50 protein-coding genes, 2 tRNA genes, 1 other RNA gene and 1 pseudogene (1 of these 54 running past the window's edge) are annotated in these 56,195 nt (G+C 73.7%); 22 read left to right on the plus strand and 32 right to left on the minus strand.

The window, feature by feature from the left end; translation table 11 throughout:
- A partial coding sequence (locus IXW69_RS07550) for an integrase core domain-containing protein (RefSeq protein WP_228525068.1) occupies positions 1–424 on the plus strand: 424 nt, incomplete at its 5' end.
- A gap of 24 nt (positions 425–448) precedes the next feature.
- On the opposite strand, the gene IXW69_RS07555 is transcribed toward IXW69_RS07550, so the two are convergent.
- Together IXW69_RS07555 and IXW69_RS07560 are read right to left on the minus strand one after the other, a co-directional pair.
- On the minus strand, positions 449–652 hold the full coding sequence (locus IXW69_RS07555; RefSeq protein WP_194785742.1) for a hypothetical protein: 204 nt from the start codon (positions 650–652) through the stop codon (positions 449–451).
- A gap of 427 nt (positions 653–1,079) precedes the next feature.
- A tRNA-Ser gene (locus IXW69_RS07560) sits at positions 1,080–1,167 on the minus strand.
- A 170-nt stretch (positions 1,168–1,337) separates the two neighbouring features.
- Between IXW69_RS07560 and ffs the strand changes: the two genes are divergently transcribed.
- The 6 genes and pseudogenes from ffs (at position 1,338) to IXW69_RS07590 (ending at position 9,661) form a co-directional block, all read left to right on the plus strand.
- An RNA gene (gene ffs, locus IXW69_RS07565) (signal recognition particle sRNA small type) lies at positions 1,338–1,432 on the plus strand.
- Between the two features lie 195 nt (positions 1,433–1,627).
- Positions 1,628–2,722, plus strand: a pseudogene (locus IXW69_RS07570) (low temperature requirement protein A); the annotation flags it as partial.
- Between the two features lie 150 nt (positions 2,723–2,872).
- The gene (locus tag IXW69_RS07575; protein WP_194785743.1) at positions 2,873–6,169 is read left to right on the plus strand and encodes a DNA polymerase III subunit gamma and tau; all 3,297 of its coding nucleotides are present in this window, start codon (positions 2,873–2,875) and stop codon (positions 6,167–6,169) included.
- A gap of 2 nt (positions 6,170–6,171) precedes the next feature.
- Complete coding sequence (gene recR / locus IXW69_RS07580) at positions 6,172–6,774, plus strand: recombination mediator RecR (protein WP_194785744.1); 603 nt, start codon at positions 6,172–6,174, stop codon at positions 6,772–6,774.
- 269 nt (positions 6,775–7,043) lie between these two features.
- Entirely contained in the window at positions 7,044–8,549 is a 1,506-nt protein-coding gene (locus tag IXW69_RS07585; RefSeq protein WP_194785745.1) for an aspartate kinase, read from the plus strand.
- Between the two features lie 20 nt (positions 8,550–8,569).
- Positions 8,570–9,661: an aspartate-semialdehyde dehydrogenase gene (locus IXW69_RS07590; RefSeq protein WP_194785746.1), complete on the plus strand. Its 1,092-nt coding sequence runs from the start codon at positions 8,570–8,572 to the stop codon at positions 9,659–9,661.
- Between the two features lie 126 nt (positions 9,662–9,787).
- Here the strand turns inward: IXW69_RS07590 and IXW69_RS07595 are convergent, their stop codons facing one another.
- Positions 9,788–10,300 carry a VOC family protein gene (locus IXW69_RS07595; protein WP_194785747.1) on the minus strand — a complete coding sequence of 171 codons (513 nt, stop codon included), beginning with the start codon at positions 10,298–10,300 and terminating at the stop codon, positions 9,788–9,790.
- A 128-nt stretch (positions 10,301–10,428) separates the two neighbouring features.
- Positions 10,429–12,249, minus strand: coding sequence for an NAD-dependent malic enzyme (locus IXW69_RS07600; RefSeq protein WP_194785748.1), 1,821 nt, complete (start codon positions 12,247–12,249; stop codon positions 10,429–10,431).
- 216 nt (positions 12,250–12,465) lie between these two features.
- Here IXW69_RS07600 and trxA point away from each other — a divergent pair, with 216 nt between their 5' ends.
- Both trxA and IXW69_RS07610 read left to right on the plus strand, forming a co-directional pair.
- Positions 12,466–12,846, plus strand: coding sequence for a thioredoxin (trxA, locus tag IXW69_RS07605; protein ID WP_194785749.1), 381 nt, complete (start codon positions 12,466–12,468; stop codon positions 12,844–12,846).
- A 115-nt stretch (positions 12,847–12,961) separates the two neighbouring features.
- Positions 12,962–13,861: a macro domain-containing protein gene (locus tag IXW69_RS07610; RefSeq protein WP_194785750.1), complete on the plus strand. Its 900-nt coding sequence runs from the start codon at positions 12,962–12,964 to the stop codon at positions 13,859–13,861.
- Positions 13,862–14,097: 236 nt separating this feature from the next.
- Here the strand turns inward: IXW69_RS07610 and IXW69_RS07615 are convergent, their stop codons facing one another.
- The 7 genes from IXW69_RS07615 to IXW69_RS07650 form a co-directional block, all read right to left on the minus strand.
- Positions 14,098–15,486, minus strand: a complete 1,389-nt coding sequence (locus IXW69_RS07615) for a DUF4232 domain-containing protein (RefSeq protein ID WP_194785751.1) — start codon at positions 15,484–15,486, stop codon at positions 14,098–14,100.
- Between the two features lie 216 nt (positions 15,487–15,702).
- On the minus strand, positions 15,703–15,942 hold the full coding sequence (locus IXW69_RS07620; RefSeq protein ID WP_194785752.1) for a PspC domain-containing protein: 240 nt from the start codon (positions 15,940–15,942) through the stop codon (positions 15,703–15,705).
- A 332-nt stretch (positions 15,943–16,274) separates the two neighbouring features.
- Positions 16,275–17,720, minus strand: coding sequence for a glutamate-1-semialdehyde 2,1-aminomutase (gene hemL, locus IXW69_RS07625; protein ID WP_194785753.1), 1,446 nt, complete (start codon positions 17,718–17,720; stop codon positions 16,275–16,277).
- Between the two features lie 24 nt (positions 17,721–17,744).
- Positions 17,745–18,869 carry a porphobilinogen synthase gene (hemB, locus tag IXW69_RS07630; RefSeq protein WP_194785754.1) on the minus strand — a complete coding sequence of 375 codons (1,125 nt, stop codon included), beginning with the start codon at positions 18,867–18,869 and terminating at the stop codon, positions 17,745–17,747.
- Between the two features lie 128 nt (positions 18,870–18,997).
- A complete protein-coding gene (gene hemC / locus IXW69_RS12200) occupies positions 18,998–20,998 on the minus strand; it encodes a hydroxymethylbilane synthase (protein WP_407646551.1) in 2,001 nt (666 codons plus the stop codon).
- Positions 20,995–22,728, minus strand: coding sequence for a protoporphyrinogen/coproporphyrinogen oxidase (locus IXW69_RS07645; protein WP_323745232.1), 1,734 nt, complete (start codon positions 22,726–22,728; stop codon positions 20,995–20,997). The genes hemC and IXW69_RS07645 overlap by 4 nt, the downstream gene beginning before the upstream one ends.
- A complete protein-coding gene (locus tag IXW69_RS07650; RefSeq protein WP_194785756.1) occupies positions 22,725–23,966 on the minus strand; it encodes a uroporphyrinogen decarboxylase in 1,242 nt (413 codons plus the stop codon). Before IXW69_RS07650 ends, IXW69_RS07645 begins: the two co-directional genes overlap by 4 nt.
- A gap of 238 nt (positions 23,967–24,204) precedes the next feature.
- Here IXW69_RS07650 and IXW69_RS07655 point away from each other — a divergent pair, with 238 nt between their 5' ends.
- Genes IXW69_RS07655 through hemQ form a run of 3 tightly spaced genes read left to right on the plus strand, consistent with a single transcriptional unit; the run spans position 24,205 to position 27,889 of the window.
- The gene (locus tag IXW69_RS07655) at positions 24,205–25,785 is read left to right on the plus strand and encodes a glutamyl-tRNA reductase (RefSeq protein ID WP_194785757.1); all 1,581 of its coding nucleotides are present in this window, start codon (positions 24,205–24,207) and stop codon (positions 25,783–25,785) included.
- Positions 25,778–27,058 (plus strand): ferrochelatase, encoded by a 1,281-nt coding sequence (locus tag IXW69_RS07660; RefSeq protein WP_194785758.1) that lies wholly within the window; start codon positions 25,778–25,780, stop codon positions 27,056–27,058. Before IXW69_RS07655 ends, IXW69_RS07660 begins: the two co-directional genes overlap by 8 nt.
- 39 nt (positions 27,059–27,097) lie before the next feature.
- Complete coding sequence (gene hemQ / locus IXW69_RS07665) at positions 27,098–27,889, plus strand: hydrogen peroxide-dependent heme synthase (protein ID WP_194785759.1); 792 nt, start codon at positions 27,098–27,100, stop codon at positions 27,887–27,889.
- Positions 27,890–28,035: 146 nt separating this feature from the next.
- Here hemQ and IXW69_RS07670 read toward each other — a convergent pair whose 3' ends face one another.
- Positions 28,036–28,788, minus strand: coding sequence for a TetR/AcrR family transcriptional regulator (locus IXW69_RS07670; protein ID WP_194785760.1), 753 nt, complete (start codon positions 28,786–28,788; stop codon positions 28,036–28,038).
- Positions 28,789–28,834: 46 nt separating this feature from the next.
- Between IXW69_RS07670 and IXW69_RS07675 the strand changes: the two genes are divergently transcribed.
- Complete coding sequence (locus IXW69_RS07675; protein ID WP_194785761.1) at positions 28,835–29,323, plus strand: MFS transporter; 489 nt, start codon at positions 28,835–28,837, stop codon at positions 29,321–29,323.
- 51 nt (positions 29,324–29,374) lie between these two features.
- Here the strand turns inward: IXW69_RS07675 and IXW69_RS07680 are convergent, their stop codons facing one another.
- Genes IXW69_RS07680 through IXW69_RS07690 form a run of 3 tightly spaced genes read right to left on the minus strand, consistent with a single transcriptional unit; the run spans position 29,375 to position 32,439 of the window.
- Positions 29,375–29,938 (minus strand): NifU family protein, encoded by a 564-nt coding sequence (locus IXW69_RS07680; RefSeq protein ID WP_194785762.1) that lies wholly within the window; start codon positions 29,936–29,938, stop codon positions 29,375–29,377.
- A 9-nt stretch (positions 29,939–29,947) separates the two neighbouring features.
- Positions 29,948–32,146: a ferrous iron transporter B gene (gene feoB, locus IXW69_RS07685; protein ID WP_323745233.1), complete on the minus strand. Its 2,199-nt coding sequence runs from the start codon at positions 32,144–32,146 to the stop codon at positions 29,948–29,950.
- Complete coding sequence (locus IXW69_RS07690; protein WP_228525070.1) at positions 32,143–32,439, minus strand: FeoA family protein; 297 nt, start codon at positions 32,437–32,439, stop codon at positions 32,143–32,145. Before IXW69_RS07690 ends, feoB begins: the two co-directional genes overlap by 4 nt.
- A 170-nt stretch (positions 32,440–32,609) precedes the next feature.
- On the opposite strand from IXW69_RS07690, the gene IXW69_RS07695 reads away from it, so the two are divergent.
- Positions 32,610–32,879 (plus strand): ribbon-helix-helix domain-containing protein, encoded by a 270-nt coding sequence (locus tag IXW69_RS07695; RefSeq protein ID WP_194785763.1) that lies wholly within the window; start codon positions 32,610–32,612, stop codon positions 32,877–32,879.
- Positions 32,880–33,189: 310 nt separating this feature from the next.
- Here IXW69_RS07695 and IXW69_RS12205 read toward each other — a convergent pair whose 3' ends face one another.
- From IXW69_RS12205 to IXW69_RS07710, 4 genes are all read right to left on the minus strand, one after another.
- Positions 33,190–33,459, minus strand: coding sequence for a GNAT family N-acetyltransferase (locus IXW69_RS12205; RefSeq protein WP_228525078.1), 270 nt, complete (start codon positions 33,457–33,459; stop codon positions 33,190–33,192).
- Positions 33,345–33,731, minus strand: coding sequence for a hypothetical protein (locus tag IXW69_RS07700; RefSeq protein WP_228525102.1), 387 nt, complete (start codon positions 33,729–33,731; stop codon positions 33,345–33,347). Before IXW69_RS07700 ends, IXW69_RS12205 begins: the two co-directional genes overlap by 115 nt.
- 76 nt (positions 33,732–33,807) lie before the next feature.
- Complete coding sequence (locus IXW69_RS07705) at positions 33,808–34,287, minus strand: GNAT family N-acetyltransferase (RefSeq protein ID WP_194785764.1); 480 nt, start codon at positions 34,285–34,287, stop codon at positions 33,808–33,810.
- A gap of 79 nt (positions 34,288–34,366) precedes the next feature.
- Positions 34,367–34,957 carry a GNAT family N-acetyltransferase gene (locus IXW69_RS07710; RefSeq protein ID WP_194785765.1) on the minus strand — a complete coding sequence of 197 codons (591 nt, stop codon included), beginning with the start codon at positions 34,955–34,957 and terminating at the stop codon, positions 34,367–34,369.
- 41 nt (positions 34,958–34,998) lie between these two features.
- Here IXW69_RS07710 and IXW69_RS07715 point away from each other — a divergent pair, with 41 nt between their 5' ends.
- Together IXW69_RS07715 and IXW69_RS07720 are read left to right on the plus strand one after the other, a co-directional pair.
- Positions 34,999–35,562, plus strand: a complete 564-nt coding sequence (locus IXW69_RS07715) for a GNAT family N-acetyltransferase (RefSeq protein WP_194785766.1) — start codon at positions 34,999–35,001, stop codon at positions 35,560–35,562.
- 46 nt (positions 35,563–35,608) lie between these two features.
- Positions 35,609–36,409 (plus strand): methyltransferase domain-containing protein, encoded by an 801-nt coding sequence (locus tag IXW69_RS07720; protein WP_194785767.1) that lies wholly within the window; start codon positions 35,609–35,611, stop codon positions 36,407–36,409.
- A 43-nt stretch (positions 36,410–36,452) separates the two neighbouring features.
- On the opposite strand, the gene IXW69_RS07725 is transcribed toward IXW69_RS07720, so the two are convergent.
- The 7 genes from IXW69_RS07725 to IXW69_RS07755 all read right to left on the minus strand — a co-directional run bounded on the left by IXW69_RS07725 (position 36,453) and on the right by IXW69_RS07755 (position 44,686).
- Positions 36,453–36,944 carry an NUDIX hydrolase gene (locus IXW69_RS07725; RefSeq protein WP_194785768.1) on the minus strand — a complete coding sequence of 164 codons (492 nt, stop codon included), beginning with the start codon at positions 36,942–36,944 and terminating at the stop codon, positions 36,453–36,455.
- A 26-nt stretch (positions 36,945–36,970) separates the two neighbouring features.
- Positions 36,971–37,756, minus strand: a complete 786-nt coding sequence (locus IXW69_RS07730; protein ID WP_323745234.1) for a type 1 glutamine amidotransferase — start codon at positions 37,754–37,756, stop codon at positions 36,971–36,973.
- Positions 37,753–39,261: a Mur ligase family protein gene (locus tag IXW69_RS07735; RefSeq protein ID WP_194785769.1), complete on the minus strand. Its 1,509-nt coding sequence runs from the start codon at positions 39,259–39,261 to the stop codon at positions 37,753–37,755. The genes IXW69_RS07730 and IXW69_RS07735 overlap by 4 nt, the downstream gene beginning before the upstream one ends.
- Positions 39,262–39,380: 119 nt before the next feature.
- Positions 39,381–40,970, minus strand: coding sequence for a YegS/Rv2252/BmrU family lipid kinase (locus IXW69_RS07740; RefSeq protein WP_194785770.1), 1,590 nt, complete (start codon positions 40,968–40,970; stop codon positions 39,381–39,383).
- Positions 40,971–41,211: 241 nt separating this feature from the next.
- Positions 41,212–41,285 (minus strand) — tRNA-Pro (locus IXW69_RS07745).
- 140 nt (positions 41,286–41,425) lie between these two features.
- Positions 41,426–42,421 (minus strand): metallophosphoesterase, encoded by a 996-nt coding sequence (locus IXW69_RS07750; RefSeq protein ID WP_194785771.1) that lies wholly within the window; start codon positions 42,419–42,421, stop codon positions 41,426–41,428.
- A gap of 72 nt (positions 42,422–42,493) precedes the next feature.
- Positions 42,494–44,686: a transglycosylase domain-containing protein gene (locus IXW69_RS07755; protein WP_194785772.1), complete on the minus strand. Its 2,193-nt coding sequence runs from the start codon at positions 44,684–44,686 to the stop codon at positions 42,494–42,496.
- A gap of 328 nt (positions 44,687–45,014) precedes the next feature.
- Between IXW69_RS07755 and IXW69_RS07760 the strand changes: the two genes are divergently transcribed.
- Both IXW69_RS07760 and IXW69_RS07765 read left to right on the plus strand, forming a co-directional pair.
- Positions 45,015–45,341: a WhiB family transcriptional regulator gene (locus IXW69_RS07760; protein ID WP_194785773.1), complete on the plus strand. Its 327-nt coding sequence runs from the start codon at positions 45,015–45,017 to the stop codon at positions 45,339–45,341.
- A gap of 217 nt (positions 45,342–45,558) precedes the next feature.
- Positions 45,559–45,720 carry a DUF4177 domain-containing protein gene (locus tag IXW69_RS07765; protein WP_084355383.1) on the plus strand — a complete coding sequence of 54 codons (162 nt, stop codon included), beginning with the start codon at positions 45,559–45,561 and terminating at the stop codon, positions 45,718–45,720.
- 117 nt (positions 45,721–45,837) lie between these two features.
- Here the strand turns inward: IXW69_RS07765 and IXW69_RS07770 are convergent, their stop codons facing one another.
- Positions 45,838–46,515, minus strand: a complete 678-nt coding sequence (locus IXW69_RS07770) for a Crp/Fnr family transcriptional regulator (protein ID WP_323745235.1) — start codon at positions 46,513–46,515, stop codon at positions 45,838–45,840.
- Between the two features lie 240 nt (positions 46,516–46,755).
- Here IXW69_RS07770 and nth point away from each other — a divergent pair, with 240 nt between their 5' ends.
- On the plus strand, positions 46,756–47,382 hold the full coding sequence (nth, locus tag IXW69_RS07775; RefSeq protein WP_323745240.1) for an endonuclease III: 627 nt from the start codon (positions 46,756–46,758) through the stop codon (positions 47,380–47,382).
- Here the strand turns inward: nth and IXW69_RS07780 are convergent.
- The 4 genes from IXW69_RS07780 to IXW69_RS07800 form a co-directional block, all read right to left on the minus strand.
- Positions 47,285–48,325: an alpha/beta fold hydrolase gene (locus tag IXW69_RS07780; protein ID WP_194785775.1), complete on the minus strand. Its 1,041-nt coding sequence runs from the start codon at positions 48,323–48,325 to the stop codon at positions 47,285–47,287. The two genes, nth and IXW69_RS07780, sit on opposite strands and share 98 nt — an antisense overlap.
- Before the next feature lie 36 nt (positions 48,326–48,361).
- Entirely contained in the window at positions 48,362–48,685 is a 324-nt protein-coding gene (locus tag IXW69_RS07785) for a branched-chain amino acid transporter permease (protein WP_194785776.1), read from the minus strand.
- A 332-nt stretch (positions 48,686–49,017) separates the two neighbouring features.
- On the minus strand, positions 49,018–50,457 hold the full coding sequence (locus IXW69_RS07795) for a hypothetical protein (protein WP_194785777.1): 1,440 nt from the start codon (positions 50,455–50,457) through the stop codon (positions 49,018–49,020).
- Between the two features lie 65 nt (positions 50,458–50,522).
- Positions 50,523–51,542, minus strand: a complete 1,020-nt coding sequence (locus IXW69_RS07800; RefSeq protein ID WP_194785778.1) for a hypothetical protein — start codon at positions 51,540–51,542, stop codon at positions 50,523–50,525.
- 132 nt (positions 51,543–51,674) lie between these two features.
- On the opposite strand from IXW69_RS07800, the gene IXW69_RS07805 reads away from it, so the two are divergent.
- Positions 51,675–52,721 carry a Fic family protein gene (locus IXW69_RS07805; RefSeq protein ID WP_407646552.1) on the plus strand — a complete coding sequence of 349 codons (1,047 nt, stop codon included), beginning with the start codon at positions 51,675–51,677 and terminating at the stop codon, positions 52,719–52,721.
- A gap of 181 nt (positions 52,722–52,902) precedes the next feature.
- Here the strand turns inward: IXW69_RS07805 and IXW69_RS07810 are convergent, their stop codons facing one another.
- Positions 52,903–53,835: an HAD family hydrolase gene (locus tag IXW69_RS07810; RefSeq protein WP_194785779.1), complete on the minus strand. Its 933-nt coding sequence runs from the start codon at positions 53,833–53,835 to the stop codon at positions 52,903–52,905.
- 240 nt (positions 53,836–54,075) lie between these two features.
- On the opposite strand from IXW69_RS07810, the gene IXW69_RS07815 reads away from it, so the two are divergent.
- Both IXW69_RS07815 and IXW69_RS07820 read left to right on the plus strand, forming a co-directional pair.
- Positions 54,076–54,933: a cellulose synthase operon protein YhjQ/BcsQ gene (locus tag IXW69_RS07815; RefSeq protein WP_323745236.1), complete on the plus strand. Its 858-nt coding sequence runs from the start codon at positions 54,076–54,078 to the stop codon at positions 54,931–54,933.
- Positions 54,934–55,049: 116 nt separating this feature from the next.
- A protein-coding gene (locus tag IXW69_RS07820; protein WP_194785781.1) for a TadA family conjugal transfer-associated ATPase crosses the window boundary here: on the plus strand, positions 55,050–56,195 show its 5' portion. It continues 27 nt past the right edge of the window; only the first 1,146 of its 1,173 coding nucleotides appear in the window; the start codon lies at positions 55,050–55,052; the stop codon falls past the right edge of the window.

The following is a 56,195-nucleotide window of genomic DNA, read 5'->3' on the forward strand; positions in this document are numbered from 1 at the left end:
ATGGGCCGTCTCGGGCAGCCTCCACACTGCGGGGTTGCCGCTGCTCGCCCTCGAGCACGCGCTGGTGTGCACGGGCGCCAGCCGCGGCGATCAGGGCCTGATCCACCACAGCGACAGAGGCGCCCAGTACGTCAGCTTGGCGTACTCGGACGCCCTGATCACCGCCGGGGTGACGGCCTCGGTCGGGACCGTGGGTGACTCCTATGACAATGCTCTGGCCGAGACGGTCAACGGACTGTACAAAGCCGAGCTGATCCACGCCAAGCGGCTCTGGGAGTCAACCCAGGCCGTCGAGATCGCCACGATGGGTTGGGTCCACTGGTGGAACACCACCCGCCTGCACGAGGCCCTGGGCTACCGCACGCCCGCGGAGGTCGAAGCCACCTACACTCACCACAACGACGTAGCGCCCGTTGCGTCCTGACCACGGAACGAAACCCAGGGCGCTTCAGGACATCGGGATGATGTCTCCATCCTCGCTGCGCCGGATACCAGTCGCGAGCAGGGATGCCCCCATCGTCATGAACCCCATCGTCGCCTTCGCACCTGCGCCGAGCCAACCCTTCCGCGACCACTCGACACGGTCCGGGTAGATCGCGACGTCCGCGTTCTTCCCCTCGATGTGGCTCTTGAATTGGTAGATCGGCTGCATGCTGCCTCCTCGGCGTTCCGACGAGTCGCGTCACCATCGGCGCAGACGAGTGCGAGCCGTGATACGCGGACGTTAGGACGAGCCGAGCGCTCCCGCCTAGGCCGCGTGCCGCAGTGACCGACGTCGCGCCTCCGTTACCCACAATGGCACCCCAAGCTCAATGGCGAGCCGACTCGGCTGGCAGTCCATCGCCGACTCGGCAACCCTCAGTGCCTCGGCGCTAACGAACTCCACCGCGACGCGATTGCCGAGCCCGTCCCCATCCCGTGGGCGCTGGTGCCGTCTTTTCCTGCGTCGCTCGTGACGTGGTCCAAGACGCTGACTTGGGGCGGATAACCGCATGCGTGGTGTGGCTCGTTGTTGTCGTCGTGCGTTGACAGGGGAGAAGCGAATCGCCCGGAACCGTTGCGGTTCCGGGCGATAGTCGTGGCGGAGGATGGGGGATTCGAACCCCCGAGGGCTTGCACCCAACACGCTTTCCAAGCGTGCGCCATAGGCCACTAGGCGAATCCTCCAGGTGCTGCACGCTGTTGGCAGTGGAGTGCCGGTTGGTGCAACAGACACGGAATATATCGGACGCCCCGGCGGAGTGCCAATCGACCGGACCGCCGATCGCGGTGGGATCGGTCACCCGCGCGTGACGGGGCTCCGTACGGGAGCGCCGCCGCCGTCGGGTACACTCTCACCCGGCCCCTCGTGCGACGTCATCCAGTGAATCCCCCAGGACCGGAAGGTAGCAAGGGTAAGCGGGCTCTGACGGGTGCACGGGGGGTCCTCACGTCCCCGCACGATCGCGCCAGCATCCCCGCCGGCACCGCCCTGCTCCCACGTCCCACGGAGATCCTGCGTGAACGACGACGCCCCTGACGCCCCCACCGAGCCAGAGGACGAAGCGGACGAGGCCGGCGCGCCGGACGGACCCGAGGGGGTCGACGCCGAGGCCGCCGTCGCCGGCGCCAGCCAGTCACCTCCCTCGAGCTCTTCTTCGACCTCGTCTGGGCCTTCGCCGTCTCCCAGCTCTGCAGCCACCTCGGCGAGAACCTCACCTGGACCGGTGTCGCCCAGACCGTCGTCATGGGGCTCGCCATGCTCACGATCTGGGCCTTCTCCATGATCGAGTCGACGATGACCCTGGCCCGACGGGACGGCGCCGGACGGATCATCCTCGCCACCATGGGCGGCGGGCTCGTCATGAACTCCTCCATCCCGACCGCCTTCGCGACCGGCGCCTGGGGCTTCGTCGTCCCCATGGTCCTCATCCAGGTCGGTCGCTCCCTCGCCGCCCGCCACTACGACGTCTACGACGAGCTGCGCGCCCACCGGCCCGCCATGTCCGCGTGGTCACTGCTCTCCGCGGTCCCGTGGGTGCTCGGCGCCCTCGCCGCCCCGGGACCGCGTCTGGCCTGGTGCGTGCTCGCGCTCGGCATCGACCTCCTCGGCACCCGGCTAGGGCATCCGGTCCCGTGGAACCGTGACAACGACCTGTCCGAGGTGAGATTCGACATCGAGCACCAGGCCTCGCGTACGCGCCGCTTCCTCCTGATCTGCCTCGGCCAGGCCATCGTCACCACCGAATCCGCCCTGTCCGGGGACGTGCGCGACCCCGCGCGGGTGGCGACCGCACTCGCCTCCCTGGCGGTCCTCATCGGGCCGTGGCACGTCTTCTTCGACGCCGTCGACGTGGACCCGCAGAAGGCGCACGACGACGGCGCGCGCTCCGAGGTCGAGGTCGGCAGCCTCTCAACCAGCTGGGTGGGCGTCCTGCTGCTCGCCGTCGTTGTCCTCGCCGTCGCCTCGAAGAAGGTCGTCGGGACGCCCGCCCAGGCGATCGACTTGCCCGTCGCCGCGTGCCTCGTGGCTGGGCCCGCGGTCTGCCTCGTGGCGCGCAGCCTCTACCTGGGCCGAGTCACGACGACCGCCGGCCGGGGCTCGCTGACAGCCGGCGCGGTGGTGCTCCTCGCCCTCGGCGCCGTCGCCACCGGGATCGGGCTCGCGCAGGGGGTCGTCCTGGCCGGGTGCGCGCTCGTCATCGCTGTCACCGCGCTCATCCACGCGCGGGCCGTGGGCTGAGACGACGCCGCCCCGGCGTCGCGTTCGGCACCGCGAGGCCCGAGGCCGCCGCGCCAGGGCGTTCCGCAGGCGCGCGGCGTTCCACAGCCTCAGCACCCTCCTGGGTAACGGGTCTCGCACGGTGTCGTGGGCCCCGTTTAGAGTCGGACCGTGACCACCGCCCTTTACCGCCGCTACCGCCCAGACACCTTCCAGGACGTCATCGGGCAGGACCACGTGACCGCCCCGCTCATGGCGGCGCTGCGCGCGGACAAGGTCACGCACGCCTACCTCTTCTCCGGTCCGCGCGGCTGCGGCAAGACCACCTCCGCCCGCATCCTCGCGCGCTGCCTCAACTGCGAGCAGTACCCGACCGACACTCCCTGCGGCGAGTGCCCCTCCTGCCGGGACCTCGCGACCGGTGGCCCCGGCAGCCTCGACGTCGTCGAGATCGACGCCGCCAGCCACAACGGGGTCGACGACGCCCGCGACCTGCGCGAGCGCGCCTCCTTCGCCCCCGCCCGGGACCGCTTTAAGATCTTCATCCTCGACGAGGCCCACATGGTCACCCCGCAGGGCTTCAACGCCCTGCTCAAGCTCGTCGAGGAGCCCCCGGCCCACGTCAAGTTCATCTTCGCGACCACCGAGCCGGAGAAGGTCATCGGGACCATCCGCTCCCGCACCCACCACTACCCGTTCCGCCTCGTGCCGCCGGACGTCCTCGAGGGCTACCTCGGCCACCTCTGCGAGGCGGAGGGCGTCGAGGTCGGCGCGGGCGTCTTCCCGCTCGTCACCCGTGCCGGCGGAGGCTCCGTGCGAGACACCCTCTCCGTCATGGACCAGCTCATCGGGGGCGCCGTCGACGGCGAGGTCGACTACCAGCGCGCCGTCGCGCTCCTCGGCTACACGGACACGACCATGCTCGACCAGTGCGTCGACGCGATCGCCGCGGCCGACGGCGCCGGGGTCTTCCGCGTGGTGGACCGCGTTGTCGCCTCGGGGCACGACCCGCGGCGCTTCGTCGAGGACCTCCTCCAGCGCCTGCGAGACCTCCTCGTCATCGCGCTCGCCGGCTCCGAGGCCGGACCCGCGCTGGGCTCCCTGCCGGAGGACGAGCTCGCGCGCATGGAGGTCCAGGCCCGCACGATCGGTGCCGCCGGCCTCTCCCGCGCCGCGGACATGACGGCCCAGGCCCTCTCCCAGATGGTCGGGGCCACCTCGCCGCGCCTCCAGCTCGAGCTCCTCATGGCCCGCCTCCTCATCCCGAGCCAGCGGGCCGCGGGAGCCGCCGGTGCCGCCCCCGCGGCAGCCCCGGCCGTCCAGGGCCCGACGGCGCCTGCCGCCGGCGGTCAGGGCGCACCGGTACCCGGTGGTGCCCTCGCCGGTGGGCCGGCTCCTGCCGCCGGTCAGGGCGGTGGCCGGGCCCGCGCCGCGGAGATCGCGCGTCGCGCGGGCGGTCAGGACGACGCCGTGGCCCAGGGCGAGCCCGTGAAGTCGGGCGCCGAGCCTCAGGCGCAGCACGTGGCGGTCGACTGGGACGCCCGGGCGCGGCCCGGTGACGCGCCCGCGCAGGCGTCCGTCTCCCCGTCCGAGGTGCCCTCGACCGCGCGCAGCGAGTCCGCGGCCCGTCCTTCGAACGCGGCGCCTCGCCGTGATGGCGCCGCGCCGGCGCAGACCGACGCACCGGCAGCCTCCTCCTCCGGCTCTGCGGCGGCAGGCTCGGGCGCTGACAGTCCCTCGGGCGACTCCGCCGCGGACGCGGAGATGATCCGGACCCGCTGGGAGGAGGTGCTCGACGCCGCCAAGCGCTCACGGCGCGCCACCTGGGCCCTCGTCGGCCCCAACTCGCAGCCGGGCAGCATCCAGGGCGGCGTCTTCCAGGTCCTCTTCACCGCCCGCGGCCTGGTCGGCGCCTTCGAGAACGGCGGTCACGGCCCCATCCTCGCCGCCGCCATCCACCAGGCCCTCGGGCTCGACCTCGAGGTCCACGCTGTCCTCGCCGGCGGCGACGGCGGTGGCCCCGCGGGCGGTGGCCCCGCCAGCGGACAGGGCGGGAACGGTGGCCCGCGGAACGGTTCCGGTCAGCGTGGCGGCGGCTCCGGTGCCTGCGGCCAGGGCGGCCGCTCCGGCTCCTCAGGCCAGCGCGGCGTGCCCGCCTGGGACGAGGCCCCCGCCTGGGACGCCCCCGCTGACGCCTCAGCGCCAGCTCCCCGCGGCTCGTCCGGCTCCGACGCCTCGGCCCGAGCCGCGGCACCCGCTGGGCCGGTCGGCGACGACGGCTGGGGTGAGGTCGCCGTGCCCGGAGGAGCCCGCGCCGAGGCGGCCGCCGCGGCCGTGCCCGAGGCCGCGGCCCAGGCCTCCCAGCAGGCCGCCGACGTCGCCCCGGAGGAGACCACCAACCCCGTCAATGAGCCCGAGCCGGCCCGCCCCTCCGAGGTCGACGAGGCCTCGGACGGCGCTACCACCGGGACCGGCGGCCAGGCACCCGCCCGCGCGGACGCCGACTCCGACGACGCCGGGCCCACCCCCGCCCAGGAGGCGGCCGCCGCCTCCCGAGCCTCCGAGGAAAAGGGCGACCACGCTGATGAGGACCAGCAGACCGAAGACCCCGCCCTTGCCTCGGCCCACGCCGCTGCCCAGCGCTCCGACGAGGCTCACGAGGCCGAGGACGCCGAGGTCGTGGATACCGCGGAGCGTCCTGAGGAGGACCCAGCGTCCGCTGACGAGGCGACTCCCGTCGACGGCGAGCAGCCGGGCGGCTCTGAGGGCGACCCGGCCACGGACCCCACCGCCTCCCAGCACACCGGCGGCGGCGCACCTGAATCCTCGCCAACCTCTCCGGGCGCCCGGGAGGGCCGGCCCGACGCCTCCAGCGCGCCGCCCGAGGACGACGCTGGAGACGCCCCCGACGAACCGCCCCTCGCCACCGTCCACCGTCTGCGAGCCCTGCCGGAGATCCCCGGCGGGGCCGCGTCGTCGTCCGAGGCCGGACGGTCGGGGAACGGGCGCAGGTCCGCCGATGGAGCGGAAGCCAACCGGGCCTCCGGCTCGGGGCCCGGCGGCGCCAAGCCCCGCCACGGCCTCGCCCCCGTCAGCTGGGACGCACCCGCCGCCGACTCCGGACCCGCCCAGTGGCAGTCCGGGCCCCAGACCTTCTCGGACGGCGTCCCTCTTCCCGAGGAGCCCGGCGACCCCGACGGTCCCGGTGACGCCTGGGCGCCCTCCGGCGAGGCCTCCGGGCGCGTCTCCGCCGCCATCGCCGCCGCACGCGCTGCCGCTCGGGGCGACGCGCCCCGCCGCGGCGCCGTCCAAGGGCGGCCCGGCTCCACCGCCAGCATCGACGACGACGTCGTCTCCGAGGACGACGAGGACGCCGAGGAGGCCGGCGTCGTCGGCCTCGAGGTCGTCAAGCGTCTCCTCGGCGCCACCGTCCTCGAGGACGTCACCGTCAACCAGGAAGGACTCTGACCATGGCAGCCGTCTACGAGGGCGCCGTCCAGGACCTCATCGACGAGTTCGGTGAGCTCCCCGGCATCGGCCCCAAGTCCGCGCAGCGCATGGCCTTCCACATCCTGGCCGCCGACTCCTCCAGCGTCGACCGTCTCATCGAGGCCCTCCGCGCCGTCAAGGCCCGCGTCCGCTTCTGCGAGACCTGCGGCAACATCGCCGAGTCCGAGCAGTGCGCCATCTGCAAGGACCCCCGCCGCGACCAACGCGTCATCTGCGTCGTCGAGGAGCCGAAGGATGTCGTCGCCATCGAGCGCACCCGCGAGTACCGCGGGCTCTACCACGTGCTCGGCGGCGCCATCGACCCCATCAACGGCGTCGGTCCGGACGACCTGCGCGTCCGCGAGCTCTTCGCCCGTGTCGCCGACGTCGAGGAGGTCATTCTGGCCACGGACCCCGACGTCGTGGGCGAGGCCACGGCCGCCTACCTCACCCGGATGCTCCGCACCATGGACGTGCCCGTCTCCCGCCTCGCCTCCGGCCTGCCCGTGGGAAGCGACCTCGAGTACGCCGACGAGGTCACCCTCGGACGCGCATTTGAGGGCCGTCGCCGCGTCGAGGACTGAGCCCGCCCGGTCCTCCGGGCCTACTCCGCCTGCCCCCCCACTCGGTCCAGGACCCGCCGAGCGCCAGCCCACCGCGCACCGGAGCCGCCCCTGCCTGCCCTCACCCGAGCCCCGCCCCCGGAGGCGTCTCGCGATGGAGGACCCGGGCGGCCCACGGATCGGACGCCACTACACTGGCGAGGCACCCGCGCGGCGTCGGCCCGTGTCCCCGGCACGGTTCCCGAGCCGCACCGTGCGGCCGCGGTGACCCCGAGCTGAGGAGCCCTCACATGGCACTGGTCGTCCAGAAGTACGGCGGATCGTCCGTCGCGGACGTCGAGGCGATGCGCCGCGTCGCCAAGCGCGTCGTCGCCACCCGCGAGGCCGGCAACACCGTTGTGGTCGTCGTCTCCGCCATGGGCGACACCACCGACGACCTCCTCGACATGGCCGACGCCCTCACCGACGACGCCCCCGCTCGCGAGATGGACATCCTCCTCTCGGCCGGTGAGCGCATCTCCATGGCCCTGCTCGCCATGGCCATCAACGAGCTCGGCGTCCCCGCCCGCGCCTACACCGGCGCCCAGGCCGGCGTCCTCACCGACTCCAAGTACGGCCGCGCCAGCATCGTCGGCGTCCTGCCCGAGCGCGTCGCCCGTGCCATCCAGATGGGCGCCGTCGCCATCGTCGCCGGCTTCCAGGGCGTCAACGAGGTCGAGGACGTCACCACCCTCGGGCGTGGCGGCTCCGACACGACCGCCGTCGCACTCGCCGCTGCCCTCAACGCCGACGTCTGCGAGATCTACACCGACGTCGACGGCCTGTTCACCGCGGACCCCCGCATCGTTCCCACCGCCCGCCGCATCGAGTCCCTCACGAGCGAGGAGACGCTCGAGATGGCCGCCCACGGCGCCAAGATCCTCCACCTGCGGGCCGTCGAGTACGCCCGCCGCTTCGGGGTTCCCATCCACGTGCGCTCCTCCTTCTCGGACAAGACCGGCACCTGGATCTACGACGGCCGCAGCGAGGGCGCCTTCGTCCCGCCCCTCGCAGCGGCCCAGCTCGACGACGTCGTCGCCGAGGACGACGAGCCCGCGCCGGTCCCGTCCGCCGCACAGCACACCCAGAGCCCCCGGCTCGACGGCGCCACCGGTCGCGTCGTCGCCCCAGTCGGCACCCCCGCGCCCGACGGCGGATCCGTCGGCGCCGCCCACGACCGCGCCATCTCCGCCCGGGCCGAGGCCCGGCCCCACCCGTCCGCCAAGGAGGACAACGTGGAAGCCCCCGTCATCTCCGGCATCGCCCACGACCGCAGCCAGGACAAGATCACCCTCGTCGGCGTCCCCGACGTCCCCGGCGCCGCCGCTCGCATCTTCGCGATCGTCGCCGGCACCGACGCCAACATCGACATGATCGTCCAGGACGTCTCCGCCGAGGGCACCGGACTGACCAGCATCTCCTTCACCTGCCCCGACGGCGACTCCGCGGACGCCCGCGCCGCCCTCGAGGCCGCTAAGGACGAGCTCGGCTACAAGTCGATCCACTTCAACCCGGACATCGGCAAGCTCTCCCTCGTCGGCGCCGGCATGCGCTCCCACCCGGGCGTCTCCGCCAGGCTCTTCAGCGCCCTGTCCGAGGCCGGCGTCAACATCCACATGATCTCCACCTCGGAGATCCGTATCTCCGTCGTCGTCGACGACGCCGTCCTCGACGAGGCCGTCCGCGCCGTCCACACAGCCTTCGGCCTGGACGCCCAGGACACCGAGGCCGTCGTCTACGGCGGGACCGGCCGCTGAGCGGTCAGGAAGGAAGCACCATGAGCAGCCCCGTCAACGAGTACCAGGGTCCCTCCGACGGCGTCACCGTCGCCGTCGTGGGCGCGTCCGGGCAGGTCGGGCGCGTCATGCGCGCCATGCTCGACGAGCGCGACTTCCCCGCCAAGGCCGTCCACTTCTTCTCCTCCGCCCGCTCCGCCGGCACTGTCGTCGAGTACCGCGGCGCCAAGGTCGAGATCGAGGACGTCGCCACGGCCGACCTCTCCGGCATCGACGTCGCCATCTTCTCCGCAGGCGGCGCCGCCTCCAAGGAGTACGCCCCGAAGTTCGCCGCAGCGGGCGCCGTCGTCGTCGACAACTCCTCCGCCTGGCGCAAGGACCCCGAGGTCCCGCTCGTCGTCTCCGAGGTCAACCCCGAGGCCATCGCGAACCGCCCCAAGGGCATCATCGCCAACCCCAACTGCACGACCATGGCGATCATGCCGGCCCTCAAGGTGCTCCACGACGAGGTCGGCCTGAAGCGCCTCATCGCCTCCACCTACCAGGCCGTCTCCGGCTCCGGCCGCGCCGGCGTCGCCGAGCTCGCCGGTCAGGTGCGCGACGTCGTCGAGGGCGGGCAGGACATCGAGGGCCTCGCCCTGGACGGCCGCGCCGTCGAGTTCCCGGCCCCGAGCGTCTACGTGGACACCATCGCCTTCAACGCCGTCGCCTGGGCGGGCAACGACGCCGGCGACGGCTCCGGCGAGACCGACGAGGAGCAGAAGCTCCGCAACGAGTCCCGGAAGATCCTCTCCATCCCGGACCTGCGCGTCTCCGGCACCTGCGTGCGCGTCCCCGTCTTCTGCGGTCACGGCGTCGCCGTCTCCGCCGAGTTCGAGCGGGAGATCAGCCCCGAGCGCGCCATCGAGCTCCTCAAGAACGCCCCCGGCGTCACCTACGAGGACGTCCCCAGCCCCCTCAAGGGCGCCGGCCGCGACGGCACCTTCGTCGGCCGCGTCCGCGCCGACGGCGCCTTCGACGAGGGCCACGGCATCGACCTCTTCGCCGTCGGCGACAACCTGCGCAAGGGCGCGGCCCTCAACGCCGTCGAGCTCGCGGAGCTTGTCGCACAGGAGATCGTCGCCGCGCGCTGACGGCTGCGTCCGGCCACGCACGACGGCGGGGCGGGAACCAGGATGACCTGGTTCCCGCCCCGCCGTCGTGACTCCTGCTCGTCGAGAACGCCGCGCTCCGCGCCGTCGTCTCGCTCCCAGCCCGTCTCAGGGGCGCCAGCGGCGCAGCTCGGTGTCCTGGGTGTAGGGCTGCTGGTCGGGGTACGTGATGAGCTCCAGGGTGCTGCCCCACGGGGTCCGGGCGTACACGAAGCGGTTGCGCTCACCGGCCTCGACCGAGGGCAGAGGGCGCGGCTCAGCCAGCAGGGAGCCTCCGGCGGCCACCACCGCGGCCATGGCCGCCTCGAGGTCGTCGGTGTAGACGGCGACGTGCTGCCAGCCGATGTCGCTCGGGATCGCCGCGTCGCGCTGCCGCGGACCCGCGAACTCGAAGAGCTCCAGGCCAGGGCCGTTGGGCAGGCGCAGCATGCGGATCGCGATCTCGTCGGTGCCGCCGGGCACGCCCAGTCGCTGCGTCGTGGCGGCACCGCCCCGGGGACCGTCCTCACGCGGGAGGGTGTCGTAGAGGAGCTGCGCCCCCAGCGCCTGGACGAAGAAGCTCGTCGCCTCCTCGACGCTGGGGACAGTGACGCCGATGTGGTCGATCCCGCGAGTCGTCATGCTGAAGCTCCTGGTCGTTGAGCGGGCTGGACGTGGGCTGCCGAGACAGTGCCGAGACAGTGCCGGGGCACTGCCGGTACGAGGACGCCTCCGGACCCTCGTGGAGGATCCGGAGGCGGCCCGGTTCGTCAGGCCCTCTTCGAGGCCTTCGCGGTGGCCGAGCCCTTCGACCGCTTCGTCGTCGTGTCGTCGTCGAACCGGCCGTCAGCGGAGGCGGTGTCCTCCGCGTCCTCGATGACGGGCATCATCGGCTCGGACTCGGCGATGACGGCCTCCGACTCGGCCGCCGTCCCCGCGTCCCGCGTCTCCGTGATCTCCGGGTAGGTGGGCCACCACATGGCGTCCTGGACGGCCTGGATGAGGTTGTCGTGGTGGACCGTGGCCACGCCCTCCTTCTCCGCCTGCCGGGCGACCGCGACGGCCACCTGCGCGGAGGAGGCCCGCAGGTGCTCCACCGGCGGCAGCAGAGCAGCGCCCAGGGCGCGCGGGTCCACCTGGCTCGCCACGGCCTCACCGGCCGCGAGCAGCATCCCGTCCGTCACCGCGGTCGCGCCCGAGATGATCGTGCCGAGCCCGAGGCCCGGGAAGAGGAGCGCGTTGTTGCTCTGACCGATGCGGTAGAGCGTGTCCTCGTACTCGAAGGGCTGCACGGGGATGCCCGTGGCGACGAGGGCCTTGCCCTTCGACCAGGCGATGATGTCCTGGGGCATGGCCTCGATGCGCTCCGTCGGGTTGGACAGGGGCAGCACGATCGGGCGCTCGACGCCGTCGCTCATCGCCTCGATGACGGGACGCGAGAAGGCGCCGTGCTGGGCGGACGTCCCAATGAGGATCGTCGGCTCCACGCGCCGCACCGTCTCGAGGAGGCCGACCTGGCCGTGCTCGTGGGCCCAGTGAGTGACCTCGCCGGCCGGACGGGCGTAAGGCTTCTGGTAGTCGGGCAGGTTCTCCATGTCGTCGGTGACGAGGCCGTTGCGGTCGATGAGCCAGACGCGCTTGCGCGCCTCCTCCGGGGTGAGGCCGTCACGGACCATGCCGGCGGCGATCTGGTCGGCCATCCCGGTGCCGGCGGTGCCGGCGCCGAAGACGACGAGCCTCTGGTCCGCGAAGGTCTGCTCGGTGACCTTCATGCCGGCCATGACCGCCGCGATGACGATCGCGCCGGTGCCCTGCATGTCGTCGTTGAAGACGCGGTAGCGGTCGCGGTTCGCCTCGACGATGCGGCGGGCGTTGGCGGCGCCGAAGTCCTCGAAGTGGAGCAGCGCGTGCGGGAACATCTCCGAGGCGACCTTGAGGTACTCGTCGATGAGCGCGTCGTAGCGCTCGCCGCGGACGCGGGCGTGGCGGTTGCCGAGGTAGGTCGGGTCGTTGAGAAGCAGCTGGTTGTCGGTGCCGCAGTCGAGGTTGACGGCAATCGTCCGGTTGGGGTCGATGCCCGCGGCGGCCGTGTAGACGGCGAGCTTGCCGACCGAGATGTCCGTGCCGTTGACGCCCCAGTCGCCGATGCCGAGGATCGCCTCCGCGTCGGAGACGACGATGAGGTCGACGTCGTCGGGGCCCTTGCCGAGGTTCTCGAAGGAGAGGCGTACGTCCTCGATCCGGTCGACGGAGAGGTAGACGGCGCGGGAGCGGCGGTACTCGCGGCTCCACTCCTTGATCGCGTCGCCCACGGTGGGGGAGTAGATGATCGGGAGGAGCTCGGTGAGGTGGTCCGTGAGCACCCGGTAGTAGAGCGTCTCGTTGCGGTCGTGGAGCTGGTCGAGGAAGACGTACTTGTCCATCGGCTCCGTGAAGGAGCTCAGCTGCCGGTAGGTACGGATCTCCTGCTGGTCCAGGGTCTCGATCGCCGGCGGGAACAGGCCCACGAGCCCGAGCGCCTCGCGCTGCTCCCGCGTGAAGGCGGTGCCTCGGTTGGTGAGGGGGTTGGTGACGATCGGCGGCTTGGGCACGGGTGCTCCGTTCGTTCGGTGGGGGCGCACCCAGCGGCGTCGTCAGGTCCGACGTCGGGGCCGCCCGGCGTTGGACGCCCCCATCCTCCCGCGTCAGGACCTTGGTCTCAACGGAAGGTGACCGAACAAGCGAAAGGGACGCGCGGCCCGCCGTGGAATACCCGGACGGACCAGCCTGTTGCGCCCACCAGCACCCCCGTCTGGAAAGGATCACTCATGGCCACCACCAACATCACCGGCGAGCAGTTCAACGAGACCGTCCGCGGCGACGGCATCACCCTCGTCGACTTCTGGGCCTCCTGGTGCGGCCCGTGCCAGCGCTTTGCCCCCGTCTACGAGAAGGCCTCCGAGGCGAACGAGGACATCACCTTCGCCAAGGTCGACACCGAGGCCGAGCAGGGCCTCGCCTCCGCACTCGGCATCTCCTCCATCCCGACCCTCATGGTCTTCCGCGACGACGTCCTCGTGTACCGCGAGGCCGGTGCCCTCCCGGCCAAGGCCCTTGACTCCCTCATCGAGCAGGTCCGCGACCTCGACATGGCCGACGTCAAGGCCAAGATCGCCGAGGAGCAGGCCAAGCAGGGCCAGCAGGCCTGAGCCGCGCCGACGGCGCCGCCCCGTGACGGGCGCGGCGCTCAGCACCACCGAGCCACCACGGGCCCGGCCGCTCAACACGAGCGGCCGGGCCCGTCGTCGGCCCTACCCTGGTCCCATGCCCGACACCTCAGCCCGCGACAACGCCCGACTCGCCCGCCTCACCAACTGGTTCGCCACCGAGGCTGTCGAGGCCGGCGACGTCGCCGCGTTCCCGCCGCCCGCCGCCCTCGCCGAGCTCCCCCCGGTCGAGCTGCGCCGCCTCCTCGACGGGCTCCTCACCATCCGCCCGCCCCGAGAGATCCCCGACGACGACGTCCGTGAGGAGCTCGACGAGATGCTCGCCGACGAGTCCCGCGACCGTGCCCACGAGGCTGGCGACCCCGACGCCCTCACCCTGCCGACGCTCGCCGAGACCCACGGCCTCACCGGCGCCCTCGGGGAGCACGTGGCCCTGTGGAAGGGCGACCTCACGACCATGCGCGCCGGCGCCATCGTCAACGCCGCCAACTCCGCCATGCTCGGCTGCCGCGTGCCCGGGCACACCTGCATCGACAACGTCATCCACGCCGTCGCCGGCCCCGGGCTGCGCGCCGAGTGCGCCGAGTACATGGCCTCCCGCGGCGACCGTCCCGAGGAGACCGGGCGCGCTCTGCTCACCGGCGGCTACCACCTGCCCGCGGAGCACGTCATCCACACGGTCGGGCCGATCGTCGAGGGGCCGCTCACCGACGAGCACCGCGAGCTCCTCGCGAGCTCCTACCGCTCCGTGCTGGCCGTGGCGGGGGAGTCCGGGCTGGACTCTGTGGGGCTGTGCTCGGTGTCGACCGGCGTCTTTGGCTACCCGAAGGAGGAGGCGGCGCCGCTCGTCCTGGCCACCATCGAGGCGTGGCTCGCGCTGCACCCCGAGTCGGGGATGACGATCGTCATCTGCGCCTTCTCGGACATCGACGTCGCCGTCTACGACAAGGCGATCCGGCGGCGGGCGGCCAGCCGCTCCTGCCGGACGCTGGGCTGACTGGAGCGCGCTGCGCCAGGCTCGTTCGGACGTGGTCAGTTCTCGTGACTTCTGGCGGAAGTAGATGAGTGAGCGCCGTCGGATCGGCTTCAGGGCGCGGTTGCCACGCTCAGACTGGCGGGAGTTGGCTCAGAAGTTACGAGAACTGACCACCTTTCCTTCGCGGGGCAGGCTCTGCGGGCACGCGGCGCGCCCGCTGTACGGGGCCCGGTGAGCGCGGGCGGGCAGGGGCGCTGTCAGCCGGTTCGCTGCTCCCAGCGCCCGACCTCGATGGCTCCGCCGTCGACCAGGTCGAAGGGCGCGGCTCGCAGCTCGCTCTCGGCGGTGCCGTCGAAGGCGACGGGTACGGCGTCGTCGCCCTGCTGGACTCGTGCCGTGAGCACCTGGGGCGTGGTCTGGTCGGCAGCGTTCCGGTAGCCGTGCCAGAAGAGGTACGCCTGGGCGGACGCGCCCTTGGGCAAACCGACGCCGGACGCGGGCGGTGTCGAGGTGAAGCGGGATCTCTCGAGCGGCTGCTGCGCCAGGTGGAGGTCCGTGCCTCCCTGCGACACGGCGAGCAGCGGCGCGTCGCTCAGGACGCAAGGGGTGTCGCTCGTGTTGGTGGCGACGAGGACGGCGTACGAGTCGCCCGCCGCCGACTCCCAGCCCTCGGCCGTCATCGCGAGGTCCGCGCCGTCGCACACGCGCCAGTCAGACGGCGGAGGGACGACGGACGGTTCCAGGGGCGGCAGCGTCCCGCTCGGGGTGTGGGCGGGAGTGGGGGCCGGTGAGGCCTGCTGCGAGGCGATGGCGACGGACAGCTCGGTCGCGTCCTGCGGAGGAGCGTCGACCGGGCGGGCTGCCCACAGGCCGAGGCCGATGACGGCGACCGCGAGCGCCGCGCTCAGCAGCGTGGAGCGGTGTCGGCGCGGGGTGGTGTCGGACTCGGAGGTGGACCCGGGAGCGGACGTCGGGATGGCCCCAGGATCGGGACGGGTGGTCTCCTGGGTTGCTGCCCGGCGTTGGAGCACCAGGACGAGGAGCGCGCCCACGTCGACGATCCCGGGCGCGAGGAACCCGACGAAGATGGGGATCGGGGCGCTGGCCTGCACGGCCAGTCCGAGCACCGCCCAGAAGGCGACGGCCCCGGCGACAACGATCGCGCCGGAGACCCACCAGGACCAGGCGTCTCCGTGCGAACAGCGCCGCAGCACCCACCACGACAGCACCGCCGTCAGCAGGGTCGCCGTGAGGTTTCCCAGGACGAGGGCCGGCTGGCCCAGCACGAACAGGGGGAGTTCGCTCAGAGCCAGTGCTGTGTTGATGAGGAGGACGGCGACTAGTGCCACGAGCACCATCGGCCACCGGAAGCGTCGCGGGCAGGAGCTCCGGGCTGGGCGGCTCGTGCCCATGAGCGTCCAGCCGAGGACGGCGGCCGCTGCTGCGAGGTAGCTGGTGCGGGCGTAGTGGGAGCGGGCGTCGGCCCACAGGTCGGTGCAGCTGATGTTGCAGTCCCACCCGCGTGCGGGATCGGGCCCCAGCCCGGCGGTGCGGACCTGGAGGATGACAAGGACGATGATGGCCGTCGCGACGGTCACCGCGCCCAGGAGGGTGCGGTCGGTGATGGTGCCGCGGCGAGGGCGCATGACCGATGGTAGGCACGGGACCTGCTGTCATCTCTCGCGAACTGTCCAGTTCTCGTGACTCCAACGGGTGCGCCGGAGGCGGCGGCCCGAGCAACGGCGGAATGACGCGGGCGTCCCCCGCGGGGTGCGTGGGGCGGGGACCGAAAGTGACGAGTCCTGGACAGTGTTGCGGCTGGATCGCGCCCGAGCGCGAGCGAGGAATGCCCTGCGTTGGGCTTACTCGCCGTCGGGGGCGGGCATGAGGACCCAGGCGACGGCGTAGGCGAGCCACATCGGGCCCGGGAGGAGGGCGGCGGCGAGGCAGCCGAGGCGCACGAGCGTCGGGCTCACGCCCCACTCACGCGCTAGCCCGCCGCAGACGCCCGCGAGGAGGCGACGGCGGGAACGGCGGGGCAGGCTGCTGCGCCAGGACTCGGTGCGCTCGGAGGAGGAACCGGCGGGGTGCTGCTGACTCATGGCTCCAGCCTGCCCGGGACGCGCCCTGCCCGGTATCCGGGGTGACCCTGAGCCGCCCCTGAGACCGGCGTCCCCGCTTCCTCCGTTCGGACGGCCGCCCCATCAGCGAGCTTGGTCGCCTTGCGCGGCGCGCCGCTCCTCCCGGATAGCCCGGCGATGAGCGTCGAGCCTGGCTGGCTCGGGAGTGGTCAGTTCTCGTGACTTCTGGATGACGTCGCTGCATGAGCGCAGTTGGATCCGCGCCGTGATGCGGTTGTCCCGCGCCGACGCCGGCTGCGGCCCCAGAAGTCACGAGAACCGACCACGTTTCCGCCCCACGGCGGAGGTGGGACTCAGTCCTGCGCTGTCGCTGCGGCCGCGGCCTTGGCGGCCTTGGGGGCGGCAACGGAGATCCGCTCGATCTGCTCGTCCGTGTGCGCGGCGGAAAGGAACCAGGCCTCGAAGATGCTCGGGGGCAGCGCCACACCGGCCTCGAGGAAGGCGTGGAAGAAAGGTCCGAAGCGGAAGACGTCCTGCGCCTTCGCCTCCTCGTAGTCCCGCACCCCGTGCTCAGCGGCGCCCTCGCCGAGCATGAGGGAGAAGAGCGAGCCGGAGCGCTGCACCCGGTGCGCGACGCCCTCGGCGGTGAGCGCCTCGCTCACGATCTCGCCCACCTGCTGGGCGCGGCGGGCGACGGCCGCGTAGACGGCGTCATCGGCCTTCTCGAGCGTGACGATGCCGGCGGCGGTCGCCAGCGGGTTCCCGGACAGGGTGCCCGCCTGGTAGACGGGGCCGACCGGGGCGAGGAGCTCCATGACGTCGGCGCGACCGCCGAGCGCCGCGAGCGGCATGCCGCCGCCGATGACCTTGCCGAAGGTGACGAGGTCGGGGATCCACGCAGCGCGCTCGCGCCAGCCGGTGCCCTCGGCGAGGCCGGTGCGCGGCCAGGTCGGCGTCACGGCGCCCTCTCCGAAGGCAGGGGTGGCGAGCGCGCTGGGGCCGCCGTCGGCCGCGTTGTCCTGCCAGCCGTCGATCGCCTCGAGGCCCCACATGCCGGCGGGGCCGACGCGGAAGCCGGTCAGGACCTCGTCGGCGATCATGAGGGCGCCGTACTCGGCGGTCACCCGGCGGATCGCCGCGTTGAAGCCGGGCGCGGGCGGCACGATGCCCATGTTCGCGGGCGCCGGCTCCGTGATGACGGCGGCGATCTCCTCGCCGCGGGCCGCGAAGCACTCCTCGAGGGCGGTGACGTCGTTGTACGGCAGGACGATCGTCTGGCCGGCGATCGGGGCGGGGACGCCCGCGGAGCCGGGCAGGCCGCCGGTGGCGACGCCGGAGCCGGCCGCGGAGAGCAGGCCGTCGGAGTGCCCGTGGTAGCAGCCGGCGAACTTGATGACGAGGTCGCGGCCGGTGGCCCCGCGGGCCAGGCGGATCGCGGTCATGGTCGCCTCGGTGCCGGTGGACACGAAGCGCAGGCGCTCGGCGACCGGCACCCGGCGGCGCACGGCTTCGGCGAGGCGCGTCTCGGCCTCGGTGGGGGCGCCGAAGGAGAGGCCCTTGCGGGCGGCCTCGATGACGGCGTCGACGACCTCGGGGTCGGTGTGCCCGAGGAGGGCCGGGCCCCAGGAGCCGACGAGGTCGACGAGCTCGTGGCCCTCGGCGTCGGTGACGGCGCCGCCGAGCGCGTGGTCGATGAAGGCGGGGGCGCCGCCGACGGAGCCGAAGGCGCGCACGGGGGAGTCGACGCCGCCGGGGATGACGGCGCGAGCGGCGTCGAAGAGCTGCTGGTTCGTGGTCACGGGATCTCCTTCGGGACGTCCTTCTCAGCGGGCGAGGCGCTCGGCGATCTCGCGCGCCCAGTACGTGAGGACGCTGTCGGCGCCGGCCCGGACGATCCCGAGCACGGACTCCATGATGACGCGGTCGCGGTCGATCCAGCCGTTGGCTGCGGCCGCCTCGACCATCGCGTACTCGCCGCTCACCTGGTAGGCGGCCACCGGGACCGGCGACGCCGCGGCGACGTCGGCGAGGACGTCGAGGTACGGGCCGGCGGGCTTCACCATGACGACGTCGGCGCCCTCCTCGACGTCGAGCATCGCCTCGCGCAGGCCCTCGCGGCGGTTGGCGGGGTCCTGCTGGTAGGTGCGGCGGTCGCCCTTGAGGGTGGAGCCGACGGCCTCGCGGAAGGGCCCGAAGTAGGCGGAGGCGTACTTCGCGGAGTACGCCATGATGGTGACGTCGTCGTGCCCTGCGGCGTCGAGGGCGGCGCGGATCGCCTTGATCTGGCCGTCCATCATGCCGGAGGGGGACACCATGTGGGCGCCGGCCTCGGCCTGGGAGACGGCCATCGCCTGGTAGAGCGCGAGGGTGGAGTCGTTGTCGACCTCGCCGGCGCGGCGGTCCGAGCCGGTGTCCTCGTCGCCAGCCTCGGGGCGGATCAGGCCGCAGTGCCCGTGGCTCGTGAACTCGTCGAGGCAGGTGTCGGCGCACACGACGAGGGAGTCGCCGACCTCCTCGCGCACGGCCGCGAGCCCGCGGTTGAGGATCCCGTCCTCCGCCCAGGCCTGGGAGCCGACGGCGTCGCGGACCTCGGGGACGCCGAAGAGGTCGATGGCGCCGACGCCGGCCTCGGCGAGCGCGACGGCCTCGCGGCGCAGCGAGTCGAGGGTGTGCTGGTACTGGCCGGGCATCGCGGAGATCTCGACCGGCTCGTCGATGCCCTCGCGGACGAAGGCGGGGTAGATGAGCTGGGCCGGGTCGATCCGGGTCTCGGCGACGAGGGCGCGCATGGCCGGCGTGGTGCGCAGACGGCGCGGGCGGACGACGGGCTTCTCGGGGGCCGGGATCCCGCGAGACAGGAGGAAGTCGGCGGCCGGGGAGGTTGACGGGTCGGAGGCGTCGGGGAGGCGGGTGAGGGCGTCGTCGGGGCTTGCCGGAGTGGCTGTCATGCGTGTCATCTCTTCGTGGTGGTGCGTGTCGTGCGCGTGCGTTTGGTGTCTGTGGCTGGCGGGGTCGGTGACCGGTCTCGGCGCGGAGGTCAGCCGACCTCGGCGGTGATAACGACCGACCTCGGCTGTCAGGGTGCGAGGGCCTCGATGACGGCGGATCGGACGCCGGGCGGGGTCGGGGCCTTCGCGATGACGTCGACGTCGATCCCTGCCTCGCGGGCGGCGACGGCGGTCGGCGTGCCGATCGTGACGACGCGCGTCCGCTCCGGGACGGGCCCGGCCAGGTTCAGGAGCGCCCGCGTCGAGGAGCCGGCGGTGAGGACGACGACGTCGTAGGCGCCGTCGGCCCACTCCGCGGCGAAGCCGCCCGGCAGGGCCTCGGGGGCGACCTCCTCCATCGTGTAGGCGGAGACGACGTCGACCTCCCAGCCGGCGGCGGTGAGCCCGTCGACGAGGGTGAGGCCCGCGAGCTTCGAGCCCGGCAGGAGGATGCGGCGCGCGGCGCCGGTCGCCCCGGGCTCCGGGCCGGTGCTCATCGGGTCGAGCTCGAGGAGCGCGGCGGAGGAGCCGGCGGCGACGATGTCGGGGCGGCGGCCGAGGGCCTTGGTGACGACGTGCGCGGTGCCGGGGCCGATGATCGCGAGCCGCGTGGACTCTGGGACGCCGGTGACGTCGATGTTCTCGAGGGTGCGCGGGGAGGCGAGGACGAGCCAGGCGTACTCGCCGGCGGCGAGGTCGGCGGCGGCGCGCTCGCGGGGGCCGGCCGGCCCGGGGACGGTGCGGGTGACGTCGACGCGGTCGACCCGCGCCCCGGCCGCCTCGAGCCCGGCGGCCATGCGGTCGTCGGGCTTCGTGCGCGGCAGGAGGACGCGGACGTCCTCGAGGGCGTGGGCGTCGCGCGGGGCCCTGGCACGGCCAGTGGTGGCGGAGGCTGTGGCGGGCTCGCCGGCGGTCGCGTCCGCGGCCGCGGCAGCCTCCTGGGACGCTGCGGCCGCGGGCTCACCGTCGGGCTCGGCGGGGTTCTTCCGGGGTGCCTCGTGCACGGGCTTCTCCTTCGTGGCGTGGAGGTCGACGAGCTCGGCGGCGCCGTCGGCGAGGAGCGCCTCGGCCACCGCGATGCCCAGGTCCTCGGGCTCGACGACGCTCGCGGTCGCGTCCCGGCGCAGGAGGGTGCGGCCGTCGAGGGCGGCGACGACGGCGTCGAGCCGCAGCGCCTCGCCGTCGCCGACGGGCGTGGCGATGGCGCCGACGGGTGCCGCGCAGCCGGCCTCGAGACGGCGCATGAGAGCCCGCTCGGCGCGTGCCGCGGCGTGGGCGGCGGGGTCGTCGAGTGCGGCGAGCGCGCCGGCGAGGACGGGGTCGGTCTCGGCGAGGTCGGCGCGGGTCTCGACGGCGAGCGCTCCCTGCGAGGCGGCGGGCACCATGACGGGAGCCGCGGTGCCGCTCGCTCCGGCAGGGGAGACGCGCTCGGTTCCAGCCCCCTGGGGGACCGCCTTGAGGACCTCGCTCGCGTAGGACTCGAGCCCGAGGCGGCGCAGGCCGGACAGGGCGAGGACGACGCCGTCGAGGTCGGGCTCGCGGGAGGCGCCCATCGGTCCGTCCCCGCCCACCGTTCCGACGACGCGGGCGAGCCGGGTGGGGACGTTGCCGCGGATGGCGACGACCTCGAGGTCGGGGCGTGCAGCGAGGAGCTGGGCGGCGCGGCGCGGCGAACCGGTGCCGACGCGGGCCCCGCGGGGGAGGTCCGCCAGGCGCGGACCGGACTCAGCGCCGCCGACGGTGCACAGGGCGTCGCGCGGGTCCTCGCGCGGCGGGACGGCTGCGATGACGAGGCCGGGCACGGGCGCCGTCGGCAGGTCCTTGAAGGAGTGGACGGCCAGGTCGCACTCGCCGGCGAGGAGAGCGTGGCGCAGGACGGCCGCGAAGACGCCGACGCCGCCGAGCTCGGCGAGCGGGGTGGGGTCGACGTCGCCGCGGGTGGAGATCTCGACGAGCTCGACCTCGAGGGCGTTGCCCTGGGCGGCGGCCACCTCCTCGAGGGCGCGGGCGACGAGGCCGGACTGGGTGGTGGCGAGCGCGGAGCCGCGCGTGCCCAGCCGGATCTTGTGCGGGACGCTGGCGGCGGTCATGCGCGGTGCTCCTCGGTGGGTGACTCGGTCCTGGTGCTGGCGGGGGCCGTCTCGACCGTACCCCGGTCGCGCTGCTCGGCGGCGAGGCGGGAGGCCTGCTCGCGGGCGTGCGCGACGACGGCGGCGACGCCGGTCCCGGCCACCCACGCGCCCGTGACGGCGAGGCCGGGGTGGGCGTGCGCCTCGGCCTGGAGGCGCTGCGTGCGCCCGCGGTGCTCGGGGGTGACGGGAGGCAGCGTGCCGTCCCAGCGCACGAGGAGCGAGTCGACGACGTCTTCCTCGGCGATACTCACGCCGGTGAGGGCCTCGACGTCGTCGAGGACGCCGGCGAGGTCGACCTCGGGGCGGGGCTCGCCCGGGCGCCCGTAGGACAGGCGCAGGGCCTGGGCGTCCTCGCCGTGGAGGGCGCGCAGCTCCTTGCCGACCCAGGGCCACTTGACCGACAGGTGCGACAGGGCCTTGGCCCGCACGGGCGCGGGCTCGCTCCCGGGGGTGACCGGTGCGACGAGCAGGCCGGAGCCGACCGGGGTGCCGTCGAGGGCGGGTGCGTGGGCGACGAGGGTGAAGCGGGCGATGGGGGAGCCGACCGGGATCGTGACGTCCGTGCCGACCGGGTTCTCGGGCGTCGAGGCCCCGCCGAGGAGCCGCAGGCTCGCGCCAGCCGAGCAGGCGAGGACGACACGGCTCGTACGGACCACCCGCTCGGCGCCGGTCGGGACCGGCTCCGCGGACGGCGTCGCGCCGCGGCGGGTGGGGGCGATCCCGAGCTCCCAGAGGGGGGTGCCGCTCGGGGCCGAGGTCGGCGATGCGCTCGCGGCCGGCTCGGCGCGGTCGATCGGCTCGGTGCTCGTGGCCCGGATCCACTGCGCGCCGGTGCGGGTGCGGACCTCGCCGCCGGACGCGAGCACCGCTTCGCGCAGCGCGTCGGTGAGCACGACGAGCCCGCCCCGGGTCGTGACGTCGACGGCCGTGCCGCCGCGCTTGCGCGCCTTCCGGCGCTCGACGAGCTCGCCGACGGCCGCCTGGAGCGATCCGAGCCGCGCCGTCGCCTCGCGCAGCCCGGGCGCGACGGTGTCCGCCGCGAGGACGGAGGGGTCGGAGGTGTGGATGCCGGCGACGATGGGCCGCACGAGGCGGTCGAGGACGCCCTCGCCCATGCGCGCGCGCACGAAGGACGCGAGGTCGGCCGGGTCCTCCGGCCCGGTGCCGAGGCTTCCGGGCAGCTCGGCGTCCCGGGCGGCGCGCTCGGCGGCCTCACGCCCGACGACCTCGACGACGTCCTCGGCGAGCGGGTTGCTCGGGATGCCGAGGTAGGAGTCCTTGATGAAGCGGTGGAGACGCCAGCCTCGGGCGGGGTCAGCGCCGTTGACAGAGTCCTCGGGCCGCGGGGGCAGGAAGAGGCGCGCGCCGCCGCCCGAGGGTCCGGCGACCTCGAGGCCGAGCGCGTCGACCAACCCCGTGACGCCTTCGCCGCGCATGACGAAGCCCTCGGCGCCGAGGTCCATGCGCACGCCGGCGATCTCGCCGCCGGCGACGAGCCCGCCGGTGTAGCCGCGGGCCTCGACGAGCAGGGGGCGCAGACCGGCGCGCGTGAGCTCCCAGGCCGCGGAGAGCCCGGCGATCCCGCCTCCGACGACGACGGCGTCCCAGTCCTCCACGGCGCCGGTGGCCCCAGCGGCCCGATCAGCCGGCGCGAGCCCGGTCGTCCCGGTCCCGTCCGCCGGGCTCACGACTGACCGTCCCATCCGGCGAGGGCCGTCGTCTCCCAGTCGGCGGAGCCGTGCGCCCGGGCGACGACCCGTGTGAGGACGTCGGGGTCCGTCGTCGGCGGGACGCCGTGCCCGAGGTTGAGGACGTGGCCGGGTGCCAGGCGCCCCTCCTCAACGGCGCGGTCGACGGCGCTGCCCAGCACCTCCCAGGGGGCGGCAAGGAGCGCTGGGTCGAGGTTCCCCTGCACGGGGCAGGCGCCCGCTCGAGAACCGGCCAGCGCGTCCAGGGCCTCGGCGATCTCGGTACGGTCGTCGACGCCGAGCACGTCCGCCCCGGCGTCGCGCATGTCCGCGAGAATCCGGGCCGTGCCGGTGCCGAAGTGGATGAGGGGGACTCGTGCGCCGGTGGTCGGGGAGACGTCCTCGCGGGCGACGTCGAGGGCCCGCGCGGAGTACGGGGCGACCTTCTCCCGGTAGTCCGCGGGGCGCAGGGAGCCGGCCCAGGAGTCGAAGAGCTGGGCGGCGCTCGCCCCGGCGCGCACCTGCAGGGCGATGAACTCCCCGGTGAGCTGCGCGCACCAGGTCATGAGAGCGTCCCAGGCGGCCGGGTCGGCGTGCATGAGGCCGCGCGCGGCGAGGTGGTCGCGGCTCGGGCAGCCCTCGACGAGGTAGGCGGCCAGTGTGAAGGGGGCGCCTCCGAAGCCGATGACGGGCGACCATCCGGCCTCCCCCCGGGACTCGGCGAGGCCCGCGAGGGCGCGCTCGGACAGTGTGCCGCCCGGTGCCGTCGCACCCGGGACGGGCGCGGCGTCGGGGGAGCCGAGCTCGCGGACGACGAGTCGCACGGCCTCCGCGACGGCGCGCACGCCCTCCGCGTTGTCCCGGCCGTCGGCGCCGGTGCCCTCGCCAAGGCGGTGCTCGGTGAGGCGGGCGACGTCGTCGGCGGTGCGGACGGGGGCGTCCATGACGGGACCGACGCCGGGCTCGATGCGCACGCCGACGCCGGCGAGGCGGAGCGGCACCATGATGTCGGAGAAGAAGACGGCGGCGTCGACGCCGTGGCGGCGCACCGGCTGGAGGGTGACCTCGGCGGCGAGGGCCGGGTCGAGGCAGGCGTCGAGCATGGACACGCCGGCGCGCTCGCGCAGGGACCGGTACTCGGGCAGGGAGCGGCCCGCCTGTCGCATGAACCAGACGGGCGTGCGCGCCTGGCCGTGGGGGCGTCCGGTGAGGGCCTCGAGGATCGCGGGAGCGGTCACGGACGGGCCCCCCGGGTCGGGGCAATGGCGTGACGACTCACGGCGAGACCTTTCTCCTATACGAGTGACAGGCACTTCCTCGGAATATGTGAACGTCGACTTCTCGGTGTGATGACACGGGAAGAATGACGTCCTGACAAGCCGTCAGGAATTGTTTCTGACGGTCCGTCGGGAAATACTCCGGTGAGGGCGGGGACATTGTGCTCACGGACGCCCCCGATGGTTCAATACGACCGCCGTGACACTCCACCTTCTCTCCGCTGACCACCGCACCCAGGGCCTCGACGCCGTCGCCCGCCTGGGCGCGGTCTCCGCGCAGCTGGGCCCCGACCTCGTCAACGCCGTCCCCGCCCTGCGCGGAGCGCTCGTCCTGCCCACCTGCAACCGCCTCGCCCTCCTCCTCGACGCCCCGCCCTCGGCGCCAGGCCGGGCGGAGCGCGACGCGCAGCACCTCGACGAGGCCGTCGCGGCCTTCCTCGCCGAGCGCTCCGGTGCCCCGGTCCTCCTCGCCCCCGCCGCCCACGGCGCCGATGCTGACGACGCCGCTGCTGATGACGCCGCCCCCTCCGCCGAGCCCGACCCCGACGCCGCCCTCCTCACCACCTGGGTCGGCCACGCCGCACACACCGAGCTCTTCGCCACCGCCGCCGGCCTCGAGTCCATGGTCGTCGGCGAGCGCGAGATCGCCGGCCAGCTCCGCCGGGCCCTCACGCGCGCCACCGAGGAGGGCACCGCTACCGCCGACGTCGTCCGCGCCGTCGAGCACGCCTCCAGCACCTCGCGCCGCGTCGCCAGCGAGACCGGCCTCGCCGGCAACGGCCGCTCCGTCGTCGCCGTCGGCCTCGACCTCGCCGCGCGCAGCCTCCCCCCGCTGCCCGCCTGCCGCGTCCTCATCGTCGGCACCGGCGCCTACGCGGGCGCCACCGTCACCGCCCTGCGTGAGCGCGGCGTGACCGACATCGAGGTCTACTCCCGGTCCGACCGGGCCCGGGCCTTCGCCGACGGCCACCACCTGCGGCCCGTCTCGGAGGCCGAGCTGCCCGGCGCCCTCGAGCTCGCGGACCTCGTCGTCACCTGCCGCGGCCTCGGCGCCCCCGTCCTCACGCGCGAGCTCGTCGAGCCCGCCGCCCGCCTACGCCAGCCTGCCGGCGCCGCCCTCCTCCACCGCGGCGAGGAGCCCGCCAGCCGCGCCGTCCCCGCCGAGCGGCCCCTCGTCGTCCTCGACCTCGCCCTCACCCGCGACGTCGAGCGCTCCGTCGGAGCCCTGCCCGGCGTCCTCCTCATCGACCTGCCCAGCGTCCAGCGGGCCGTCCCCGAGGCCGAGGCGCAGCAGGTCGCCCGTGCCCGCGCCGTCGTCGACGAGGAGGTCACCGACTTCGAGCGCCTCCTCGGTGGGCGCCGCATGGACCCCGTCGTGCGCGCCATCCGCGGGCTCGTCGACGACGTCGTCCAGGTCGAGGTCGACCGCCTCAGCCCCGTGGACGGCAAGGTCGACGCCGAGGACGCCGAGCGCGCGCTGCGCCACCTCGCCGCGCGGATCATGCACCACCCGACCATCGCCGCCCGCCAGGCGGGGGAGAGCGGCCGTGACGAGGACTACCTGGCCTCTCTCGGGCTCTTCCTCGGCGAGGACGTCGCCGACGCGCTCCTCGAGGACATGCCGCTGCCGCCCTCGCACTGCCCCGCCAAGCGGACACCGCCCACGGCCGCCGCAGCGCCCGTCACCACGACAACCGTCCGAGCGACCACCGCACCGACCACACGACCCGAGCCGGGGACGCCGGCCCCCGCCACCACCCCGGAGGAGTCTCATGACTGACCCGCTCGCCCCCTACGACGCCGTCGTCGTCCTGTCCTACGGAGGTCCCGAGGGCCCCGACGACGTCCTGCCCTTCATGCGCAACGCCACCGCCGGTCGCGGCGTCCCCGACGAGCGCCTCCTGCAGGTCTCCGGGCACTACGGCCGCTTCGGCGGCGGCTCCCCGATCAACGCCCGCAACGCCGAGATGCTCGACGCCCTGCGCGCCGAGCTCGCGCGCCGCGGGTCGCAGGTGCCCGTCGTCATCGGCAACCGCAACTGGCACCCCTTCGTCACCGAGGCCTTCCGCGAGGTCGCCGACGGCGGCGCCCGCCGCGTCCTCACCATGACGACGTCCGCCTACGGTTCCTACTCCGGGTGCCGTCAGTACCGCGAGGACACCACCGGCGCGCTCGCCCGGCTCGCCGGCGGCACGGACGGCTCGACGGGCGACGGCCCCGAGGCTGACGCCGAGGCCCGCGTCGGGGGGAAGGGTGGCGAGCCCGTCGAGCTCGTCGTCGACAAGTCCCGCCCCTTTTACAACACCCCGGGGATGCTCGAGGCGAACGTCGACGCCATCGTCGCCGCGTACCGCGAGCTGACCGACCAGGGCCTCCCGGCCGAGGCCATCCGTCTCGTCCTTGTCACCCACTCCATCCCCACCTCGATGAACGAGCGCTCGGGGCCCACGTCGCAGGAGCGCGCCGACGGCGTCGCCGTGCCCGAGACGCTCGAGCCCGGCGTCGCCGCGGACCTCAGCACCGAGATCTCCTACGTCGAGCAGCACGAGCGCCTTGCCGCCCTCCTCGTCCCCGAGGTCGCGGCGCGCCTCGGGTTGGCGCAGTCCCCGGCAGCGATCGAGTACGACCTCGTCTACTGCTCGCGCTCCGGCCCGCCCCAGGCGCGCTGGCTCGAGCCCGACGTCAACGACCACCTCGAGTCCCTCATGACGGGCCGTCTCACCGACGGCACGCCGGTCGAGGTGCCCGCCGGCGTCGTCGTCGCCCCAATCGGCTTCGTCGCTGACCACATGGAGGTCGTCTACGACCTCGACACCGAGGCGAAGGAGACGGCCGCGCGGCTCGGCGTCCCCTACGTCCGCGCCGCCACCGCCGGCACGCACCCCGCCTTCATCGCCTCCCTCGCCGACGTGCTCCTCGAGCGCGCCGCCGTCGCCCGCGGCGAGGACGTCGCCCCGGCGTCGACGACCGGCACCGGCCCCTTCCACACCGTCTGCCCCGACGAGTGCTGCCGCCCCGCCGCCGGGCCCCCGCACGGCCACGCCCACCCCTGATCCTCACTAGGCTCGACCGTACCGACCGAAGGAAAGACGATGAGCACCGAGACCACTCCCGCCGGGAGCGCCGCCGCCGAGGCGGCGACCGACACGAAGACCGAGCGCACGTACCAGTGGGACCCCCGCGACGAGCGCCACGTCGACATCGACGCCGTCAACGACCACAACCACTACGCCCTCTACGCCGTCTTCAGGCTGACGAGCCCCCTGCCGGCGCTGGAGACCAACCGCCAGCGCCTCGTCGGCGAGTCCACCTACTTCGTCGAGGAGTCCGGCGTCACCACGCGCGGCTGGTACGACGTCGCCGGCTTCCGCTCCGACGCCGACCTCCTCGTCTGGTGGATCGACGACGACCCGGAGGTCCTCCAGGACGCCTACCACCGCCTCCGCGCCAGCGCGCTCGGCCGCCACCTCGAGCCCGTCTGGTCCTGCATGGGCCTGCACACCCCGGCCGAGTTCAACCGCTACCACATCCCGGCCTGCTTCGGCGGTGTCCAGCCCCGCGACTGGGTGCAGGTCTACCCCTTCATCCGCTCCTACGACTGGTACCTCCTCCCGCCCGAGGAGCGCTCGCGGATCATGAAGGACCACGGCCGCAACGGCTTCCAGGCCTACCCGGACGTCAAGGGGTCGACGCTGTCGACCTTCGGCATGAGCGACTACGAGTGGGTCCTCGCCTTCGAGGCCGACACCCTGGACCGTCTCGAGGGCGTCATCCACCAGCAGCGCTACACCGAGGCGCGCCGGCACGTGCGCCTCGATGCGCCCTTCTACACGGGCGTGCGCGTGAGCCCCCGCGAGTGGGCGGAGCGCCAGCCCCGCGACTGACGCCTGGTGCCCCGTCGGACCGGCGGGACCTCTCGGTCGGTCGGGTCGCTCTCCGGTCTGGATCACCTTCCATCGTGTGGACCACCTCAGCCACTGGCTGAGGTGGTCCACACGCGTCCTGGCGGTCCGAACCTGGTCGGTGGCCGCTACTCGCCGGCCTCGGCCTGCCGCTCGATCCCGGCGAGGATGAGGTCGACGCCGGCGCGGAACTGGGTGCGGTTGTCGTGCGACTCGAACTCGGCCGCGACGGAGCGCATGAAGGGGAGGCGCTCGGCGTCGAGCTCGGCCCACTGGCGGGCCACGGAGCGGATCTCATCGGCGTCCGGCGTGCCCTCGACCTCGGAGAGGGTGGCCTCGTAGGAGTGGATGTCGGCGCCGACCCCGGTGACGTAGGCGGTGAGGGCGTCGACGGCGTCGAGCCGCTGCCGGTCGGTGGGCGGCAGCGCCGTGAGCTGGGAGCCGATGAGCTCGAAGAGCTCCATGGACTTCGTCATCATCCCGGAGTTGCGCAGGAGGTACGAGCCGATCCGCCGGTGCTCGCCCATGGCGTCGTAGAGGCCGTCGGCGATGGCGCGCAGGGCGGCGTACGGGTCCTCGGGGAGGGTGAGGGCCGCGAGGACGCGGCCGAGGACCTCGTCGGTGACGTGGTCGAGCAGCTCGTCCTTGCTGGCGACGTAGTGGTACAGGCTCCCGACCCCGGTCTCGAGGCTGCGCGCGAGGCTGCGGAAGGTGAGGGCGTCCTCGCCGCCGGCGTCGAGGATCTCGAGTGCTCCGGCCGCGACGGCGTCCAGGGAGAGCGTGGGGCGCCTGCCCCGGCGTGGGGCGGGGACGCGGCGGTCGTCGTCGGGCGGGAGTGTTCTCGAGGTGACCGCCTCCATCGTGCCACGCGGCTTGCGCAATCTCGAACACGGTTCGATAGAACGTCGTTCGAGAAAGGAGCTGCTCATGTCCGTCCAGCTCGCCGAGGCCCCCGCCTCCACCACCCAGCTCCAGTGGGTGACCGGCGCCTACTCCCTCGTCTTCGGGTCGCTGCTCCTCACCTCCGGCTCGCTGGCCGACCGCTTCGGCTGCCGCCGCGTCCTCCCGATCGGCCTCGCCGGCTTCGGGCTCATCTCCGCGCTCGTCCTCGCCGTCCACTCCGCCGACCAGCTCATCGCCGTGCGCGCGCTCCTCGGCGTCGCCGCCTCCTGCATGGCACCCGTGACGATGTCCCTCGTGTTCCGGCTCCTCGACGACTCCGCCCTGCTCATGCGCGCCATGACCGTCATGGTCGTCATCGGCATGAGCGCCATGGCGCTGGGGCTCGTCGCCGGCGGCGCCGTCCTCGGCTCCTTCTCCTGGCGCGTCCTCGTGCTCGTCAACACGCCGATCGCCCTCATCGCCGGCTACGGCTGCTCCCCTCTCACGGACTCGCGCGCCACCGAGGAGCACTGACCCGGCTGGGAACGAGGCTGCGCTCTGAGGACGAGGGAGAGCCCCTCGTTCTCAGAGCGCAGCCTCGTTCCCAGCGTGTGCGGGGGCGGCCTCCCGGACCTCGACGAGCCAGGGGCAGCGGCGGCGCAGGAGGTGCTCGAAGCGCGCGTGCATGGTGATGACGGCGGCGGGGCAGTCATGGCACGCGCCCTCGAGCCCGACCTCGACGACGCCGTCGCGCACCGACGCGACCTCGAAGCTCCCGCCGTGCAGGTGGGCGATGTCCCCGACCGGGCCCTCAGCGATCTCCAGCGCGGCGGCCCGCAGCGCGTCATCGGGGCCGACGCCGACGGCGCCCTGGGTCGGCGTCCACGACGACGGCGTCCCGAGACCGTCGACGAGCGCGCGCTGCACTCGCGGCCCCTCGACCGCCCAGCTCCGGTCGGGCCCCAGGAGGGTGAGGACGGCGCCGGGCGCCGCCTCGACGCCGGACAGGGCGCCCTCGTCGAGGAGCGCCTGGAGAAGTCCTGGAGCGTGGGCGACGGTGCCGGTGAAGGGCAGGAGGCCGTCGGGCACCGTCCAGCGCAGGACGGCAGGGTCCGGCGTCGTCGACGGGTGCGTGGGGACCACGGCCATGGGGGCGTCCTAGATCAGCGCCGCGACGACGGCGTGCGTGAGCGCGCCCGCGACCCAGGCGATGACGAAGAGGTACCCGTAGGCAACGAGCGGCCACTTCCACGTGCCCGTCTCGCGGCGCATCGTCGCCGCCGTCGCCATGCACTGCATCGCGAAGACGAAGAACGCGAGGATCGCCGCGATCGTCGCCGGGTTGAAGAGCAGGTCGCCGGCGTGGTTCGTGATCGTGTCGTGCTGGTAGGTCATCCGGCTCAGGGCCGCCGTCGGGGCCTCCGGGTCCGCGGCGGCGCCGATCTGGCCGAGGGTCGCCACGAAGGTCTCGCGGGCGGCGAGGGAGGACAGGATCGCGACGTTGACGCGCCAGTCGAAGCCGAGGGGCTCGAAGACCGGCTCGAGGGCCTTGCCGATGGAGGCGCCGACCGAGTGGTCCATGACGTCCTGGGTCTGCTCCGCCGAGTACAGGGCGGCGAGCTCGTCGGGGTCGGTGACGACGTGACCGTCAGCGTCCTTCACCGTGGAGGACGACGGGTCCGCCACGGCCGCGGCGACCGCCGAGCAGCTGCTCGACTGCGCACAGGAGGCCTCGAACTGGGCCGTCGAGCGGCCCGGGACGTTGAGGAGACCCCACACGAGGAGCGTCGCGACGAGGATCGTCGTCCCGGCCTTCTTGAGGAAGCCCTTGCAGGCGTCCCAGACCATGAGCGCGACGGCGTGCGCCCGCGGCGCGCGGTAGGGCGGCATCTCCATGTAGAAGGGCAGGAGGACGCCCCCGCGGTCCGTCAGCTTCTTGACCGCCCAGGCCGCCGTCATCGCGGCGACCGCGCCTGCCAGGTAGAGGACGAACATGATGGTGCCGCGCGCCCCGAAGGGCCCCACCTTCGCCTCGGGCCCCACCATCATCGAGATCATGACGACGTAGACGGGCAGCCGGGCCGAGCAGGTCATGAGGGGCGCCGCGAGCATCGTCGCGAGCCGGTCCTTGGCGCTCGGCAGAGTGCGGGTCGCCATGATCCCCGGGATGGCGCAGGCCCAGGAGGACAGGAGTGCCACGAAGGCGCGCCCCTCCAGGCCGGCTGAGCTCATGACGCGGTCCATGAGGAACGCGGCGCGGGCCATGTAGCCGGTGCCCTCCATGACCGCGATGAGCAGGAACATGATGATGATCTGCGGCAGGAAGGTCATGACCGAGCCGATGCCGCCGATGATCCCGTCGCCCAGGAGTCCGGCGAGCAGCGGCGCGGAGCCGTCGAGCCAGGTGTGCACGAGGGAGCCGAGCCAGCCGAAGGCGGACTCGATGCCGTCCTGGAAGGGGGCGGCCCAGGCGAAGATCGCCTGGAAGAACAGGTACATGACCGCGAAGAAGACGATCGTCCCCCACACGGGGTGGAGGAGGACGCGGTCGATGCCGTGGGTGACGGCGTCCTCGCGCGGCGCCGTGTAGTCGGCGGCCGAGAGCACGGACTCGGTCCAGCTGAGCCGCTCCGCGCCGGAGGTGGGCGGGGCGAAGGGGACGCGCCCCCAGGCTCGCCAGTCGGCGATCATGGCGCGCAGCTGCGGGATCCCGGTGGCCCGGTTGCCGATGACGCGCACGGCCGGGACGCCGACGGCGCGGCCGAGGGCCTCGACGTCGAGGTGTCCGCCGCGGCGGGTGAGCTCGTCGGTCATGGTGACGGCGAGCGCCGTCGGCAACCCCATCGCGAGCGCCTGGGCGGCGAAGCCGAGCGAGCGGGACAGGGTCGTGGCGTCCACGACGACGACGAGCGCGTCGGGGGCGTCCTGCTCGCCGAGGCGGCCGGTGAGGACGTCGATGACGACCTGCTCGTCCGGGCTGATGGGGTCGAGGGAGTAGGCGCCGGGGAGGTCCTCGATGGTCACGGGGGTGCCGTCGTCGAGCTCGCAGGTGCCGACGGCGCGGGCGACGGTGACGCCCGGGTAGTTGCCGGTCTTGGCACGCAGCCCTGTGAGGGAGTTGTAGAGGGAGGTCTTGCCGGCGTTGGGTGCGCCCGCCAGGGCGACGCGGTCGGCGCCGTCGTGGACCGTGCCGGAGGCGGAGCCGCAGTGACATGAGACGCCGTCGCCCTCGCAGCCGGCGGCCGCTGAGGTCGTGGTGGCGGGGCTGTCGGCGTGGTCCGGGCGGCGCCCGATGGTGACGGCGGTGGCGCCCTCGCGCTTGGCGGGGCCAGGAGCGGCGGGGGAGTGACAGCTCACGCGATCTCCTCGACGAGGACGAGCGCGGCGTCGCGGCGGCGCAGGGACAGGGAGTAGGAGGCAACCCGGTAGACGGTGGGGTCGCCCATGGGGGCGCGGCGGCCGACCTCGACGACGCGGCCGGGCTCCATGCCGAGGTCGGCGAGGCGGTGGGCGAGCTGGGTGGAGTGCTCCTCGCTCACGGCGAGGACGCGGGCGTGGGCTCCGTGGCGCAGGGAGGAGAGGGGGACGGCGGTGCTGCTGCTGGTCGGTGCGCCCTGGGTGTCCGTGGTGTCAACGACGGCGGTGGTCAAGGGGATTGCCTAGCTCTCGGTGATGCGGTGCTGCGCTCGCGCGACGGGTCACGCGGCGAGATAAGGCTAGCCTTACATGAAAGAAATAAGCAACGCCGCCATTGCGGGATTCGATTGATCGGTGGTGCTTGGACGTGGGGCGGACGGATAGTTTCGTATACGATTTGTGTATGGGTGAGCATCTCCTCCACCGCAAGACAGTGACCGAGGCTCAGATTCAGGCCTGGGCCGACGAGGCTGAGGCCGGCTACGACCTCGCCTCGCTTCCGGCTCCCCGTCCTGGGCGCCCGCCGGTTGGCGACGGCCCAGGGACGGTGGTCACCGTTCGCCTTGACACCCGGACCCTTGAGGCGCTCGCGGAGCGCGCGCGAGCCGAGGGACTCGGCACCCGCTCCGAGGCGATTCGTGAAGCCGTCCGCCAGTGGGCGCACGTTGTCTGAGATCCATCCCTCGGCGTGAAAGCACTACGGGCGACCGGCTCAATGACGAGCTCGTGCTGGAGGCCTACGCGCACGCCCTGAGGCCGCGTCCGCTCGACGACGAGGACGACCCGCGACGGTGGCTCGTCATCGGCCTGGACCGGTCGGGGCGGGCCCTCGAGCTCGTCGTCCTCGTCTTCGATGAACGGCTCCGAGCTCCTCATCCACGCCATGAAGGCGCGTTCGCAGTACCTCGAGGGCTGAGCCCGCAGCTCCCGCGCCGACGCGGCGGTGCGCACCCACCCTTCCAGTCCGCCGGGCTCCTGACTCGTCAGGAGGCCGTCGCGGTCCGCGCCGACGGACGGATCCAGAAGCGGTGCTTGAGGCCGTCCGGGAGGACGTCATCGGCGTCCCTCTCGCCGCTGCAGGCGGGGATGGTCGCCTCGGAGGCCGCGTTGCCGGCGTCGCAGGTGACGAGCACGGGGCTCACGCCCTCCGCGGCCAGGCGCGCCACGGCCTGCGTGAGCATCTGCGTGGCGTACCCGCGTCGGCGGTGCTCGGGCGCGACGGCGTAACCGACGTGCCCTCCGAAGCGCCGCAGTCCTCGTTGAGCTCGTGCCGGATCGAGACGCGACCGACGACCGCGCCGTCGACCTCGCCCAGGAGGAAGTCGGCGCGGACGCGTCCGGGTGGGAGGTCGGTGCCGGCGGCCTCGCGCTCCACCTGGGCGAGGGGCTCCTCCCACGATCCTTCGGCGAGGAGGAAGGAGAAGACCTCAGCGTTGAGCTGCTCGTGGTAGCGGCGGCAGACGGCCTCGTCGCCGGCTCTGGGCGGGCGCAGCGTCAGGGCAGGTGCAGGGGAGGGCTCAGGCATGGCGAGACACTACCGGGGCTCCGTGGCGTCACGGCACGGCACGGCGCGACCGTCGACAGCGTCGTGCGTGAGCGCGTCATGGCTCGAGCGGCATGAGCATGATGAGGCAGGGCGTGCCCTCGCCCCACAGGTCCGTCTCCTCGAGCTCGAGGAAGCCGACCTTCCGGTAGAACTCGCGCGTGCGCGCGTATCCGGCGTCGGGGTGCGAGGCACCGAGGGTCTTGACCTGGAGAAGGCGCACGCTGTCCGCCCGGCACGCCTCGACGACGGCCCGGACCATCTCGTGTCCGATGCCCTGGCCGTGGTGGGTGCGGTCGACGACGATGAGGTGGAGGTCCGCCTCCCATGGGAAGTGGCGGTTGACGAGGGTGACACCGACGACGGTCCCGGCGCTGTCGCGCACCGTCCACGTCTCGAGGCGACGGGAGTCCTCGATGTACTCGCGGTTCGAGTCCGGCTGCCCGAACCACTCCGGGACGGTCGCGAGCAGGCGCGCGACGTCGTCGGGGACGTGCACGTCACGGGTGCAGCGCCAGCGGGCCGGATCCGTGCTCATGCCGTTCTCCTTTCGGTTGCGGGCCGGGCGAGGGAGTAGACCTGACGACGGCCGGCCAGCCGGACGTTATTGATCGCGCTCATGGAGCCAGCCTCCCAGGTCGACCGTCCACGTGGTCGGTTCCGAGCGGGAGCCGCGGACCCACGGGTGCCGGGTCGCTCCTCAGTCGCCCGTAAGTGAGGACGTCGATCCGCTCGCCGTCGACGAGGAACTTCCCCCGCTCCACGCCCTCCTGGACGAATCCGGCCGCCCGCGCGACCCCGCCCGAGGCGGGGTTGTTGGCGCGGTGACCGAGCTCGAGACGCTCCAGTCCCAGGCCTTCCGGATCCAGGGCGTGGTCGGCGACGGCGGCTGCCGCGGCACTCATGACGCCAGTGCCCCTGACCGCTGGGTGCGCCCAGTAGAAGAACCACCCCGTGAGGTTCTCGCTGTCGATGGCGAGGCCGGCGAGGGCTCGTGCGGGTCCGGCGTCGTCAACGGCGACCCAGGCGCGGTGCCCTGTCGGGGCGTCGGTGAGGCGGCGCAGGTAGGTCCGCGCGTCCTCAAGATCGGTGACGTCGCCCTGGCGCGCCATCTCCGGGTCCGCGAGGAAGGCCTCAAGGACGGCGGGCGCGTCCGAGAGGAGGGCCGGGCGCAGGATCCAGTCAGGTGGTGGGGAGGGCTCAGTCATGGCGCGAGGGTAGCCGCCGTGCCGCTCCCTAAACTGGGCGCGTGAACGCCGAGTCTCAGTCGAGCGCCGACGAGTGGGCCGCCGGCCTCGCCTTCGCCCCGATGACGCTCCCCGAGGCGCGGGAGATCGCCGACGTCTGGCGCTACCCGGAGCCCTACAGCTTCTACGACGCCGACGCGGACCCCGAGGACTACGCCGAGCTCATCGACCCCGAGCAGTGGCCTGAGGTCTTTCTCGCTGCGCACGACTCCGACGGCGGGCTCGTCGGCTTCGTCACCGGCGAGCGGCTCGACGACGCCGAGGTCGACGGAGCAGACGCCGTCCCCGACGACGACGCCGCCGCGTCCGAGGGCGCCGGCAGCGAGATCGCCCTCGGCCTGCGCCCGGACCTCACCGGCGGCGGCCGCGGTCTGCCCTTCCTCCGTGCCGGACTCGAGCGGCTGAGTGCTGCGGGCCTGCCCGGTCCCGTCGTCCTCGAGGTCGCCGCCTTCAACCGGCGCGCTGTCACCGTCTACGAGCGCGCCTGCTTCCGCGTCCTCGCCGAGCACGACCAGGAGACCAACGGCGGCGTCTTCCCCTTCCTCCGAATGCAGCGGGACGCCTGACGAGCAGGGCCGGTCGGGCGGCCGGGCCCAGACCTACCGTGCTGCCATGCCCGCTCGCTACACCCACGGCCACGGTGCCACCGTCCTCGCCAACCACGCCCACCGCACGGCAGCCGACTCCGCCGCCTACCTCCTGCCGCACCTGCGACCCGGACTCTCCCTCCTCGACGTCGGCTGCGGCCCTGCGACGATCACCGCGGACCTCGCCGAGGCCGTCGCACCGGGCCGCGTCGTCGCCCTCGACGGCGCCCCCGCCGCCATCGAGGCCGCCCGCGCCACCCTCGAGAGTCGCGGGCTCACCGGCTCCGTCGAGCTCGTCGAGGCTGACCTGTTCGCCCTGCCCTTCCCGGACGGCGCCTTCGACGTCGTTCACGCCCACCAGGTTCTCCAGCACGTCGCCGACCCGGTGGCCGCTCTGCGCGAGATGCGGCGCGTCACCCGACCCGGTGGGATCGTCGCCGCCCGCGACGCCGTCTACTCCGCAATGACCTGGTACCCCCGGCCCGCCGGCATGGACCGCTGGCGCGAGGTCTACATGACGACCGCCCGGTCCAACGGCGGGGAGCCCGACGCCGGCAGCCGTCTCCTCGCCTGGTGCCGCGAGGCCGGCCTGGAGGGCGTCACCTGCTCCGCGTCGACCTGGTGCTACGCCGACGACGACCTTCGCGGCTGGTGGGGCGGCACCTGGGCCGAGCGGTGCCTCACCTCCTTCGGGCCGCAGGCCGGGGCCGCCGGAACGGCGACCCGTGCGGAGCTTGAGGCGATGGCCGCCGACTGGCGGACGTGGTCGACCTCGCCGGACGGCTGGTTCGCCGTCGTCCACGGCGAGGTGCTCGCCCGCGTCTGAGGACGGCGCGCTCGCCGCCCGTCTGAGCCGGCTGAGCCGCGGCTCAGCGGAAGCGGGCGCCGGTGCTCGGGTCGGCGAGCCACGCCCGGGCGGCCTCGATCCGGCTCGCGGCCGAGCGGCGCAGCCCGCCCGGCAGCTCATCGGGTGAGAACCAGGCGACGTCGGTCGACTCCTCGTCGCCCACGTGAGCCGTCGCGGCGGTCTCGGCGTCGATCCGCGCGATGAAGTTGATCGACATGAAGACGCAGCGGTCCCCGTTGGGGAACTCCATCGGCTCCTCCGCCTCGACGCCCGTGACTGCGAGGATCTCCGGGGTCACGCCGGTCTCCTCCTGGCACTCGCGCAGGGCGGCAGCGGCCGGCTGCTCGCCGGGCTCGGGGATACCGGAGACGACGGCCCACTGGTCCGTGTCAGATCGGCGGCCCAGGAGGAAGCGGCCCTCGGGATCGACGACGACGACGCTCACGCCGGGCAGCCAGAGCTGGTCGTGCCCGATCTTCTCTCGCAGGGACAGGATGAACTCGGGAGTCGCCATGTCCCCCAGGCTAACCGGAGGGCCGCTCAGCGCGGGCGGGCCATGGCGACCTCGCGGGCGCGCACCGCCCAGCGCTCCACCGGGTCGTCGATCGGCTCCGGATCCCAGGTCCCGCCCGCGTGCTCGACGGCGCGCGCCAGGAGCCAGTCCGCCACGGCCGGGTTCTTCGGCAGGATCGAGCCGTGCAGGTACGTGCCGATGACGTTGTCGGCGCGCGCCCCCTCGGAGCCGTCCTGCCCGTTGTTGCCGTCGCCGGTCACCACGGTCCCGAAGCGCGTCGCGCCCTCCGAGAGGGTCGTCAGCCCCGAGTGGTTCTCGTAGCCGACGACCTTCCCGAAATCGAGGGTGTCCAGGGTGATGTTGCCGATGAGGCGTCCGGGCCCGGCGACGGTCTCCGCGTCGAAGACGCTGATCCCGGGGATCTCGCCTCCGGTGGCCGTGACGAAGCGGTGCCCGAAGAGCTGGTACAGGCCGCAGATGACGAGCATCGGCACGCCGTCGGCCGCCCAGGCGCGCAGCTCGGCGGCCCGCTCGACGAGGTCCGCCTTGATCCGCTCCTGGCCGGAGTCCTGGCCGCCGCCGCCCACGACGAGGTCGACCCCGCCGTCGGCCGTGGGCAGCTCGTCCCCGGGGTCGTAGGCGAGGACCTCGACGTCGTAGCCCTGCCACTGGGCGCGGCGCGCGAGCGTGAGGGTGTTGCCCCAGTCGCCGTAGATGTTCATGTCCCGCGGGTAGAGCTGCAGGAGGCGCAGCGAGCCGCGGGCGGAGCCGTCCGTCGTGTGCTCGTAGAGGACCGGGTCGGTGCTGCTCACTTCATGACCTCCTCGACGTCGGTGAGGCGGGCGAGCCGGGCACGGAGCGCCAGCATCGCCGTGTACGTGGTGAAGACGCGCATGTCGGCGGCCGAGCCGGCGTCGTCGCGGGGTGTGCTGCCGGCGTCCGCGTCGACGTTCTTGGCGGCCGCCTTGCGCAGCCGCTCGATGGCGCGGTCCAGGTCCGGCTCGACGACGCCGACGGGCACCTCGTCGTAGCGCAGCCGCAGCGCCATGTCCCAGGCGCGCACGCCGGTGACGACGGCGACGCCCTCCTCGCGCAGGGCCGAGAAGTCGACGTCCCACAGCCAGGACATGTCGCGTCCGTCGGCGTACTCGTCGTTGATCGCGATCATGACGGTCTCGGGGCCGCTGACGCGCACGGCCTCCTCCGCGGTGAGCAGGCCCATGCGGAAGCCCGCGGGGTTCTTGACGAGGGAGAGCTGGACGTCGTGCCCGTCGAGGGTGAGGACCTCTCCGCGGCCGAAGGCGGCCTGGACCTCCGACAGGGTCCGCAGCGCCCGCTCGAGGTCGACCCGCTCGCCGAGGACCTCGAGGGCGAGGGCGAGGGCCGCGCAGGCGTTGAGCTGGTTGTGGATCCCGGGGATCGCGAAGTCGACCGTGCGCTCCTCGCCGTCGACGCGGACGGCGGCCCGCTGACCCTCGATGTGCTCGAGGACGACGCGGGGCACCGGCACGACCTGCTCCGACGGCGGGGCGACGGTCTCGCCGACCGTGGCCTCGCGGGAGGCGGAGGCGCGCGGGACGTCGTCGGCGCCCGTGCTCGCTGGAGCGGCGTCGCCGGCGGCGTGCGCCTCGGCCGGCTCGGAGGCGGAGCCCGTCGTGCCGCCGGTGCGCAGGTCGTCGTCGGACAGGAAGAGGGAGCGCAGCGCCGGGCCGGCCCCGAAGCCGGCCCTGCGCGCGTTCAGGTCCCCGAGGAAGGTGGCGCTGCCCAGACGCGGGTCGTCGACGTTGACGACGACGACCTCGCTCGTCGCGGCGGCGACCTTGTGGAGCAGGGAGGCGGTGTAGTCGATCTCGCCGAACCGGTCGAGCTGGTCGCGCATGACGTTGAGGAGGAGGCAGGCGCGCGGGTGCACGAGCTCCACGAAGCGCACCGCGTGGGCCTCGTCGAGCTCCAGGACGGCGACGTCGGCGTGCACGCGTCCGGCGGCGTCCACCTCCGTGAGCAGGGAGGCGAGGACGCCGCGCACGAAGTTCGAGCCGGTGCGGTTGGTGAGGACGCTCAGCCCCTGGTCCTCGAGGAGCTGGACGACCATCTTCGTCGTCGTCGTCTTGCCGTTCGTGCCGGAGACGACGATGACGCCCTGGGGGAGCTGGTCGAGGGTCCGCTTGAGGAAGCCCGGGTCCGTGCGCTCCATGACGAGGCCGGGGAAGGCGGTGCCGCCGGAGCCGCCGCCGCGCACCCTGGCCGCGGCGCGGGCCGCCCGCCCGAGGGCCACCGTGGCGCGCGATCGCAGGGACGCGGGGATCGGGGCTGCCATGGATCGCTCCTGACGTGTCGTGAGGGTGGGGCCGCAGCCAGTCTAGGCGGCGGCCGGCTGCGGCCCGGGGGAGGGACGGCACCGCGCGGCGCGGCCGGCTGCCTCCGGGCTGAAGGATCTCAGGAAGCCGGCTGGACGACGCGCAGCGCCCCGGGCTCGACCTCGATCTCGAGGTTGCTCGTCTCGCCCTCCGTGTCCCCGTCGAGCTCGAAGGGGACAGGAGAGTCCGCCTCGAGCCGGATGCGGCGCGCCTGGAGCAGGGTGAAGCCGTCCATCTCCCGGCCCATGAGGATCTGCGCTCCGAGCTTGGCCCAGTCAGCGACCCGCTCAGGGCTGGCGAGCATGAGGTCGACGACGCCGTCGTCCGGGTTCGCGTCCGGGAAGAGGGTCATGCCGCCGGTGATGGTGCCGACGTTGCCGAGGAGCGCCATGACGACGTCGTGCTGCTGGGGCTCGCCGTCGTCGAGGGTGACGGTCACGGTGAAGGGCTCCGGGACGGCGTTCTGGACCGCGGCGACGGCGTAGGCGCCCGAGCGGATGACCTTCTTGAGGTCGTCGTTGGTCGAGTCCATGATCTGCGCGTCCAGGCCCAGCCCCGCCATGACGACGAAGCGGTCCTCGCCGTCGTCCCAGGCGCACCGCACGACGTCCACCGGTCGGTCCTCGCCCGTGAGCGCCAGGCGGAGCGCGGCGTCGGTGTCGAGCGGGATCCCGAGGTTGCGGGCGAGGAGGTTGCCTGTGCCCGAGGGGATGAGCGCGACGGGTACGCCCGTGCCCGTGAGATCCGCGCACACGACCCGGACCGTGCCGTCGCCTCCGGCGATGATGACGAGGTCCACCTCGGCCGCGACCGCGCGACGGGCGGCCTCGCGCCCGGGGTCGTCGGCCTCGGTCTCGAGCCACAGGCTCGGTTGCCAGCCGGCGCGCAGGATCTCCGCCTCCACGCGGCGGCGCAGGAGGGAGAGGTCGTCGAACTTCGTGGGGTTGAGGATGATGGCGGCGCGCTTGTCGACGGTGCCCTCCGGGAGGCCGAGGTGGGCCCACCCGGCGAGGATGGGGTCGATACCGCCGATCGTGAGCCCGAGGTTGGCGAAGGCGCCACCCAGGAGCAGGCCGCCGATGACGTCGGACACGTGCTCGAGACCCATGGCCCACTGCGCGACGGCGGTGAGGAGCACGACGCCGCCCCCGGTCAGGGCCCAGGTGACGATCGAGGTGGAACCGCGCCGGTGCGCGCGGGTGAGGGTGACGAGGACCCAGGCGCCGAGGGTGACGGCGGTGACGTGCCCTGCGGGGTAGGCGCCGCCGACGTGCGAGATGGAGTCCGTGAACGCCGTGGCCGGGCGGTCGACGTCGACGAGGAACGAGAGGAGCAGCTGGACGACGATGCCGGCGGCCCCGACCCCGAGGGCGAGGGAGAGGCGCCGCATCCGCTGCTTGAAGGAGAAGACGGCGACGCCGATGATCGCGGCGAGGATGAGGAAGGGGTGGGTGAGGAGGCTGAAGGCCTCCGCGATCTGCCCGAGTGAGGATCGTGGGGCGAGGGCCGGGCGCTGGAGCGAGGCGTCGAGACCGGCGAGCGTGCCGCGCAGCACGAGCCGGGACCAGATGAGGAACCCCGCGACGAAGGCGCCGGAGAGCACCGTCTCGAGCTGGGTGAGGCGGGAGCGGGGCCCGGCGGGCCGCTGGGTGTGCGTGGTGGAGCTCATCCCGGCAAGCGTATGGGCAGAGCAGGTCGGCCGCGTGTCAGGCCTGCCGGTGCGGACGTCGGGTGACTCGCGTGGGAACGTGCCCGCGCCACAGCACCTCCGTGGGAACGTGCCTGCGCTCTGAGAACGAGGGTGACGCCCTCGTTCTCAGAGCGCAGGCACGTTCCCAGCGGATGGCGGTGGGCACGACGAAGGCCCGGCTCCTGAGAGCCGGGCCTTCGGGGTCCTGGTGGACCGTGAGTCGGGGTGGCGGGATTTGAACCCACGACCTCTTCGTCCCGAACGAAGCGCGCTACCAAACTGCGCCACACCCCGTGTGCAGCGGAGACACTATATCCACCGCCGGGCCGGGGACGGAAATCTTTCCCCTGAGGGCTGGGTCACGCCGTCGCCGCGTCGGCGCTGCGTCGGCCCTGCGTCGGCCCCGTGCCGACGACGTCGCCGCCGGCTCCCTCTCAGCCGTGCGGCAGGAGCGTGAGGAGCGTGGCCTCGGGGCGGCAGGCGACGCGCACCGGCGTGTACGGGCTCGTGCCCAGACCCGCGGACACGTGCAGATACATGTGGTCCGCCGCGGCCGGCGTCCCGATCCTCCCGGGCCACTGCGACAGGCCCGAGACGCGATGACGGTCCAGGTCGCAGTTGGTGACGAGTGCGCCGTAGAAGGGCAGGCAGAGCTGGCCGCCGTGGGTGTGTCCGGCCAGCGCCAGGTCGACGTCGTCGGCGCTCATGGCGTCGAGGACGCGGCGGTAGGGGGCGTGGAGGAGCCCGAGGCGCAGCGGGCGGCCGTCCGCGTCGAGGACGGCGGGCGTGCCGGCCGGTGCGGTCGGGTCGTCGGCCGACGGCGCCGGGTACTCGTCGCGCTCGGCGTGCGGGTCGTCGACGCCGACGAGCTCGATGCTGCGGCCCCGCACGGACATCGTCCCGCGGGCGTTCGTGAGGTCCACCCAGCCTCCGGAGGCCTGGATGTCGCGCACCTCCTCCCAGGGGAGTGCCTCGATCTGCTCCTCCTTGTCGGGGTCGTTCGCGGTGCGGGGGTCGCGGCGCAGGTACCGGGTCGGGGACTTGAGGACCGTCGTGCGGTAGTCGTGGTCCCCCATGACGAAGGCACCGGGGAGGTCGGTGAAGGGCTCGAGCGCGCGGCGCAGCGGCTTCAGGCCGTTGGCGAACGAGAGGTTGTCGCCCGTGTCGACGACGACGTCGGGGTGCAGGTCCGCGAGCGCGCGCACCCAGTCCACGCGGGCGTGGTCCCGCTCGGTGAGGTGCAGGTCGGACAGGTGGAGGACGGTGATCGGGTCCTCACCGACGGCGAGCACGGGCACCTCGACGCGACGCAGGACGGGCATGCGCGCCTCGACGAGGGCGTAGCCGAGGAGGCCCGCGCCGGCGGCGGCCGTGGCGCCGAGGGCGCGGGCGGTGCCGCGGAGGAAGGAGCTGCTGGTCTCGCTGGTCATGGGCTCATGATGCCAGCGAGCGGCCGCCGGGGTGCTCCCGGTGGCCGCTCACTCGCTGGGTGGCGGTGCTGGTCAGTGCTTGCCGTTGCCCTGGGTGAGCCCGTCCGTGCTCTGGGCGGTCGCACCGGTGGTCGCGCCGTCGGTGGCGGTGCCGGAGTCCGACGCCGTCGAGGCGCCGAGGTCCACCTGGTTGAAGTCCTGGACGGGCTGACCGGCGAGGGCGGCGTCCATGTAGGTCTTCCACAGGGGTGCCGGCGCGTCCGAGCCGTACATCGTCTCGTAGTAGCGGCCGCCGATGTACTGGCCCTGCATGCCGTAGTAGCCGTCGGAGTGACCCATCCACACGGCCGCGGCGAGCTGCGGGGTGAAGCCCACGAACCAGGCGTTGTCCATCTTGTCCGTGGTGCCCGTCTTTCCGGCGGCCGGGCGGTTGTCAAGGGTCGCCGCGGGCGCCGTACCGGACTTGCCGAGGACGTTGGTCAGTGTGAGGGCCACCTTGTCGGCGGCGGTCGAGTCCATAACGGAGTGGCAGCCGGCCTCCGGGACCTTGAGGTCCTTGCCGTCGGCGTCCTTGATGGCCGTGATGGCGATCGGCTTGCAGTAGGTGCCGTGCGCGGCGAAGGTGGCGTAGGCGTTGGCCATGGCCAGCGGGGTCACCTCCTGGGCGCCCAGGATGATGGAGGGGCGCGGGTCGAGGTTGGAGCCGTCGGCCTTGGTGACCCCCATGTCGGCGGCGAGCTGGGAGACGTCGCAGACGTTCATCTCGGTCAGCATGCGCGCGTAGCCGACGTTGATGGACATCGAGGTGTTCTGGATGACGTTGTGCGTGCCGCCCTCGGAGGGGTTCGCGTTGCTCACCTTCCAGGAGTCGGCCATCTCGGGGTGGCAGGGGATGGTCCACGCTGAGCGGGCGAAGGTGGTCGGGCTCGTGTTCATCGAGGCGTAGCCCGACTTCCCGAGCTGGTACCACTGCGCGAGCACGAAGGTCTTGAAGGCCGAGCCCGGCTGGAAGCCGTTGGAGTCGAGTCCGCCGTGCGCGGAGTCCGCCGCGTAGGAGATCTGCGTGGCATTCGCGTCGTTCGCCGAGGCGTCCCCGTAGTTCGTGTTCTGGGACATCGCGAGCACCTTGCCGGTCCCCGGTTCGACGGACACGAGCGCCGCCTTGACGTTGGACGGGTCGTTCGTCGGGACGTAGGCCTGGACGGCGTCGTCGGCCGCCTTCTGCTTGGCCGGGTCGAGGGTCGTCGTGATGGTCAGCCCACCGCGCAGGAGGACCTGCTCGCGCTCGGCCTGTGTCTTGCCGTAGATCGAGGAGGACTCGATCTCGCCGACCACGTACTGGCAGAAGTACGCGGCGGATCCTGCCGTGCCGCAGCCGCCGACGGCGTCCTTGACGTGCAGCATGTCCGCGATCTGGGTGTTGAGGCCGTCCTCGTACTGCTGCTTGGTGATGAACTGCTCCTCGTACATCTTCTTGAGGACCCAGTCCATGCGGGACTTCGCCTTGTCCGGGTACGTGACGGGGTCGTAGGCGCCAGGCGCGTTGGTGAGGCCGGCCAGCAGCGCGGCCTCGGTGACGGTGAGGTCCTTGGCGGACTTCGAGAAGTAGTGCTGGGCGCTGGCCTCGACGCCGTAGGTCGAGGGGCCGAACGCCGCGATGTTGAGGTAGCCCTCGAGGATCTGCTGCTTGGAGTACTTCTGCTCCAGGGTGAGCGCGTACTTGATCTCGCGGAGCTTGCGGGAGACGGTCGGCTCCTTCGCCGCGGCGATGCCCGCCTTGTCGCCCTTCTGGAGGGCGGACTCGACGAGGACGTTGCGGACGTACTGCTGGGTGAGGGTCGAGGCGCCCTGGGTCTCCCCGGAGTTCGCGTTGGAGACGAGCGCGCGGACGATGCCCGCGGGGTCGACGCCCTTGTGCTCGTAGAAGCGCCGGTCCTCGACCGCGACGATCGCGTTCTGGATGTTGGGCGACATGTCCGCCAGCTTCACGACGATGCGGTTCTCCGCGTAGAACTGCGCGAGCTCCGTGCCGTCGGAGGCCTTGATGACGGAGACCTGGCTCGGCTCGAGGACGTTGAAGTCACTCGGCAGCTCGTCGAAGAGCTTCTGCGAGGCGTTGGTGACCGCGGCGGCACCGCCGACGAGCGGCGCGGCGAAGCCCGCAGTGAGGATGCCGCCGACCCCCGAGAGCAGGAGGAAGACGAGCAGCATCGCGATGACCTGCGCTGGGGAGAGCGACCGGTCACGGGAGGAGGCGTTCGACATGGGGTCAGGGTACGTGCCGCTCACGCCCGAGCGCTGTGGGGCACGGCATGGCGGACCTGGAAATCGGCTAGGAGCCGCGCCTCGTGGGCCTGTGAGTCGCCGACGACGCGCCGAGGGGGGCGAGGCCGGTCGATGAGTCCGTGGTGACCCGAGGCGAGGGCGGGGGCCCTGATGAAGAGCCCTGCCATACACCACGCGACTCTGCCGACACGCCAGAACGCGGGTGGGTCGTGGTGTGGATTTGGTCAACCGGCGAGGTTGGGAATACCTTCAGGGTGTGACGCGGGTGACAGCGCCGTCACCCGGTGTGATATGGGGGGAAGTAGCAATGACGACGATCGATCAGTCCTGGGCCGTCCGAGCAGCCTGTGCGAACGTCGAGCCGGACCAGCTCTTCGGCAAGGGTGCCGAGCAGCGCGACGCGCGTTCGTTGTGCTTCGCGTGCCCCGTGCGCATGGAGTGCCTCGCCGAGGCCCTCGACTCGGAGTCCTCCTTCGGTGTGTGGGGTGGGCTCACCGAGCGCGAGCGCCGCGCCCTCCTGCGTCGCTTCCCTGAGGTCGAGGACTGGGGTGCCTGGCTCCAGCGCGAGGACGACGATCTCGTCGCGGAGATCCACGCCCACCGGGCTCCGCGGATCCTCGCCCGCGTCCGCTGAGCCGCTGAGACGGAGCCGCGCCGCCTGCGGCGTCCGCTCCACCCAGGGCTGCACCAGCTCCGCCGTCCGCTCCACCCAGGGCTGCACCAGCTCCGCCGTCCGCTCCACCCAGAGCTACACCGCCTGCGGCGTCCGCTCCACCCAGAGCTACACCGCCTGCGGCGTCCGCTCCACCCAGAGCTACACCGCCTGCGGCGTCCGCCGTAGGCTTCGGGGCATGACTACTTGGGAATACGCCACGCTGCCCCTGCTCACCCACGCGACGAAGCAGATCCTCGACCAGTGGGGCGCTGACGGCTGGGAGCTCGTCCAGGTCGTCCCCGGACCGACCGGCTCGGACAACCTCGTCGCCTACATGAAGCGACCGAAGAACGACTGACGCCCTCCCCGACGCCGCCGGCATCGAGTCCGGTCGCTGAGGGCACGACGAAGGGGCGGGGTGGTCCCCGATCGGTGACCACCCCGCCCCTTCCGCGTCCTGGTTGAGGCGCTCTTCTCAGCGGGCGCGGCGGCGCAGGCGGTCGACGTCGAGGAGCGTGACGGCGCGGCCCTCGAGGCGGATCCAGCCGCGGGAGACGAACTCGGCGAGCGACTTGTTGACGGTCTCGCGGGAGGCGCCGACGAGCTGGGCGAGCTCCTCCTGGGTGAGGTCGTGCGGCACGTGGACGCCGTCCTCCGTCGTCGAGCCGAAGCGGTCCGCGAGGTCCAGCAGGGCCTTCGCGACACGGCCGGGGACGTCGGAGAAGACGAGGTCCGCGAGGGCCGTGTTCGTGCGGCGCAGACGCTGGGCGAGGGCGCGCAGCATGTCCTTGGCGAGAGCCGGGTGCGTCTCGATGAAGCTCATGAGCTGGTTGTGCTCGAGCGTGAGCATCTCGGTGGGCGCGACGGCGGTCGCGGTGGTGGAGCGCGGGCCCGGGTCGAACAGGGTGAGCTCACCGACGATCTCGCCGGGGCCGAGGACTGCGAGGAGGTTCTCGCGGCCGTCCGGGGAGGCGTGGCCGAGCTTCACCTTGCCGGACAGGAGGATGTAGAGGCGGTCACCCGAGTCCCCCTCGTTGAAGAGGGTCTCGCCGCGACGCAGGGTCGTCTGCGTCATCATGGAGCGGAGCTCCTCCTGCTCCTCCGGGCTCATCCCCTCGAAGAGCGGGATCCTGGAGATGATGCTGTCTTCCACGAAGTATCCTCCTGGTGGTCGTCGTCGGGGTCTCTCCGGTGCCCGGAGACGACCCACAGGTCTATCCTGCCACGGTCTGTGACCTGTGGCACGCCGTCGAGCATTGTAGTCTCGGAGTGCGCCAGGTCAAACGGCTGCGCGCTCGATCACGCTCTCGGAGGACCCGTGCCACGACGCTGCCAGGACTCCGCCCAGAGCGGCACCGCCGTCGGAACCTCGTCCGCACCTGACCCCGCGCTCGTGGCCCGAGCCGCGGCCGTCGACGACGAGCTCCGACTCCTCTACCCGGACGCCCACTGCGCCCTCGACCACGACGGCCCCTTCCAGCTCCTGGTCGCCACGGTCCTGTCCGCGCAGACGACCGACGTCCGCGTCAACACGGTCACGCCGGCCCTCTTCGAGCGCTACCCGGACGCCGCCGCCCTCGCAGGGGCCGACCGCGCTGAGCTCGAGGCCGTGCTCAAGCCGCTCGGCATGCAGCGAACCCGGGCCGAGCGGCTCCTCGGCCTCGGCGCGGAGCTCACGACGCGCTTTGACGGCGTCGTCCCGAGCAGCCGCGAGGAGCTCACCGGGCTGCCCGGCGTCGGGCGCAAGACAGCCAACGTCGTGCTCGGCAACGCCTTCGGTGTCCCGGCGATCACCGTGGACACGCACGTCGGGCGCCTCGCGCGACGCCTCGGCTGGACCGAGCAGAAGGACCCTCTCAAGGCCGAGCGCGACATCGCCGCGCTCTGGGACCCCGAGCGCTGGACCGACGGCTGCCACCGACTCATCGAGCACGGTCGCGCTGTCTGCCACGCACGCTCGCCGCGCTGCGAGGAGTGCCCGCTGCTCGCAGCCGGGCTGTGCCCGCAGGTCGGAGTCTGAGCGCGACGGCTCCCCAGGAGTTCTGGGCGAGGAAGGGCAGGAGGGCGTCGATGAAGCGCTCGGGCGCCTCGAGCTGCGGGAAGTGCCCGACGCCCTGCACCGTCACCTGCGCCAGCGGCCCTGCCACGTGGTGCGTGTCGCGGGCGTAGGCCTGCGCCGGCTGCACCGGGTCGAGCTCGCCCTGGATCGCCATGACGGGCACCACCACGCGGCGATCGAGGGCCGCGATCTCCGTGCGCGAGAGCATTGAACGACGCATCGTCTCCAGCGCGGAGTGCGCGGCTCCGGGCCGGGCCATGAGGGAGGCGTAGTAGCCGGCGGGCTCCGCCGCGAGGTCCTTGGTCCGCGGTCCCGCCCAGGAGCGGAGGATGCGGTCGACGCTCGCGCTCGAGCGCAGTCGCCGCTCGGCCACGACCGGCGCCTTGAAGCCGAGGTACTGGAAGGCCGCTCCGGACAGGGCGCGCCCCCGCAGGGAGCGGACGGCCAGCGGGTGCGGGGCCCCCACCGGCACGATGCCGTTGAGCATCTCGGCGTGCGTGCCGGCCATCGTCCAGGCGACCTGCCCGCCGATGCCCCCGCCGACGACGAGCGCCCGCTCGTGGCCGAGCGAGCGGACGACGGCGGCGACGTCGTCCGCCAGGGTGACGAGGTCGTAGCCGGTGGGCGGACGGTCGGAGCCGCCGAAGCCTCGCAGGTCGACGGCCGCGGTCCGGTAGCCGGCGTCCCCGAGGACGGGCAGGACCTCGTGCCAGGACCACCAGCACTCGGGGAAGCCGTGCAGGAGGACGACGAGCGGCGGCGTGCGGTCGGGCGAGCCCTCGTTCGCGGCGACCTCTTCGCCGAGCAGCGACTCGGGCCCTGCGAGAGCGACGTGGAAGCGCGTGCCACCGGCGGTGACGTCGCGGTGGGTCCAGGGGCCGGGGCGGTTCACGATGACGGGCACCGGAACACCCTAGCGAGGCTCGGTGCGGTCACCCTCCTACGCCAGGAGGAGGCTCGCGGCGACGTACACCGCGGTCCCGCCCACGAGGGACAGGCCGATCGAGCGCCGCCACAGGTGCAGCCCCGCCGTCGACGCGATCCCGGCGAGCGTCGGCACCCACGTGGCCGGGGCCGTCGTGACGTCGTCGAGGGTGTAGGCGACGAGCACGATCATGACGCCGAGGGGCAAAGTGCGCGCCAGGAAGGCGATGAGGGGGCTCTGCTCGCGGCCGCGCATGAGCACGAAGGGCGCGATCCTGCAGGAGAAGGTGATGATCGCGACGACGACGACCGCGACGGCGATCTGGCTGTTCGTGAGCATCAGGCGGCCGTCCTCTCGTGCCCGCGGCGCCACGTGTCCAGACCGATGAGGCCGAGCGCGAGGACGCCGAGGGCGCTCAGCAGCGCGGCGGAGCCGCCCACCGCCAGTCCGACGGCGCCGGCGACGAGCCCGATGGCGAGGACGGCGACGTCGGGGTGGCTGCGCCAGTTCTCGATGGCGAGGACGACGAACAGGGCCGTGAGGACGAAGCCGAGCAGGCTGATCCGGTCCCCGACGAGGCTCGCCAGCCCCGTCCCGGCGAGGGCGCCCGCCGTCCCCGGTGGGGGAGGGCGGGCGTGGGTCGGTGCGTGCGGGGGCGCTCTGCGCGGGCCTCAGGCGCGGCGGACGCGGTCGATGACCTCCTGCTCGCGGCGGCCGGCGCGCCGGGACGAGTGCGAGATGACGCCGACGAGGATGAGCGCGAGGCCGATGACGGCGAAGCGCCCCGTGGCGGCGTCGGTCCAGAAGTAGGTCGCCAGATCCGAGCCGAGGCTCGAGTGGTTCGCGAGGTCCGACAGGAACGGGGCCACGGTCCGGTTGGCCCAGTCCGGGACCGCGAGGCCGACGACGCCGAGAGCGAGCGTGATGACACCCATGATGAAGGAGCCGACGGAGGAGCGGCGGGCCGTCCACAGCGCGATGGCGAGGACGAGGGCACCGATCCCGAGCTCCACGGCGCCTCGGGTGTCGAGGCCGAAGCGGAAGGCCTTGACGGACCCGGCAAGGAGCGCCTGGCCGTGGTGGACGAGGAACCACGCGGCCGGGAGCAGCACGATGGACAGGAGGATGCCGGCCCAGTGGGCGCCGGCGCGCGAGGCCGGCTTCCCGACGACGCTCGAGCCGTCGAGGATGACGTCGTCGTCGGTGCGCTCGCCGCGGGCGGTCCTGGCAGAGGCCTCGGCGCCGGTGGCCGCGGCGGTCCCGACGGCGACGGCGCCGGCCGCGCCGGAGCCCGGCGCGATCGTGGTCGTCGGCGCGCCCTGCTCGCCGCCCTGGGCGGGGTAGGTCGACGTCGCCTCGACGGCCTGCGGGGCGGCCGCGGGCATCGCGGAGGTCGGGGCGCCGTCGTCGACGCGCTCGGCCGGGAGGGCGGTCGTCGCCTCGGCGTCGGTCTCGTCCTCCGTGCTGAACAGGGAGCGTCGGCGCAGGGCCGTCGGCGTGAGGGCCGCTGTGGGGACGTCATCGCCCCCGGTGCCGTCCTGCTCGAGGACGTCGTGCCCCTCGGTGCGGGCGCTGGCCGTGGGCTGGACCGGGCCGACCTGCTCGAGCGGGCCGTTGGTGTAGTCCCAGGAGCGCTCCGACTCGCTGGGCTCGCGCAGGGACTCGACGTCGAGGTCCTCGTCGGCCGCGAGGTCCGCGACGACGTCCTCCTCGATGATCGGGTCCTCATGGGCGGCTCCGCTCGCGGGGGCGTCCTCGTCCTCGACGCGCTGGCTGAGCCCGGCGAGCTCGGCGAGCTGCTCGTCGGTGTAGCGGCTCGAGCCGGTGCCGCCGGACGCGGATGCCGCGACGGCCTCGGAGGGGCCCTCATCCGCGGGGGCGCCGCGGTGAGAGGCGGCGTCGTCGGCCTCGCCCGTGAGCGCGGAGCCGTCCGAGGCGCCGGTGACGACCTCCGGGTCCTGCTCGGCGGCGGCGACAGGGTCGTCGTGCACGGCCACGACCTCGCCGTCGTCGGCGACGACGGGGGTCGGCTCAGGCATCTCGAGGGACTCACCCTGGGTGGGCTCAGGGAACCGGGTGTCGTCCGGCTGCGGGGTGTTCTCAGTGGTCACGGGGCCTCCTTCTCCACGACAACCGTAGTGGGAGGGGGCCCCTGCGGCGCGGAGGCGTGCCGCGCTCAGACCGTGGGCGCCTCGTGCAGGAGCCTCTGCTCGGAGGTGCGGCCCTGGCGTCGGGCGAGGTGCGAGCCCCAGCCGAGCGCCGACAGCAGCAGGCCGGTCGCGACGAGGCTGATGCCCGCCGGGTCCTGCGGGAGGAGGTCGCCGAGGAGCCCCGCCAGGGGCGTCCCGGGGAGCGCGCCGTGGAGGAAGGCGGGTAGGCCCGCGACCACGAGGATCGGGCCGACGGTGCGCACGCCCAGGGTCGAGCGTCCCGAGGAGGCCGCTGCGAGGAGCAGGAGGACCCAGGCGACGACCGCCGGGATCGCTCCCGCCGCCGCCGCGCCGTCGGGCCTGACGAGCTCGGCGTAACCGTCCTGGATGAGGACGAGGGCGAGCACCACGAGGACCGCGACGATGACGAGGCTGGCGACGTGGTCGTGCCGGCGCGAGGGGGGAGCCGTCGGCGTCGAGCCGATCTCACGGTCCGACTCGCCGAGGCGCGCGGCGGTCCTGGCCTCGGTCCGTCCGGCCCGGCGTGCCATGCGCATCCCCCACGAGCCGCCCGTCAGGAGCGCCGAGGCGATGAGGACGAGGCCGGTCGGGACGAGGAGCCGCGCCCACTCGAAAAGAGCGCCGTGACCGCCGTGGGCGGCCAGGATGATGACGCCCTGGGCGAGGAGGGCGACGAGGCCCGCGACGAGGCCGCCCAGCGAGGAGCGCCGCGCGAAGAGGGCCTGGGCCGCGGCCGCCACGACGAGCACGAGGGCGGCGTGGAAGACGGCCAGCGGCAGTCGCCCGGCCACGCTCATGCGTGCGGCGACACCGGCGAGCACGAAAAGCGCGGGGGCGAGGACGACGCCCACGCCCGCGACGGTGAGGTGGTCCCGACGGCGGCCGCGTGGGGCGACGGGCACGCCCCCGCCCGGCGTGGTCGGGCCGGACGTGCGGCGGCGCAGGGAACGGGTCGGGCGGCTCTGTCGGCCCCGCCCGGAGGTCTCGTTCGGCTCGGTCGCACTGGTGGGGGACTGCTCACTCACGGCGGAAAGCCTAGTGGCTGGGCCGAGCGGGCGCGGCGCGCCGGTGTGCTCGCGGGACCGACGCTGACCTGGGACGACCGCCCCCCGCCCGGGCGAGGGCCGGGCGGGCTCTAGGGTGGGACCGTGACGAGGATGGCAGTGAGCATCGGATCCGGGCCCGGCGGGACGCTGCCCGTCGGGGGCCCGGGCCGGGACGGCCGGCGGGTGCACGCCGGGACGGGGACGGGCGCAGCGGGCGCTCCCGGCACCGTCACGCCCCGCATCCGTCCGGGGGAGGGCGGTGGCGCCCGGGGAGGCACGGTCGGTGACCCCGCCGCCGACGCCCTGCGGGCCATCGCCGCCGACCAGCGCGTCGCCCACGCCGAGGAGGCGCTCCGCGAGGCCTCCGCCGAGCTGCGCTGGAACGAGGCCCTGCGGCGCCGGTGGCGCGAGGCCCGCGCCGAGTCCGCGGTCCGCGGGGCCATCGCCTCCGGCGGCGTCGAGGGCGCCGTCCTTCCGACCGCCGTCCTGCGCGACGCCATCGCCTCCCGCTCGCTCACCGAGGCCTCCACCGGCGACCCCTCGCTCGACGCCGTCGCCGGGCTGTGGCGCGCGGGCGTGCGCCTCACCGGCTGGATGCCCGACCTGCGGGGTGAGGGCCGCCCCGCCCAGCCGAGTCCCCGCACGCTCCTCACCGCCCTGCACCGCGACGTCGCCGGACCGCTCGCCGTCGTCGGCACGATCCCCCTCGACGACGTCGCCGCACCGCGCCGCGGGGAGCGCACCCCCGTGGAGGGCGGGCCGGGTGAGGCGCCGGTCGGGGAGGCACTCGCCGCCCGCCTCGACGGGCTCCTGCGGCTCATCGACGCCCCGGGCGCGCCGGCGCTCGTGCGCGCCGCCGTCGTCCACGCCGAGATGGTCTGCGCGCGCCCCTTCACCGCGGGCAACGCCGCCGTCGGGCGTCTCCTCGTGCGCCACCTCATCACCCGCGACGGGCTCGAGCCGACGGGCGTCGCCGTCGTCGACCAGTACGCCGGGCGGGTGCCGGTCGCCTACGCGGACGCGCTCGCGGCCTACGCCAGCGGCACGCTCGACGGCGTCGTCGCCTGGGTCGTGTGGCAGGCCGAGGCGGTGCTCGTGGGGATCCAGGAGGCCCAGGCGATCTGCCGCAGCGTCCAGGCGGGCACGACGCTCGCCTGAGGAGGCCGCGCCCGGGTCCGGATCACGCGCCCGGGGCTGGACCACCTCACTGTGTCTGGACCACCTCACTGAGTCTGGACCGTCGGAGCCACTGGCTGGGCCGGTCCAGAATCAGGCAGGTGGTCCGAAACCCGGTGGACGGCTCGGAGCCGGCCGCGGCCGCGCTCTGCCGCCCAGGCGCTCAGCGCCGACCCGCCGCGACCGCGGTGGCCGTGAGCGCGGCGACGCCCGTGAGCACCCCCGTGTTGACCACGAGCTCCCACCGCAGCGGGAGGACCGCCGAGGGGATCGCGCGCACGGGAGCGAGGTTCGGACGCGGGATCGTCGGCTGGAGCGGACGGCGCAGGTTGACCGGCCGCTCGAAGTCCCGCACGGGCCAGTCCAGCTGCTCGGCGAGGCGCCGCAGCTCGCGGTCCGGGTTGACGGCGACGGGGTGACCGACGGCCTCGAGCATGGGACGGTCCGAGATGGAGTCCGAGTAGGCCCAGGAGCGCGCCAGGTCGATCCCGTGCTCGGCGGTGTCCGCCTCGAGGGCCTCCACCTTGGCGCCGTGGAGGAGGGAGCGCTCGACACGGCCCGTGAAGCGGCCCTCCGCGTCGGTCTCGAGGCGGGTGGCGACGGCGCGGTCCGCTCCGATGAGCGTCGCGATCGGCTCGACCACCTCGATGATTGAGGCGGAGACGATGACGACGTCGTGTCCGGCGCGGTGGTGCGCCTCGACGAGGTCGAGCGCCTCGGCGTAGACGGCGGGCTCGATGGCGGTGGCCATGGCGTCGGAGACGACCTCCTGCAGACGGGAGCGCTCGACGCCGGCGTTGAGCGCGGCGAGCTGGTCCATGAGTCGGCTGGTGTGGTCCTCGTCCGCGCCGAGGAGGAGGTAGGGGAGCTGGGCGACGACGCCGCGTGCGAGGGCGGTCGTGGAGATGAGGCCCGAGCAGTGCATCGGGGTGCCGAGGGCGAAGGTCGTCGAGGTGGCGAGGACCGTCTTGTCGAGGTCGAGGTAGGCGGCGGTGCGCGGGCGGGGAGCGGTGGCGTCTGAGGACTCGGCTGCTCCGGTGGCGGCGGACAGCGGATCGGCGGGGGCCGTGGCGCCGGGCGTGGCGGCGTGGGTCATCGGTGGCCTCTCCTCTGCTCGGGCTGCGGACGCCCCGCCGGTGCGGCGTCCGTGACAGGGGAATGGTATCGACCACCTCGCCCCGTCGGCAGGGGGGCGTGCGAGCTCAGCCACGGGGCGCGGCTCCCCAGGGTGCCGCCCTGCCGAGGTCGCCCACAGCCCCCGACGACGTCGCCGCACGGGCCGTGCCCCACCGGGCAGTCTCGACGGCGTCCCCGACCAGCTGCCCCAGGAGACCCCGTGCTCACCACCATCCGCCCCAGCGTTCGCCACGCCCAGGCGCCCCTGACCGACGCACCCCCTGGGCCCGCCGACCACCCGCCGACGGGCACGCGGCCTGCGGCGCAGGTCGTCGCGCTCACGGGCGCCGTCGGCGGGCTCGGCGTGAGCGCCCTGCTCCTCCACCTCGCCCGTGCCAGCGCGGCACTCGGACGCCGCGTCGCCGTCCTCGACCTCGACCCCGCCGGCAGCCTCGGGCTGCTCCTCGGGGACGTGACCCGGCCCGGCCTCCGCTGGGCGGACCTCCCCGTGGACGAGACCGCCTTCCGGGCCGATCTCCTCGTCGCCGCCCTGCCCACCTGGATCGGGATACCGGTCCTCACGGGTGACGAGCGCGGCGGGCCGCGGCGGCCGGAGCAGGCGGGGCCCGCGCTCACGGCCCTCGCCGAGGACCACGACCTCGTCCTCGTCGACCTGCCCCGTGGCGCCGACGCCCCGCCCGGAGCACGCGTCCTTCTCGTCACCGGCGCCGACCTGCGCTCGGCCGTCGCCGCCCAGGCCCTCTCCGGCCGCTACGGCGAGCCGGAGGCTCTCACCCTGCCCGGGACCGGCGCCGAGCGTCTCGGCCTCGTCCTGCGGGACGGCTCCCACGACGTCGATGACGCGGACCTCGTCACCATGACCGGCGCCGACGTCGTCGCCCGCCTTCCCACGGACCGCTCCGTCCCGCAGCACGCCGGCCGCGGGGACGACCCCACGCGCGGACGAGGAGGCGCACGGCGCTGCGCCCGCGCGCTCGCCGCGCTCCTCGCCGGGGAGCACGAGGCGGCGGCCCGCCGTGGCCCTGGTGATGACGGCGTGAGCCGGGGCCGGTCGTGAGCACCCGCGCTCTGCCGCTGCCGCGCAGCGGCCCGGGAGAGGCGCCCGGCACCCCCCGATCCTCCGACGGCCCCCGGGCCGGCGGCGCCGCGGGGACGCCGCAGCCAGGCTCGACGGTGAGCGAGCTCGAACGCGTCCGCAGCGCGCTGGCGCGGGGTGCCGACCTGACCGGCGCCCTCGCGACCGGGGCGGACGCCACGACCGGCACCACGGGCCTCGCCCGTCTCGAGGGGATCGTGCGCGCCGACGTCGAGGGAGCTGGCCCCGTCCTCCAGCCCCTCCTCGACACTGACGGCGTCACCGACGTCCTCGTCGGGGGTGGCGCCACCTGGATCGACCGCGGCGCCGGCCTCGAGCGGGTCGATGGCGCCGGGCTCGCCGAGCCCGAGGCTCGCGCGCTCGCCGTGCGCATGGCTGCTGCCTGCGGCCGGCGCCTCGACGACGCCAGTCCCGTCGTCGACGCCACCCTCCCCGGCGGCACCCGCCTCAACGCCGTCCTCCCGCCCTTGTCCACCGACGGCACCCTCATCTGCCTGCGCACCTCGCGCCGCCGTGCCTTCACCCTCGCCGAGCTCGCCGCCGACGGCACCCTCGCGCCCGGCCTCGAGACGGTCCTGACCGCACTCGTCACCCGCAGGGCCTCCTGCCTCGTCACCGGAGCCACCGGCACCGGGAAGACGACGCTCCTCAGCGCCCTCCTCGGTCTCGTCCCCACCACCGAGCGGATCGTCTGCATCGAGGAGGCCAGCGAGCTCCGCCCCGACCACCCCCACGTCATCCACCTGCAGGAGCGAGGCGAGAACGTCCAGGGTGTCGGGGCCGTTTCCATGACCGCCCTCGTGCGCACCGCCATGCGCATGCGACCCGACCGGATCGTCCTGGGGGAGTGCCGCGGGCCCGAGGTCCGCGACGTCCTCACGGCGCTCAACACCGGGCACGAGGGCGGCTGGGCCACCCTCCACGCGAACTCCCCGGCCGACGTCCCCGCACGGCTCACGGCCCTCGGCGCGCTCGCGGGCATGGACGAGCGGGCCGTCGCCGCCCAGGCCGCCAGCGCCCTCGACGCCGTCGTCCACCTCGTGCGCGTGCCCGGCCGACGACGCACCCGTCGCGTCGTCTCGTCCGTCGGAGTCCTGCGGCGCGAGAGCGGCCGCGACGGAGCCCTGCTCTGCGAGGACGCGCTCCTGCGCACGGCCGGTGGGCGGGTCGTCCCGGGGCCCGGCGCCCACCGCCTGGCGGAGCGGCTCGGGGGCGGAGACGTC

It is taken from the genome of Actinomyces haliotis, assembly GCF_015355765.1.
In the GTDB taxonomy this organism is placed as follows: domain Bacteria; phylum Actinomycetota; class Actinomycetes; order Actinomycetales; family Actinomycetaceae; genus Actinomyces; species Actinomyces haliotis.

What these genes read in the sequence shown, in the direction of transcription:
- IXW69_RS07805 (WP_407646552.1), top strand. Translation starts at nt 51,675, where the DNA reads ATGGCAGTGAGCATCGGATCCGGGCCCGGCGGGACGCTGCCCGTCGGG.
- IXW69_RS07785 (WP_194785776.1), bottom strand. Translation starts at nt 48,685, where the DNA reads ATGCTCACGAACAGCCAGATCGCCGTCGCGGTCGTCGTCGTCGCGATC.
- IXW69_RS07695 (WP_194785763.1), top strand. Translation starts at nt 32,610, where the DNA reads ATGGGTGAGCATCTCCTCCACCGCAAGACAGTGACCGAGGCTCAGATT.
- IXW69_RS07710 (WP_194785765.1), bottom strand. Translation starts at nt 34,957, where the DNA reads ATGACTGAGCCCTCCCCACCACCTGACTGGATCCTGCGCCCGGCCCTC.
- IXW69_RS07725 (WP_194785768.1), bottom strand. Translation starts at nt 36,944, where the DNA reads ATGGCGACTCCCGAGTTCATCCTGTCCCTGCGAGAGAAGATCGGGCAC.
- IXW69_RS07595 (WP_194785747.1), bottom strand. Translation starts at nt 10,300, where the DNA reads ATGACGACTCGCGGGATCGACCACATCGGCGTCACTGTCCCCAGCGTC.
- IXW69_RS07660 (WP_194785758.1), top strand. Translation starts at nt 25,778, where the DNA reads ATGACTGACCCGCTCGCCCCCTACGACGCCGTCGTCGTCCTGTCCTAC.
- recR (WP_194785744.1), top strand. Translation starts at nt 6,172, where the DNA reads ATGGCAGCCGTCTACGAGGGCGCCGTCCAGGACCTCATCGACGAGTTC.
- IXW69_RS07720 (WP_194785767.1), top strand. Translation starts at nt 35,609, where the DNA reads ATGCCCGCTCGCTACACCCACGGCCACGGTGCCACCGTCCTCGCCAAC.
- IXW69_RS07755 (WP_194785772.1), bottom strand. Translation starts at nt 44,686, where the DNA reads ATGTCGAACGCCTCCTCCCGTGACCGGTCGCTCTCCCCAGCGCAGGTC.
- IXW69_RS07700 (WP_228525102.1), bottom strand. Translation starts at nt 33,731, where the DNA reads ATGCCTGAGCCCTCCCCTGCACCTGCCCTGACGCTGCGCCCGCCCAGA.
- IXW69_RS07705 (WP_194785764.1), bottom strand. Translation starts at nt 34,287, where the DNA reads ATGAGCACGGATCCGGCCCGCTGGCGCTGCACCCGTGACGTGCACGTC.
- IXW69_RS07675 (WP_194785761.1), top strand. Translation starts at nt 28,835, where the DNA reads ATGTCCGTCCAGCTCGCCGAGGCCCCCGCCTCCACCACCCAGCTCCAG.
- hemC (WP_407646551.1), bottom strand. Translation starts at nt 20,998, where the DNA reads ATGACCGCCGCCAGCGTCCCGCACAAGATCCGGCTGGGCACGCGCGGC.
- IXW69_RS07620 (WP_194785752.1), bottom strand. Translation starts at nt 15,942, where the DNA reads ATGAGTCAGCAGCACCCCGCCGGTTCCTCCTCCGAGCGCACCGAGTCC.
- IXW69_RS07590 (WP_194785746.1), top strand. Translation starts at nt 8,570, where the DNA reads ATGAGCAGCCCCGTCAACGAGTACCAGGGTCCCTCCGACGGCGTCACC.
- IXW69_RS07610 (WP_194785750.1), top strand. Translation starts at nt 12,962, where the DNA reads ATGCCCGACACCTCAGCCCGCGACAACGCCCGACTCGCCCGCCTCACC.
- IXW69_RS07555 (WP_194785742.1), bottom strand. Translation starts at nt 652, where the DNA reads ATGCAGCCGATCTACCAATTCAAGAGCCACATCGAGGGGAAGAACGCG.
- hemQ (WP_194785759.1), top strand. Translation starts at nt 27,098, where the DNA reads ATGAGCACCGAGACCACTCCCGCCGGGAGCGCCGCCGCCGAGGCGGCG.
- IXW69_RS07760 (WP_194785773.1), top strand. Translation starts at nt 45,015, where the DNA reads ATGACGACGATCGATCAGTCCTGGGCCGTCCGAGCAGCCTGTGCGAAC.
- IXW69_RS07765 (WP_084355383.1), top strand. Translation starts at nt 45,559, where the DNA reads ATGACTACTTGGGAATACGCCACGCTGCCCCTGCTCACCCACGCGACG.
- IXW69_RS07680 (WP_194785762.1), bottom strand. Translation starts at nt 29,938, where the DNA reads ATGGCCGTGGTCCCCACGCACCCGTCGACGACGCCGGACCCTGCCGTC.
- IXW69_RS07615 (WP_194785751.1), bottom strand. Translation starts at nt 15,486, where the DNA reads ATGCGCCCTCGCCGCGGCACCATCACCGACCGCACCCTCCTGGGCGCG.
- trxA (WP_194785749.1), top strand. Translation starts at nt 12,466, where the DNA reads ATGGCCACCACCAACATCACCGGCGAGCAGTTCAACGAGACCGTCCGC.
- IXW69_RS07585 (WP_194785745.1), top strand. Translation starts at nt 7,044, where the DNA reads ATGGCACTGGTCGTCCAGAAGTACGGCGGATCGTCCGTCGCGGACGTC.
- IXW69_RS07735 (WP_194785769.1), bottom strand. Translation starts at nt 39,261, where the DNA reads ATGGCAGCCCCGATCCCCGCGTCCCTGCGATCGCGCGCCACGGTGGCC.
- IXW69_RS07750 (WP_194785771.1), bottom strand. Translation starts at nt 42,421, where the DNA reads ATGACCAGCGAGACCAGCAGCTCCTTCCTCCGCGGCACCGCCCGCGCC.
- IXW69_RS07740 (WP_194785770.1), bottom strand. Translation starts at nt 40,970, where the DNA reads ATGAGCTCCACCACGCACACCCAGCGGCCCGCCGGGCCCCGCTCCCGC.
- hemB (WP_194785754.1), bottom strand. Translation starts at nt 18,869, where the DNA reads ATGACAGCCACTCCGGCAAGCCCCGACGACGCCCTCACCCGCCTCCCC.
- IXW69_RS07810 (WP_194785779.1), bottom strand. Translation starts at nt 53,835, where the DNA reads ATGACCCACGCCGCCACGCCCGGCGCCACGGCCCCCGCCGATCCGCTG.